The 56616-nt window shown below is 69.1% G+C and carries 60 protein-coding genes (2 of these 60 cut by a window edge); 44 read left to right on the plus strand and 16 right to left on the minus strand.

All coding sequences use genetic code 11. From position 1 onward, the window contains the following. Positions 1-698, minus strand: partial view of a LysM peptidoglycan-binding domain-containing protein gene (locus tag QNO11_RS05720; protein ID WP_257510046.1) — the 5' portion only. Its footprint begins 511 nt before the window's first position; the window shows 698 of its 1209 coding nt (coding positions 1-698); it begins with the start codon at positions 696-698; its stop codon lies off the left edge, out of view. Between the two features lie 141 nt (positions 699-839). Here QNO11_RS05720 and QNO11_RS05725 point away from each other — a divergent pair, with 141 nt between their 5' ends. Next, entirely contained in the window at positions 840-1193 is a 354-nt protein-coding gene (locus tag QNO11_RS05725) for an Rv2175c family DNA-binding protein (protein ID WP_257510045.1), read from the plus strand. On the opposite strand, the gene QNO11_RS05730 is transcribed toward QNO11_RS05725, so the two are convergent. Then, on the minus strand, positions 1194-2294 hold the full coding sequence (locus QNO11_RS05730) for a polyprenyl synthetase family protein (protein WP_257510044.1): 1101 nt from the start codon (positions 2292-2294) through the stop codon (positions 1194-1196). Between the two features lie 68 nt (positions 2295-2362). Here QNO11_RS05730 and QNO11_RS05735 point away from each other — a divergent pair, with 68 nt between their 5' ends. From QNO11_RS05735 to QNO11_RS05835, 21 genes are all read left to right on the plus strand, one after another. Then, positions 2363-2734, plus strand: a complete 372-nt coding sequence (locus QNO11_RS05735; RefSeq protein ID WP_257510043.1) for an SCO2097 family morphological protein — start codon at positions 2363-2365, stop codon at positions 2732-2734. Between the two features lie 169 nt (positions 2735-2903). Then, the gene (gene mraZ, locus QNO11_RS05740) at positions 2904-3335 is read left to right on the plus strand and encodes a division/cell wall cluster transcriptional repressor MraZ (protein WP_257510042.1); all 432 of its coding nucleotides are present in this window, start codon (positions 2904-2906) and stop codon (positions 3333-3335) included. A 97-nt stretch (positions 3336-3432) separates the two neighbouring features. After that, a complete protein-coding gene (rsmH, locus tag QNO11_RS05745; RefSeq protein WP_257510041.1) occupies positions 3433-4386 on the plus strand; it encodes a 16S rRNA (cytosine(1402)-N(4))-methyltransferase RsmH in 954 nt (317 codons plus the stop codon). Then, positions 4383-5009, plus strand: coding sequence for a cell division protein FtsL (gene ftsL, locus QNO11_RS05750; RefSeq protein ID WP_257510040.1), 627 nt, complete (start codon positions 4383-4385; stop codon positions 5007-5009). The genes rsmH and ftsL overlap by 4 nt, the downstream gene beginning before the upstream one ends. Before the next feature lie 5 nt (positions 5010-5014). Beyond that, positions 5015-6793 (plus strand): peptidoglycan D,D-transpeptidase FtsI family protein, encoded by a 1779-nt coding sequence (locus tag QNO11_RS05755; RefSeq protein WP_257510039.1) that lies wholly within the window; start codon positions 5015-5017, stop codon positions 6791-6793. A 52-nt stretch (positions 6794-6845) separates the two neighbouring features. Next, positions 6846-8258, plus strand: coding sequence for a UDP-N-acetylmuramoyl-tripeptide--D-alanyl-D-alanine ligase (locus tag QNO11_RS05760; RefSeq protein ID WP_257510038.1), 1413 nt, complete (start codon positions 6846-6848; stop codon positions 8256-8258). After that, the gene (gene mraY, locus QNO11_RS05765; RefSeq protein ID WP_257510037.1) at positions 8255-9364 is read left to right on the plus strand and encodes a phospho-N-acetylmuramoyl-pentapeptide-transferase; all 1110 of its coding nucleotides are present in this window, start codon (positions 8255-8257) and stop codon (positions 9362-9364) included. The genes QNO11_RS05760 and mraY overlap by 4 nt, the downstream gene beginning before the upstream one ends. After that, the gene (murD, locus tag QNO11_RS05770) at positions 9361-10908 is read left to right on the plus strand and encodes a UDP-N-acetylmuramoyl-L-alanine--D-glutamate ligase (protein WP_257510036.1); all 1548 of its coding nucleotides are present in this window, start codon (positions 9361-9363) and stop codon (positions 10906-10908) included. The genes mraY and murD overlap by 4 nt, the downstream gene beginning before the upstream one ends. After that, positions 10859-12079, plus strand: a complete 1221-nt coding sequence (gene ftsW / locus QNO11_RS05775) for a putative lipid II flippase FtsW (protein ID WP_257510035.1) — start codon at positions 10859-10861, stop codon at positions 12077-12079. The genes murD and ftsW overlap by 50 nt, the downstream gene beginning before the upstream one ends. Before the next feature lie 21 nt (positions 12080-12100). Next, a complete protein-coding gene (murG, locus tag QNO11_RS05780; protein WP_257510034.1) occupies positions 12101-13174 on the plus strand; it encodes an undecaprenyldiphospho-muramoylpentapeptide beta-N-acetylglucosaminyltransferase in 1074 nt (357 codons plus the stop codon). 54 nt (positions 13175-13228) lie between these two features. Further along, positions 13229-14641 carry a UDP-N-acetylmuramate--L-alanine ligase gene (gene murC / locus QNO11_RS05785; protein WP_257510033.1) on the plus strand — a complete coding sequence of 471 codons (1413 nt, stop codon included), beginning with the start codon at positions 13229-13231 and terminating at the stop codon, positions 14639-14641. A gap of 5 nt (positions 14642-14646) precedes the next feature. Further along, on the plus strand, positions 14647-15702 hold the full coding sequence (locus tag QNO11_RS05790; RefSeq protein WP_257510032.1) for an FtsQ-type POTRA domain-containing protein: 1056 nt from the start codon (positions 14647-14649) through the stop codon (positions 15700-15702). A 172-nt stretch (positions 15703-15874) separates the two neighbouring features. After that, positions 15875-17038 (plus strand): cell division protein FtsZ, encoded by a 1164-nt coding sequence (gene ftsZ, locus QNO11_RS05795; RefSeq protein WP_257510031.1) that lies wholly within the window; start codon positions 15875-15877, stop codon positions 17036-17038. Between the two features lie 2 nt (positions 17039-17040). Next, positions 17041-17727, plus strand: coding sequence for a YggS family pyridoxal phosphate-dependent enzyme (locus QNO11_RS05800; RefSeq protein ID WP_257510030.1), 687 nt, complete (start codon positions 17041-17043; stop codon positions 17725-17727). A 34-nt stretch (positions 17728-17761) separates the two neighbouring features. Beyond that, positions 17762-18217 (plus strand): cell division protein SepF, encoded by a 456-nt coding sequence (locus QNO11_RS05805; RefSeq protein WP_257510029.1) that lies wholly within the window; start codon positions 17762-17764, stop codon positions 18215-18217. Between the two features lie 6 nt (positions 18218-18223). Beyond that, entirely contained in the window at positions 18224-18523 is a 300-nt protein-coding gene (locus QNO11_RS05810) for a YggT family protein (RefSeq protein WP_257510028.1), read from the plus strand. A 108-nt stretch (positions 18524-18631) separates the two neighbouring features. Further along, a complete protein-coding gene (locus tag QNO11_RS05815; protein ID WP_257510027.1) occupies positions 18632-19231 on the plus strand; it encodes a DivIVA domain-containing protein in 600 nt (199 codons plus the stop codon). 9 nt (positions 19232-19240) lie between these two features. Then, complete coding sequence (gene lspA, locus QNO11_RS05820; RefSeq protein ID WP_257510026.1) at positions 19241-19837, plus strand: signal peptidase II; 597 nt, start codon at positions 19241-19243, stop codon at positions 19835-19837. Between the two features lie 2 nt (positions 19838-19839). Next, on the plus strand, positions 19840-20760 hold the full coding sequence (locus tag QNO11_RS05825) for an RluA family pseudouridine synthase (protein WP_257510025.1): 921 nt from the start codon (positions 19840-19842) through the stop codon (positions 20758-20760). Between the two features lie 108 nt (positions 20761-20868). Continuing rightward, the gene (locus tag QNO11_RS05830; RefSeq protein WP_257510024.1) at positions 20869-21438 is read left to right on the plus strand and encodes a GNAT family N-acetyltransferase; all 570 of its coding nucleotides are present in this window, start codon (positions 20869-20871) and stop codon (positions 21436-21438) included. 51 nt (positions 21439-21489) lie between these two features. After that, positions 21490-22158, plus strand: coding sequence for a hypothetical protein (locus QNO11_RS05835; RefSeq protein WP_257510023.1), 669 nt, complete (start codon positions 21490-21492; stop codon positions 22156-22158). Here QNO11_RS05835 and QNO11_RS05840 read toward each other — a convergent pair. Further along, positions 22155-22628: an NUDIX hydrolase gene (locus QNO11_RS05840; protein ID WP_257510022.1), complete on the minus strand. Its 474-nt coding sequence runs from the start codon at positions 22626-22628 to the stop codon at positions 22155-22157. The genes QNO11_RS05835 and QNO11_RS05840 overlap by 4 nt on opposite strands. 117 nt (positions 22629-22745) lie before the next feature. On the opposite strand from QNO11_RS05840, the gene dnaE reads away from it, so the two are divergent. Genes dnaE through QNO11_RS05865 form a run of 5 tightly spaced genes read left to right on the plus strand, consistent with a single transcriptional unit; the run spans position 22746 to position 30274 of the window. Beyond that, positions 22746-26216 (plus strand): DNA polymerase III subunit alpha, encoded by a 3471-nt coding sequence (dnaE, locus tag QNO11_RS05845; protein ID WP_374113825.1) that lies wholly within the window; start codon positions 22746-22748, stop codon positions 26214-26216. A gap of 51 nt (positions 26217-26267) precedes the next feature. Next, the gene (locus QNO11_RS05850) at positions 26268-27374 is read left to right on the plus strand and encodes a hypothetical protein (protein ID WP_257510020.1); all 1107 of its coding nucleotides are present in this window, start codon (positions 26268-26270) and stop codon (positions 27372-27374) included. A 58-nt stretch (positions 27375-27432) separates the two neighbouring features. Further along, the gene (gene hisD, locus QNO11_RS05855; protein WP_257510019.1) at positions 27433-28734 is read left to right on the plus strand and encodes a histidinol dehydrogenase; all 1302 of its coding nucleotides are present in this window, start codon (positions 27433-27435) and stop codon (positions 28732-28734) included. A 13-nt stretch (positions 28735-28747) separates the two neighbouring features. Continuing rightward, entirely contained in the window at positions 28748-29215 is a 468-nt protein-coding gene (gene nrdR / locus QNO11_RS05860; RefSeq protein WP_257510018.1) for a transcriptional regulator NrdR, read from the plus strand. A gap of 33 nt (positions 29216-29248) precedes the next feature. Continuing rightward, complete coding sequence (locus QNO11_RS05865) at positions 29249-30274, plus strand: quinone-dependent dihydroorotate dehydrogenase (RefSeq protein WP_257510017.1); 1026 nt, start codon at positions 29249-29251, stop codon at positions 30272-30274. Positions 30275-30298: 24 nt separating this feature from the next. Here the strand turns inward: QNO11_RS05865 and QNO11_RS05870 are convergent, their stop codons facing one another. Continuing rightward, complete coding sequence (locus QNO11_RS05870; protein ID WP_257510016.1) at positions 30299-30874, minus strand: DUF3043 domain-containing protein; 576 nt, start codon at positions 30872-30874, stop codon at positions 30299-30301. 51 nt (positions 30875-30925) lie between these two features. On the opposite strand from QNO11_RS05870, the gene QNO11_RS05875 reads away from it, so the two are divergent. From QNO11_RS05875 to QNO11_RS05900, 6 genes are all read left to right on the plus strand, one after another. Next, positions 30926-32320 carry a dipeptidase gene (locus QNO11_RS05875; RefSeq protein WP_257510015.1) on the plus strand — a complete coding sequence of 465 codons (1395 nt, stop codon included), beginning with the start codon at positions 30926-30928 and terminating at the stop codon, positions 32318-32320. Positions 32321-32399: 79 nt separating this feature from the next. Continuing rightward, the gene (gene erpA / locus QNO11_RS05880) at positions 32400-32765 is read left to right on the plus strand and encodes an iron-sulfur cluster insertion protein ErpA (RefSeq protein ID WP_257510014.1); all 366 of its coding nucleotides are present in this window, start codon (positions 32400-32402) and stop codon (positions 32763-32765) included. Between the two features lie 159 nt (positions 32766-32924). After that, the gene (gene ctaC, locus QNO11_RS05885) at positions 32925-33821 is read left to right on the plus strand and encodes an aa3-type cytochrome oxidase subunit II (RefSeq protein ID WP_257510013.1); all 897 of its coding nucleotides are present in this window, start codon (positions 32925-32927) and stop codon (positions 33819-33821) included. A gap of 2 nt (positions 33822-33823) precedes the next feature. Next, positions 33824-35581 (plus strand): aa3-type cytochrome oxidase subunit I, encoded by a 1758-nt coding sequence (ctaD, locus tag QNO11_RS05890; protein WP_257510012.1) that lies wholly within the window; start codon positions 33824-33826, stop codon positions 35579-35581. Further along, positions 35582-36016 (plus strand): cytochrome c oxidase subunit 4, encoded by a 435-nt coding sequence (locus tag QNO11_RS05895; RefSeq protein WP_257510011.1) that lies wholly within the window; start codon positions 35582-35584, stop codon positions 36014-36016. 7 nt (positions 36017-36023) lie between these two features. Then, a complete protein-coding gene (locus QNO11_RS05900) occupies positions 36024-36815 on the plus strand; it encodes a PP2C family protein-serine/threonine phosphatase (protein WP_257510010.1) in 792 nt (263 codons plus the stop codon). A 12-nt stretch (positions 36816-36827) separates the two neighbouring features. On the opposite strand, the gene QNO11_RS05905 is transcribed toward QNO11_RS05900, so the two are convergent. Next, positions 36828-37232, minus strand: a complete 405-nt coding sequence (locus QNO11_RS05905; RefSeq protein WP_257510009.1) for a rhodanese-like domain-containing protein — start codon at positions 37230-37232, stop codon at positions 36828-36830. 132 nt (positions 37233-37364) lie between these two features. Between QNO11_RS05905 and QNO11_RS05910 the strand changes: the two genes are divergently transcribed. Together QNO11_RS05910 and QNO11_RS05915 are read left to right on the plus strand one after the other, a co-directional pair. Next, complete coding sequence (locus tag QNO11_RS05910; protein WP_257510008.1) at positions 37365-38039, plus strand: HEAT repeat domain-containing protein; 675 nt, start codon at positions 37365-37367, stop codon at positions 38037-38039. Between the two features lie 2 nt (positions 38040-38041). After that, positions 38042-38458 carry a MerR family DNA-binding transcriptional regulator gene (locus tag QNO11_RS05915; RefSeq protein WP_257510007.1) on the plus strand — a complete coding sequence of 139 codons (417 nt, stop codon included), beginning with the start codon at positions 38042-38044 and terminating at the stop codon, positions 38456-38458. A 76-nt stretch (positions 38459-38534) separates the two neighbouring features. Here QNO11_RS05915 and qcrB read toward each other — a convergent pair whose 3' ends face one another. Genes qcrB through ctaE form a run of 4 tightly spaced genes read right to left on the minus strand, consistent with a single transcriptional unit; the run spans position 38535 to position 42907 of the window. Then, positions 38535-40358, minus strand: a complete 1824-nt coding sequence (qcrB, locus tag QNO11_RS05920) for a cytochrome bc1 complex cytochrome b subunit (protein ID WP_257510006.1) — start codon at positions 40356-40358, stop codon at positions 38535-38537. Then, positions 40355-41434, minus strand: coding sequence for a cytochrome bc1 complex Rieske iron-sulfur subunit (qcrA, locus tag QNO11_RS05925; protein WP_257510005.1), 1080 nt, complete (start codon positions 41432-41434; stop codon positions 40355-40357). Before qcrA ends, qcrB begins: the two co-directional genes overlap by 4 nt. A 41-nt stretch (positions 41435-41475) precedes the next feature. After that, on the minus strand, positions 41476-42276 hold the full coding sequence (qcrC, locus tag QNO11_RS05930; RefSeq protein ID WP_257510004.1) for a cytochrome bc1 complex diheme cytochrome c subunit: 801 nt from the start codon (positions 42274-42276) through the stop codon (positions 41476-41478). Positions 42277-42295: 19 nt separating this feature from the next. After that, a complete protein-coding gene (gene ctaE / locus QNO11_RS05935; protein WP_257510120.1) occupies positions 42296-42907 on the minus strand; it encodes an aa3-type cytochrome oxidase subunit III in 612 nt (203 codons plus the stop codon). A gap of 162 nt (positions 42908-43069) precedes the next feature. On the opposite strand from ctaE, the gene trpD reads away from it, so the two are divergent. The 3 genes from trpD to QNO11_RS05950 all read left to right on the plus strand — a co-directional run bounded on the left by trpD (position 43070) and on the right by QNO11_RS05950 (position 45800). Beyond that, positions 43070-44143, plus strand: a complete 1074-nt coding sequence (gene trpD, locus QNO11_RS05940) for an anthranilate phosphoribosyltransferase (protein WP_257510003.1) — start codon at positions 43070-43072, stop codon at positions 44141-44143. A gap of 114 nt (positions 44144-44257) precedes the next feature. Beyond that, positions 44258-44752 (plus strand): aromatic ring-opening dioxygenase LigA, encoded by a 495-nt coding sequence (locus QNO11_RS05945; RefSeq protein WP_257510002.1) that lies wholly within the window; start codon positions 44258-44260, stop codon positions 44750-44752. Positions 44753-44801: 49 nt separating this feature from the next. Then, complete coding sequence (locus QNO11_RS05950) at positions 44802-45800, plus strand: PHP domain-containing protein (protein ID WP_257510001.1); 999 nt, start codon at positions 44802-44804, stop codon at positions 45798-45800. A gap of 21 nt (positions 45801-45821) precedes the next feature. Here the strand turns inward: QNO11_RS05950 and QNO11_RS05955 are convergent, their stop codons facing one another. Next, positions 45822-46514 carry an SGNH/GDSL hydrolase family protein gene (locus QNO11_RS05955; RefSeq protein ID WP_257510000.1) on the minus strand — a complete coding sequence of 231 codons (693 nt, stop codon included), beginning with the start codon at positions 46512-46514 and terminating at the stop codon, positions 45822-45824. Between the two features lie 62 nt (positions 46515-46576). Next, a complete protein-coding gene (locus QNO11_RS05960) occupies positions 46577-47488 on the minus strand; it encodes a 5'-3' exonuclease (RefSeq protein WP_257510119.1) in 912 nt (303 codons plus the stop codon). A gap of 70 nt (positions 47489-47558) precedes the next feature. Here QNO11_RS05960 and QNO11_RS05965 point away from each other — a divergent pair, with 70 nt between their 5' ends. Beyond that, positions 47559-47795, plus strand: coding sequence for a hypothetical protein (locus QNO11_RS05965; RefSeq protein WP_257509999.1), 237 nt, complete (start codon positions 47559-47561; stop codon positions 47793-47795). 23 nt (positions 47796-47818) lie between these two features. On the opposite strand, the gene QNO11_RS05970 is transcribed toward QNO11_RS05965, so the two are convergent. The 3 genes from QNO11_RS05970 to QNO11_RS05980 all read right to left on the minus strand — a co-directional run bounded on the left by QNO11_RS05970 (position 47819) and on the right by QNO11_RS05980 (position 49945). Beyond that, complete coding sequence (locus QNO11_RS05970; protein ID WP_285169823.1) at positions 47819-48592, minus strand: hypothetical protein; 774 nt, start codon at positions 48590-48592, stop codon at positions 47819-47821. Continuing rightward, on the minus strand, positions 48589-49131 hold the full coding sequence (locus QNO11_RS05975) for a hypothetical protein (protein WP_257509997.1): 543 nt from the start codon (positions 49129-49131) through the stop codon (positions 48589-48591). The genes QNO11_RS05970 and QNO11_RS05975 overlap by 4 nt, the downstream gene beginning before the upstream one ends. A gap of 130 nt (positions 49132-49261) precedes the next feature. Continuing rightward, positions 49262-49945 carry a Pr6Pr family membrane protein gene (locus tag QNO11_RS05980; protein ID WP_257509996.1) on the minus strand — a complete coding sequence of 228 codons (684 nt, stop codon included), beginning with the start codon at positions 49943-49945 and terminating at the stop codon, positions 49262-49264. A gap of 320 nt (positions 49946-50265) precedes the next feature. Between QNO11_RS05980 and QNO11_RS05985 the strand changes: the two genes are divergently transcribed. Next, a complete protein-coding gene (locus QNO11_RS05985; protein WP_257509995.1) occupies positions 50266-50640 on the plus strand; it encodes a YchJ family protein in 375 nt (124 codons plus the stop codon). Position 50641: 1 nt separating this feature from the next. On the opposite strand, the gene QNO11_RS05990 is transcribed toward QNO11_RS05985, so the two are convergent. Both QNO11_RS05990 and QNO11_RS05995 read right to left on the minus strand, forming a co-directional pair. After that, positions 50642-51667: an FUSC family protein gene (locus QNO11_RS05990; RefSeq protein WP_257509994.1), complete on the minus strand. Its 1026-nt coding sequence runs from the start codon at positions 51665-51667 to the stop codon at positions 50642-50644. 65 nt (positions 51668-51732) lie between these two features. Further along, positions 51733-52647: a VOC family protein gene (locus QNO11_RS05995; RefSeq protein ID WP_257509993.1), complete on the minus strand. Its 915-nt coding sequence runs from the start codon at positions 52645-52647 to the stop codon at positions 51733-51735. A 147-nt stretch (positions 52648-52794) separates the two neighbouring features. Between QNO11_RS05995 and QNO11_RS06000 the strand changes: the two genes are divergently transcribed. The 4 genes from QNO11_RS06000 to rpsA form a co-directional block, all read left to right on the plus strand. Further along, positions 52795-54219 carry an amino acid permease gene (locus tag QNO11_RS06000; protein ID WP_257509992.1) on the plus strand — a complete coding sequence of 475 codons (1425 nt, stop codon included), beginning with the start codon at positions 52795-52797 and terminating at the stop codon, positions 54217-54219. A gap of 54 nt (positions 54220-54273) precedes the next feature. Continuing rightward, positions 54274-54921 (plus strand): SDR family oxidoreductase, encoded by a 648-nt coding sequence (locus QNO11_RS06005; protein ID WP_257509991.1) that lies wholly within the window; start codon positions 54274-54276, stop codon positions 54919-54921. Further along, entirely contained in the window at positions 54918-55286 is a 369-nt protein-coding gene (locus QNO11_RS06010; protein WP_257509990.1) for a TraR/DksA family transcriptional regulator, read from the plus strand. The genes QNO11_RS06005 and QNO11_RS06010 overlap by 4 nt, the downstream gene beginning before the upstream one ends. Before the next feature lie 202 nt (positions 55287-55488). Next, on the plus strand, positions 55489-56616 hold the 5' portion of the coding sequence (gene rpsA / locus QNO11_RS06015) for a 30S ribosomal protein S1 (protein ID WP_257509989.1). It continues 321 nt past the right edge of the window; 1128 of the gene's 1449 nt are visible here — the first part of the coding sequence; it begins with the start codon at positions 55489-55491; its stop codon lies beyond the right edge, outside the window.

Below are 56616 nucleotides of genomic sequence, written 5' to 3' on the forward strand. Positions count from 1 at the left end.
GTCCCGGCGACGCCGGTCATCGTGTCGCCGGCGGCGATCTGGTAGGAACCGGCCGTGACGACCGGAGTCGGGGCGGGAGCTGCCGGGGCGACGGATGCCGCGAGCTCCATGCCCGCGCCGGGAAGGGCGATGCTCTGGCCCGGGTAGATGATCGACGACCGGTCCATCCCGTTGGCGGCCAGCAGCGCGTCGGTGGCCACGCCGTGACGCGACGCGATGGCGCTCATGGTGTCGCCCGCGGCGATCGTGTACGCCGCGGCGGGCGCCGGAGGCGCTGCAGCCGGGGGAGCGGCAGCGGGAGCGGCCGCGAGTTGGATCGTCTGGCCGGGCTGGATGACCGACGACCAGGAGAGGCCGTTCAGCGCGAGCACTTCGGCCACGCGCAGGCCGTGAGCGGCGGCGATCGCGCTGATCGTGTCACCGGGCTCCACGACGTGCGTCGTCGGCGGGGTGACGGATGCCGGCGCCACGTGCGTGGCGGCGCTCCTGCCCTGCTGTGCGGTCGGCTGCATGCCTGCCGCGCCGCGCTGCGGCTCGGCGGCGTGCGCTGCCGGCGCGGATGCCAGCAGCAGCGCCACCGAACCGGCCACGGCGGCCGGCCAGTTCTTTGCGAACGATGTTGCGGACCTCGGCCTGGAGGCGGGCGCGAGGGTGTGTGCGGCGGCTCGTGCCGTCGCGAATGCGTGGGGTGATCGCATGTCGGGTGCCTCCTTTCGACCCCGTCACGCTGTCACGGAAGTGGGACAGGCGTCAACGGAAGAGGCGTAAGTGGCGTGTGTGAATGATGAGATTCTCATAAACCGGTCGGGCCAGCCGCGCACGGATGCAATCATGGGAGGGTGACCGGCGACACCACCCCTTCGCGTACCGAGACCGCCTGGCTGACACTGCCCGAACTCGTCGAGGTTCTCGGCGAGCCGCTGGGCCGGGTGCGGCGCTTGATCGACGAGTACCACCTCGTCGCCTCCCGACGCACCGGCAAGCTGGCCGTTCCGGAGGTGTTCATCGTCGACGGGCACCCGCTGTCGTCGCTGCGCGGCACGGTCATCGTCCTGCACGACGCCGGCCTGAGCGACGACGAGGCTATCGACTGGCTGCTGGACTACGAGGACTCGATCGGCCTGGCGCCCATCGAAGCGCTGCGGCAGGGTCGCAAGAGCGAAGTTCGTCGCGTCGCGCTGACCGTCGACTGATCAGGACGAGCGGTTAGTCGCCGCGCGGGTCAGATCGCGCAGCTCGCCCACCGCGGCGTCGCCGAGGCGTGCCCCGCGCAGCGCGCGGTCGGCGTCGGCGGCATAGCCGGCGATGAGCTTCTCCACCCGTGCCAGCGCGCCGGATTCGACGATCGTGCGCTGCAGGGCGGCGACCTGGTCGTCGTCCAGGAGCGGATCGCCGACGAGTTCGTCGATGGTGTGCCGTGCACCGGCGGGCAGGGACTCCCGGGCGTACGCGATGAGCACGGTCCGCTTCCCCTCGCGCAGATCGTCGCCCGACGGCTTGCCGGTGACCGCGGCGTCGCCGAAGACGCCCAACACGTCGTCGCGCAGCTGGAAGGCCAGCCCCACCGGGTGCCCGAAGGCCGCGAGGGCGTCGCGCTGCTCCTGGTCGGCGCCGGCGAGAGCGGCCCCCATCAGCAGCGGCTGCTGCACGCTGTAGCGGGCGGATTTGAGGGATGCCACCCGCAGCGCTCTGGCGGCGTGCTCACTGTCGGGCGATTGCCGGAAGGCCGCCTCTTCGGCGATGTCCAAGAACTGGCCGACCGTGACATCGCGCCGCATGACGGCGTAGTCGCGGCGGGCGGTCGCCGCGCGCGCGGGGTCGGCGACGCCGGCCAGGCCCCCTTCGAGCAGATCGTCGCTCCAGGCCACCAGCAGGTCGCCCAGCAGGATCGCCGCTGAGCGGCCGAACGTCGCGGCATCGCCGATCCAGCCGGCATCCTGATGCCCTGCCTCCAGCGCCCGATGGGCAGACGGCCGGCCGCGGCGGGTGTCGGAGTTGTCGATGAGGTCGTCGTGCACCAGGGCGGCGGCCTGGAAGATCTCCAGCGCGGCGGCGGCGGCGATGACCTCCGGCGGGACGGGGCCAGGGCGCCTGCCGCCGGCTTCGGCGACGGCTCGCCAGCCGGTCACGCAGAAGCGGGCGCGCAACCGCTTTCCGCCGCCGACGGCGCGCGCGCCGGCTTCGACGAAGGAGATCGCTTCGGGGCCCTCCGCTCGGGCGACGTCGCGCTGCTCTGCGAAGAATGCGATGAGTCGCTGTGAAACAGCCTCGATGGGATCCGGGATGGGCGACACGGGCCTAGCCTAGTTCTGACCGGGACGGTTAGAATCGTCCCCTATTGGGACCTCGACAAGGGGGATGCATGCCACTGTCCGAACAGGAGCAGCGCCTGCTCGATGAGATGGAACGCCATCTCATGCGAAACGACGCAGACGTGGTGAGCGCGCCCCGCGATGGGCGGACGCTCAGCTACCGCAACATCGTCTACGGCACGGTTCTCGTGCTCCTCGGCCTTGGCGGTCTCATCGCTGGGGTATCGACGGGCTTCGTCGCCATCGGCGTCATCGCGTTCATCGTGATGCTGGGCGGAGTGGTGCTCGCGGTCACACCGACCCGCGGAGCCGGTCGCGCACCTGCCAGCGGCAACCGCCCGCGCCCGACCGCTCCACCTTCCTCCACTTCCTTCATGGATCGCATGAACGATCGCTGGGATCGCCGCCAAGACGGCCGCTGACCGGCACGAAAGCAAGAGCACCGACCTCAGGGTCGGTGCTCTTTTTTCGTGCGCCCGGGGTGCGGTGGGGGGTGCAAGAGGGTATTTCGCCACGGAGTGTAGTGAAGTGGAGGGAAGTGGAGTAAAGTGGCGCTACCTTGGCGGGGCCGGATGAAGGGGGTGGACTGCGATGTTGTTGGGCACGCACACTCCCAAACTCGACGACAAGGGTCGGGTCATCCTTCCCGCGAAGTTCCGCGACGATCTCGGCGGCGGCGTCGTGATCACCCGCGGGCAGGAGCGCTGCCTGTATGTGTTCAGCACTGCCGAGTTCGAGCGGGTGTACGAGCGCATCCGCGAAGCGCCCCTGACAAACAAGCAGTCCCGCGACTTCCAGCGCATGTTCCTCTCGGGGGCCAGCGCCGAGAAGCCGGACGGCCAGAACCGCATCACGATCCCGCCACCACTGCGCACCTACGCCAACCTCGGGCGCGAGCTCATCATCACCGGCGTCGGCGCTCACGCGGAGATCTGGGACGCGGACGCGTGGAACGCGTACGCAGAAGGAAACGAAGACAGCTACTCGGACATGGAGCAGGAGGTGATTCCGGGCCTTTTCTGAGCCTCGATCGTGACTCCCAGCCGCTTGCCCTGACGCACTTCCCCGGCGTCAGGTCGGAGCGGATGGGGATCAGGATCGAGGATCGGGCCCCCGCACTATGAACCTCCGCGACATTCACACCCCCGTCATGCTCGAGCGTTGCCTCGAGCTGCTCGGCCCTGCCCTCCAGCACGAGGGAGCCGTTTTCGTCGATGCGACCCTCGGCATGGGCGGTCACTCCGAGGCGCTGCTGGAGCGATTCCCGCAGGCACGCCTGATCGGCCTCGACCGTGACCGCGATGCGCTGCGCATCGCGGGGGAGCGGCTGGCCCGCTTCGGCGACCGCGTGAGCCTCGTCCACACCGTCTACGACGGCATCGCCGAGGCCGTGGCCTCCACCGGCGCCACCGCCGCCGACGCGATCCTGTTCGACCTCGGAGTGTCCTCGCTGCAGCTGGATGAAGCCGACCGCGGCTTCGCCTATGCGCGGGACGCGCCGCTGGACATGCGGATGGACCAGAGCAGCGGAACCACCGCAGCGGACATCCTCGCGACCTACGGCGAAGGCGACCTGCGCCGCATCTTCGAACGCTACGGCGAGGAGAAGCTGGCCGGCCGTTACGCCCGCGCGATCATCGCCGCGCGCGGCACCGCGCCGATCCAGCGCTCCGGACACCTCGTGGACATCCTCCAGGAGGCGACCCCCGCCGCGTTGAAGGCCGCCGGACACCCCGCCAAACGGGTGTTCCAGGCCCTGCGCGTCGAAGTCAACGCCGAGCTGGCCGCGCTGGAGCGGGCCGTACCGGCCGCGCTGCGCCTGCTGCCGGTCGGCGGGCGCATCGTCGTGCTGTCCTACCAATCCCTCGAGGACCGCCTGGTCAAGCGCGAACTGGCCGCGGCATCCGCCTCCACCGCTCCCGCCGGACTCCCGGTGGAGCTCGCCGAACATGCGCCGCGGTTCCGGCTGCTGGTGAGGGGCGCCGAACTCGCCTCCGCCGAGGAGCGCGCCCGCAACCCCCGAGCGACGCCCGTGCGCTTGCGCGCCGCCGAACGTCTGCGTGAGGACATATGAACGCCCTGCCCCTGAGCTCCGTGGCCACCGCCACCGCGCTCCCGTCCTACACGCCGCGGCCGACCCGTCGGCTCGAGGTCGTCGCCGCCCCGCAACCGCGGCGCCGTCCCCGCCGGCTCTACGGCATCATCGCCGTCGCCGGCGCCGTCGCCATCGGCGCCGTCCAGATGGGCCTGTCGATCCTCACGACCCAGGGGTCGTACGAAGTGGCGCAGCTGACCCGCGAGCAGCGCGACCTGACCTACCAGAAGCAGATCCTCACCGACGACGTCGCCGGGTTGAACTCGCCCCAGTTCCTGGCGGCGAACGCCTCCGCCCTGGGCATGGTCATCGCCGAGTCGCCGAGTTACCTGCGGCTCAGCGACGGCGCCGTGCTCGGCACGGGCGCCGCCTCCCTCGGTGGATCGACCATCGACGCCCTCGGCCGTGCGTCCGTCCCCAACGCCCTCATCGCCGAGGCCCCGCTGGTCACCGCACCGTCCACGACCATCGGGGGCGCCCCCGTCGAGGCGGAGGAATCCGCCGCCACCGCGCCGGACGCCACCGCACCGGTAGCCGCCGCGCCGGAATCCCCCACGCCTCCGCCCGTCACAGACGGCCTGCCCGTACCGCGCACCCACTGAGAGCCATGACGACACGAGCCACCCGCAGTCCCCGCCGACGTACCGTCGTCGCGCTCGCTGTCGTACTCGCCGTGCTGTCCGGATTCATCGTGCGGCTGGTGGACATCCAGGTTGTCAACGCCGACGAGCACATCGCCGACTCGCAGGCGCTCGCATTGGGTGCCACCGAAGACCTCTACGGCGCGCGGGGTGAGATCGTCGATGCGGACGGCGAGGCCCTGGCCACCAGCATCCTGATGTACGACGGCAAGCTCGACCCCGTCAATGTCGGGGCGGTCGAGCGCGAGGTCGACGGCGTCGAGGTGGAGGTGCCCTGGGATCAGGTGGCCGCCGAGATCGGCGCCATCACCGGGCAGAGCGCAGATGAGATCATCAAGATCGTCGATGACGCCCTCGCCCAGGATGCCGGCAGCCGGTTCGCCTACCTGAAGAAGGGGCTGACGACCGAGCAGTACCGCGCCCTGGCGGATCTGCGCGCCCCGTACCTGAGCTTCGACATGCACCCGCAGCGCACCTACCCCGACGGAGCGGTGGCCGGGAACCTGGTCGGCTTCGTCGGGTCCGACGGTGAGCCGCTGGCGGGGATCGAGCAGATCGAGAACGACTGCCTTGCTTCGGCCGACGGCGAGCTGGCCTACCAGCGAGGCAAGGACGGCGTCGTCATCCCCGGCACCGCCGTGGAGACCCCCGCCGTGAACGGCGGCACCCTGCAGCTGACGATCGACCGCGACCTGCAGTGGTACATGCAGCAGCTCATCGCCGAAGAGGTGCAGAACAAGCAGGCCAAGAGCGGCACGATCTTCGTGCTCGAGGTCGCGACCGGCAAGATCCGCGCCGCCGCCGAGTACCCGACCGTCGACCCCAACAACGTCGCCGCGTCCGCAGCTGAGGACCGGGGCTCCCGGCTGTTCCTCAACTCGTACGAGCCGGGCTCGACGCTCAAGGCCATCACCGCCGCGAGCGTCATCGACGCCGGGGTGGCGACCCCGTTGACCACGGTCACCGCGGGCGACTACGAGACCTTCCCCAACGGCGCGCGGGTGGGTGACTTCGAGTCGCACCCCGTGCTCAACTACACCCTGACCGGGGCGCTCGTGGACTCCTCGAACGTCGCGCTGTCGAAATTCGGCGAGATGCTGTCGGCACAGGCCCGGTACGACTACCTGCAGCGCTTCGGCGTGGGTCACGGCACGGCGATCGGCTGGCCGTCCGAGCCGAAGGGCGACCTCGCCCCGGCATCCGACTGGGACAACCAGCAGTTCTACGCCACGACGTTCGGGCAGGGGTACACGATGACCTCCCCGCAGGTCGCCAGCGCCTACCAGGCGCTCGCGAACGGCGGCCTGAAGATGCCGCTGTCGCTGGTGGAGTCCTGCACGCTCGCCGACGGCACGGTCGTCAAGCCCGACCTCCCCGAGCCCGAGCAGGTCGTGTCGAAGGAAGCGGCGGATGCCGTGACCCTCATGCTCGAAAACGTCGCCGTCCAGGCGCAGATGGCCGAGTTCATCGCCGTCGACGGCTACCGCATCGCTGCGAAGACCGGTACGGCCCAGGTCGCCGGCGAGAACGGGTACAAGGCGGGCGTGTACTTCACGTCGCTCATCGGCATCGTCCCGGCGGACGACCCGCAGTACATCGTTCTCACCACGCTCGACGAGCCGACTACCATTAAGTCGTCTGCCGCCAACCGCCAGGCCTTCCAGAAGGCAATGACGCAGGTGCTCAAGAACTACCGCGTCCTGCCGTCTGAATCGCAGACGCCACTTCTTCCCAAGACGCAGTGATCGCCGCCCCCGACGCGGGCGCGCGCGTGCTCGTGATCGAGAACGGACACCCATGATTGCCTTGACGTTTGCCGAGGTGGCGCGAGCCACCTCCGGTGAGCTGCGCCCGGCTGCAGGCGCCGGCCCGGACACCGTCGTGTCCGGCGCCGTCGACACCGACTCGCGGCTGATCGAGCCGGGCGGCATCTTCGTCGCCAAACCCGGCGAGATCACTGACGGCCACGAATTCGTCGACGCCGCCGTGCAGCGCGGCGCGACGCTGGCGATCGTGGAACGCCCGGTCGCCGCCGCCGTGTCGCAGGTCGTGGTCGCCGACGTCGTCACCGCGCTGGCCGACCTCGCGCGCGAGGTCGTCGCGCGCGTCCGCGCGCACGGGAACCTGTTCGTGGTGGGCATCACCGGCTCCAACGGCAAGACCACCACCAAGAACATGCTCGCCCGCATCCTGGAGGGCGAGGGGGAGACGATCGCCCCCCGCGCCTCGTTCAACAACGAGGTCGGCGCCCCGCTGACCATGCTGCGGGTCACCCACGACACGCGCTACCTCGTCAGCGAGTTCGGTGCGAGCGGACCCGGCGAGATCGCGCGGCTGGCAGGACTGGTCGATCCCGACGTCGGCGTCGTGCTGATGGTGGGCATGGCCCACGCGGGCGGCTTCGGCGGCGTGGAGGCGACCCTGCGGGCCAAGTCCGAGCTGATCCACGCCGTCCGCCCCGGCGGCATCGCGGTGCTCAACGCCGACGACCCGCGGGTGGTCACGATGGCGCAGATCGCCGCGCAACGCCACGAGGCCGTGCGCTGGTTCGGTCGGGGCCCGACCGCGGACGTGCGGGCGGAAGAGGTCGAAGTGGACGCCGACGGCACGACGTGCACGGTCATCGTCGACGGGGAGCGACTGCCGCTGCGCCTGCAGGTGCTGGGGGAGCACCACGTCATGAACGCCCTCGCCGCGATCACCGCCGCCACCGCGCTCGGCGTCGCCCCCGACATCGCGATCGCCCGGCTGGAGACCCTCGAGCTGGCGGAGCGCTGGCGGATGCAGCCGCTGGGTTCGGCCCGGGTGCGCATCATCAACGACGCGTACAACGCCAGCCCCGATTCGATGGCGGCAGCGTTGCGCACCCTCGCGCAGATCGCCGCTCCCGGCGAACGCACCGTCGCGGTGCTGGGTGCGATGAGCGAGCTGGGGGAGTTCTCCGGCGACGAGCACGACCGCATCGGCCTGCTGGCGGTGCGCCTGAACATCCGCCGCATCGTCGTGGTCGGCCCCGAAGCGCGCCGGCTGTTCATCTCGGTGATCTCGGAAGGCTCGTGGGACGGTGAGGCGGTGTTCTTCGCCACCGCCGACGAGGCGTACGACTACTTGATGTCGGAGCTGCGCGACGGCGACCGCGTGCTGGTCAAATCCTCCAACGCCGCGGGCCTGCGGCATCTGGGCGATCGTCTGGGAGAATCGTTCTCGTGAGATCCCTCCTGGTAGCCGCGACGATCTCACTCGCGTTCACACTGTTCCTCACGCCGCTGTTCATCAGACTGTTCGAACGGCTCGGCTGGGGTCAGGTGATCCGCACCCCCGAGGACGGCAACAACCCGCAGCACGCCGCCAAGCGCGGCACGCCCACGATGGGCGGCATCATCTTCATCCTCGGTGCACTCATCGGGTACTTCGCCGGCACCTACACCGGCGGCAGCCCGCCCACCCCGTCCGGCCTGCTGGTGCTGTGGATGATGGTGGGCCTGGGCGCCGTGGGCCTGGTCGACGACATGATGAAGGTGCGCAGCCAGCGCAGCCTCGGCCTGTCCGGCTGGCGCAAGGTGCTGGGGCAGGTGCTCGTGGCAGTGCCGTTCGGCATCCTCGCCCTGAACTTCCCCAACATCCACGGGTTCACCCCCGCCTCGGCGCACATCTCGCTGTTCCGCGACATCCCGGTGCTGTCGTTCATGGCGCTCGGCGCGATCATCGGCTGGGTCCTGTACCTCGCGTGGGTGTCGTTCCTGTCCGTCGCGTGGTCCAACGCCACCAACCTCACCGACGGACTGGACGGCCTGTCCACCGGTGCCGGCATTTTCACCGTCTCGGCCTACGCGCTCGTGGCGTTCTGGCAGTTCCAGCAGCGGTGCACCAGCGCCGCCCTCGTCCCGGCCTACGCGGACGCCTGCTACAACACCCGCGACCCGCTGGACCTCACGATCGTCGCCGCGTCGTTCGTCGGCGCGCTGGTCGGGTTCCTGTGGTGGAACGCCCCGAAGGCGAAGATCTTCATGGGTGACGTCGGCTCCATGGCCATCGGCGGCGTCATCGTCGCGATGTCGGTGCTGACCCGCACCGAGCTGCTGGCCGTGCTCATCGCCGGCGTCTTCGTCATCGCGCCGGGTTCGGTCGTACTGCAGCGCTACTACTTCAAGGCGACCGGTGGCAAACGCATCTTCCTGATGAGCCCGTTCCACCATCACCTCGAACTGCGCGGCTGGCCGGAGATCACCATCGTGGTGCGCATGTGGATCATCGCCGGCATGCTCGCGGTGACCGGCGTCGGACTGTTCTACGTCGAGTGGCTCGCAGCACAATGAGCGATCGCCTGGACGCACTCACCAGCTGGCACGCCGACTGGCGGGGACTGCGCGTAGCGGTGCTGGGGCTGTCGGTGACGGGATTCTCGGTCGCCGACACGCTCGCGGAACTCGGCGCACGGGTGCTCGTGGTGACCGAGACCGCCGCCGAGGAGTACGCCCGGCTGCTGCCGGTGATCGGAGCGGACCTGTGGACCGGTGCGCTTGACGACGTGCCTGCGGACTTGGCCTCGTTCGCCCCCGACGTGATCGTCGCCTCGCCGGGCTTCGCCCCGCACCACCCGGTCATCCGGTGGGCGCAGGATGCCGGCATCGCGCTGTGGGGTGACATCGAACTGGCCTGGCGGGTGCGCGACAAGGTCCTGCGCCCCGACGGCCGCCCCGCCGACTGGGTGCTGGTCACCGGGACCAACGGCAAGACCACGACGACCCGTCTCGCCGCGACCATGATGACCGAGGGCGGGCTGCGCGCCGCGCCCTGCGGCAACATCGGCGTTCCGGTGCTCGACGCGGTGCGCGACCCGGCCGGCTTCGACGTGCTCGTGGTCGAACTGTCCAGCCATCAGCTGTGGTACCTCGGGTTGCAGCAGGGTCCGCAGCCGGTGTCGCCGGCCGCGGCGGTGTGCCTCAACCTCGCCGACGACCACCTGCAGTGGCACGGCTCGTTCGCGGCGTACCGCGACGCCAAGGCCGTCGTCTACAACCACACCCGCATCGCCTGCGTCTACAACAAGGCCGACATCGCCACCCGCGAGATGGTCGAAGAGGCCGAGGTGGTGGACGGTTGCCGCGCGATCGGATTCGATCTCGGCGTGCCCGGCCCCAGTGACCTCGGCGTCGTCGACGGCATCCTCGTGGACCGTGCGTTCCTCGACGAACGGCACACCACCGCGCTGGAACTGACGACGGTCGCCGAACTGGCAGAGCATGGCCTTGCCGCCCCGCACGTCGTGGCGAACATCCTGGCCGCCAGTGCCCTGGCCCGCGCGCTCGATGTGCCGCCGGCGGCGATCGCCGCGGCGCTGCAGGAGTTCCGGCTCGATCCGCACCGCATCGAAGTTGTCGCCGTCGCCGGTGGCATCACCTGGGTCGACGACTCCAAGGCGACCAACCCCCACGCCGCCGCCTCGTCGCTGGCAGCCTTCCCGGGGGCGGTCTGGGTCGTGGGCGGACTGCTGAAGGGCGTGGACATCTCCGACCTCGTCGCCGGTCGCGGCGCGCGCGCGAAAGCGGCGATCGTGATCGGCGCCGACCGCACCGCCGTGACGGAGGCGTTCGAGCGACACGCCCCGACGGTCCCGGTTTTCGAGGTGGACGACACGGACACTGAAGAGGTCATGACGCGGGTCGTGGAACTGGCGGCCGGAATCGCCCGGGACGGGGACGTGGTGCTACTGGCCCCCGCCGCAGCATCCTTCGACCAGTTCGCGTCCTACTCAGACCGCGGCCACCGCTTCGCCGCGGCGGTACGTGAACGAATCGGGAGGGGACGTGGTGGCGAACACGACGAGCAGCCGCACGACACCCCCGACGGACCCCGCTGAGGGCGACGGCCGCGGAGGACTTGCCGCCCGCGTCTCGCTGGGCAAGGTGTTCGCGCCGGTGCCGAGCGAGTTCCTGCTGATCTCGTCGGCGGCGCTGCTGCTGACCGGGTTCGGCCTGGTGATGGTGCTCTCCGCGACCTCCGCGACCTCCACCGCCGCCGGTCTCGGGCCCTACGACACCCTCATCAAGCAGGCGGTGTTCGCCCTCATCGGCATCCCGTTGATGTTCGTCCTCAGCCGCTTCCCGGTGGGGTTCTGGAAGAAGATCGCCTGGCCCGCCCTGATCGGGGCGACCGCACTGCAGCTGCTGGTGTTCGTGCCCGGCATCGGCATCGAGAACGACGGAAACCGCAACTGGATCGCGATCGCCGGCTTCCAGGCGCAGCCGTCGGAGTTCCTCAAGCTCACCCTGGCGCTGTGGCTCGGGCTGGTGCTGTTCCGCAAGCGCATGCTGCTGACGAAATGGCAGCACGTGTTCATCCCGGTCGTCCCCGTGGGCGTGCTGGTGATCGGGACGGTCCTGGCCGGCCGGGACCTCGGCACCGCGATGATCCTGGTGCTCGTCCTGCTGGCGGCGCTGTTCTTCTCCGGTGTGAAGCTGCGGCTGTTCGTCATCCCGCTCATCGGTGCGGTCGTCGCCGTTGCCGCGCTGGCGGTGACCAGCCCCAACCGCATGGCCCGCATCCTGAGCTTCCTCGACCCCAACTGCATCGCCGATTACCTGGACAGCTGCTATCAGCCGCTGCATGGGGTGTGGGGTCTGGCCGCCGGCGGGTTCTTCGGGCTGGGGCTGGGCAACTCGCGCGAGAAGTACGCGTGGCTGCCGGCCGCCGCGCACGACTACATCTTCGCGATCGTCGGTGAAGAGCTCGGACTGATCGGATGCGTCGTGGCACTGGGTCTGTTCGCCCTGTTCGCCGTCGGTGCCTTCCACGTCGTCCGCAAGACCGACGACCCGTTCGTGCGCATCGCGGCCGGCGCGATCACGGTGTGGATCGTCGGGCAGGCGCTGATCAACATCGGCGTCGTGCTGCGGGTGTTCCCGGTGCTGGGCGTGCCGCTGCCGTTCATGTCGCAGGGTGGAACGGCGCTGCTGTCGGTGCTCATGGCGTGCGGCGTGCTGCTGTCGTTCGCTCGGAGCCTCCCCGTCAAGCCACCCGCGTCGGCCTGACCCGCGGGTTAGGGTCGTCTGGTGACGACGTACCTCCTCGCCGGCGGCGGCACCGCCGGCCATGTCAACCCGCTGCTGGCGGTCGCCGACGGGCTGCGCGCCCGCGACCCCGAGGCCACCGTGCTGGTCCTCGGCACGCGGGAGGGGCTCGAGGCCCGGCTGGTGCCCGAGCGCGGGTATGAGCTGCTGTTCGTCGACAAGGTGCCCTTCCCCCGTCGGCCGAACGCCGCCGCTGCGGCCTTCCCGGCACAGTTCCAGCGTGCGGTGGCGCAGGTGCGTGCGCACATCCGTGCCCACCGGGTCGACGTTGTCGCCGGGTTCGGCGGCTACGCGTCGGCACCGGCCTACGTCGCAGCGGCGCGCGAGCGAGTGCCGTTCGTCGTGCACGAGGCCAACGCCCGACCGGGCCTGGCGAACGTGCTCGGTGCGCGCCGGGCCGCCAAAGTGGGCGTGGCCTTCGCCGGCACGCCGCTGAAGCGCTCGCACGTGGTGGGCATGCCGCTGCGGCGCGAGATCGTCGACCTCGACCGCGACGCGCTGCGCGCCGAGGCCGCGGCGTACTTCGGTCTGGATCCGGCCCGGCCCACGCTGCTCGTCTTCGGCGGATCGCTGGGTGCGCAGCGCCTGAACGAGGCGTTCGCCGGCGCCTGGCAGGACGTGGTGGATGCCGGCTGGCAGCTGCTGCAGGCGGCGGGGGAGAAGAACGAGCTGCGCGACCCGGGCGTCTCCGGCTACGCGCTGCGGCCGTACATCGACCGCATGGACCTCGCCTTCGCGCTGGCCGACGCGATCGTCTCGCGCGCCGGTGCGGCCACCGTCAGCGAGATCAGCGCCCTGGGAATCCCCGCGGTGTACGTGCCGTACGCGGTGGGCAACGGTGAGCAGGCGCTCAACGCCTCATCGGCGGTCCACGCCGGGGCGGCGCGCCTGATCCCCGACGCCGAGTTCACCGCGGAGCGGGTGCGCGGCGAGGTCGTACCGCTGCTGCGCGATGAGCAGGCGCTGGCCGGCATGCGCAAGGCGGCGGCATCGGTCGGCAGCCGCACCGGCACCGAGGATGTCATCGCTCTGATCGACGCCGCCCTGGCCGGCTGACGCCGCGCGCCGCACAGCCGACCCACCGGGCACGCGACCTAGACTTGTCGGGCCATGATCCGACCCGACCTGAGTCTGCCCATACCCGACGACATCTCCGCCGCGCACTTCATCGGCATCGGTGGATCCGGCATGTCCGGACTCGCGGGCATGTTCCTCGACCGCGGCATCCGCGTGTCCGGTTCCGACCGCTCCGACAGCCCGTCGCTGCGGGCGCTGGCAGCCCGCGGCGCCACCGTGCACGTCGGGCACGACGCGGCGAACCTCGCCGACGACGTCGACACCGTCATCCACACCGGCGCGATCTGGCCTGAGAACCCCGAGTTCCTGCTTGCCAAGCAGCGCGGCCTGCACGTGATCCACCGGTCGCAGGCGCTGCACTGGCTGATCGGCTCGCGCCGGCTCGTCTCGGTGGCCGGCGCCCACGGCAAGACCACGTCGACGGGCATGATCGTCACGGCCCTGCAGCGCCTGGACGCCGATCCGACGTTCGTCAACGGCGGTGTCATCGCCGAGCTGGGCGTGTCCAGCGGCACCGGCTCCGACGAGCTGTTCGTGATCGAGGCGGACGAGTCCGACGGCACGTTCCTGCTCTACGACACCTCGATCGCCCTCATCACGAACGTCGACCCCGACCACCTCGACCACTGGGGCACCGCCGACGCCTTCTACGACGGGTTCGTGCGCTTCGCCGACGGCGCCCGGGAAGCCGTGGTGATCTCCAGCGACGACCCCGGTGCCCGACGCGTGGCCGCAGCGGTCAGCCACCCGAACGTGGTCACGTTCGGTGAGCACCCGGATGCCGACGTGCGGGTCACCGGCGTCCGCACCGACGGCCCGGTCGCCTTCACCCTCACCCACGACGGCGTCTCGGTGTCGGGCCGGCTGACGGTTCCCGGCACGCACAACGCGATCAACGCCGCCGGCGCGGTCGCGGTGCTGCTGACCCTGGGCTACGGGCTCGAGCCGGCGCTGCGCGCCGTCGAAGCGTTCGGCGGCACGGCGCGTCGCTTTGAGCTGCACGGCGTGCAGCGCGGCGTGAGCGTCTACGACGACTACGCACACCATCCGACCGAGGTCGCCGCCGCACTGTCGGCGGCGCGCACCGTGGTGGGCAGCGGGCGCATCATCGCGCTGCACCAGCCGCACACCTACTCGCGCACGCAGGAGATGTTCCGCGAGTTCGCCGAGGTGCTCGAACAGCTCGCCGACCACACCGTCGTGCTCGACGTCTACGGCGCACGCGAGGATCCCGTGCCCGGCGTCACCGGCGAACTGGTCAGCACCGCGTTCAGCGACCCGCAGCGCGTGCACTTCGTCGCCGACTGGCAGCAGGCCGCCGACTACACCGCCGCCGTCGCCCGCGAAGGGGACTACATCGTCACCCTCGGCTGCGGCAACGTGAACCTCATCATCCCGCAGCTGCTGGACGCCCTCGCCGCGGCACCGGATCGGCCGGGGGAGTAGTCACCGTGCGCCGGCCCAGCCCGCTGCCGCCGCCGACGGAGCCGCGCCCCGATGAGGAGCCGGATGCCGCAGTCCAGGCGCAGCCGGTGGAGCCGCCGCGGTCGGTCGACCCGCCGCGACGGCGTGAGAGCCAGCACGAACCGGCGCCGGACGAGGCCGAGACCGTGCCCCTCGCGCCGGTCATCCCTTTTCACTTCCGTGACGACCACGCGGCATCCGACTCACCGGCCTCGGCCGCCCCGACCCGTCCCGGCCTGCCGCCCGCGGCCCCTGACCACACCGCAGAGCCGGTCGCAGAGGTCGGTCTGGGCGATGTGCTGCGCGCCGCCCGCGCCCGCCGCCGGACGCTGCGCGCGGAGGTGCGCCGGTTCACCTCCCGCCAGCGCCGCCGCCGGATGGTCTGGCTCGGCAGTATCGGCGCGGTGGCGTTGCTCGTGCTCGGAACGCTCGGTGCCGCGTACAGTCCGCTGTTCGCGGTGCAGTCGATCACCGTGGAGGGCACCAGTCGGCTGGATGCCACCGCCGTGGCAGAGGCCCTGTCGGATCAGCTGGGCACCCCCATGCCGCTGGTCGACTCGAGCGAGGTGAAGGCTGCGCTGGTGGGATTCCCGCTCGTGGAGTCGTACTCGCTGGAAGCGCGCCCGCCGCACGAGCTGATCGTGCGGATCGTCGAGCGCACTCCGATCGGCGTGCTGTCCTCGCCCGCCGGATTCACACTGGTGGATGCCGCAGGCGTCGGGCTGTCGACCACGAGCACGCCGCCCGCAGGCGAGCCGCTGATCGAGGTGACCGGCGGCGTGCAGTCCGACGCGTTCGAGGCGGTCGGCCATGTGGTGCGGTCGCTGCCGGCGGGGATCCGCGCGCAGCTGACAGAGGTCGCGGCCACGACCCCCAACGACGTCACCCTGACCCTCGGTGGCACCGGCACCGAGATCGTCTGGGGTGGTGCGGACGATTCCGCGATGAAGGCGCTCGCGCTGGAGAGCATCATGAGGACCCGCCCGCCCGAGACCGTCAGCGCTTACGACGTGTCCTCCCCGAACGCGATCGTGGTCCGCTGACCCGATGCATCGCGGGTTGGCGATCGCATCTCGCGACACGCCCGTAACGCTGCACGTCGCGGCGGCCCCTCCGCATACCTTCGGACACAGCGGGAATTGCATACCCAGCAATTCTTTAAACCTCTACATGAGGTTGAAGGTTTAGGGTTCGGGACGATACGGAGGCCGGCGCATGAGCCAGAACCAGAACTACCTCGCGGTGATCAAGGTCGTGGGTGTGGGAGGCGGCGGCGTGAACGCCGTCAACCGCATGATCGATCTTGGCCTGCGCGGTGTGGAGTTCATCGCGGTGAACACGGATGCACAGGCGCTGCTGATGAGCGACGCCGATGTCAAGCTGGATGTCGGTCGCGAGCTGACACGCGGGCTCGGCGCAGGCGCCGACCCCGAGGTCGGCCGTCGTGCCGCTGAGGATCACGCCGAGGAGATCGAAGAGGCTCTCACCGGCGCCGACATGGTCTTCGTCACGGCGGGTGAAGGCGGTGGCACGGGCACCGGTGGTGCCCCCGTCGTCGCACGCATCGCGAAGTCGATCGGTGCACTCACGATCGGTGTCGTCACCAAGCCGTTCTCCTTCGAGGGCCGCCGTCGGCAGAGCCAGGCCGAGACCGGCGTGTCGAAGCTGAAGGAAGAGGTCGACACCCTCATCGTGGTGCCCAACGACCGTCTGCTGGAGATCAGCGACCGTGGCATCTCGATGATCGAGGCGTTCGCCACGGCTGACCAGGTGCTCCTGGCCGGTGTGCAGGGCATCACCGACCTCATCACCACGCCGGGTCTGATCAACCTCGACTTCGCCGACGTCAAGTCGGTCATGCAGGGCGCGGGCTCCGCGCTCATGGGCATCGGTTCGGCACGCGGTGCCGACCGTGCCATCAAGGCGGCCGAACTGGCAGTCGAGTCGCCCCTGCTGGAGGCGTCCATCGAGGGTGCGCACGGTGTGCTGCTGTCGATCCAGGGCGGGTCCAACCTCGGTATCTTCGAGATCAACGACGCCGCACAGCTGGTCAAGGAAGCGGCCCACCCCGAAGCGAACATCATCTTCGGTACGGTCATCGACGACACCCTCGGCGACGAGGTGCGCGTCACGGTGATCGCGGCAGGCTTCGACGGGGGCGAGCCCGCGCTGCGGCTGGACCCGGTGAGCACGCTGCGCTCCACGTCCGCGCCGGTGCTCCCGGCCATCCCCGCCGCCGACGCCGCCCGCGAGGTTCCGGCACCCGCCGAGCCCGCCCGCGAGCGCGAATCGGTCTCGGTCACCGCTGCCGCCTCGACCGACTCGTACGAGTCGGCCTTCGGCGACGACGACCTGGACATCCCCGACTTCCTGAAGTAACGGTGGATCTGCAATCGCGGCTCGCCGATATCGACGCGCGCATCACTGATGCCGCGGTGTCGGCGGGCCGCGATCCGGCGGGGATCACGCGCATCGTCGTGACGAAGTTCCATCCCGCCCAGCTGGTGCGGGACCTCTACGCCCTGGGCGTGCGGGACGTGGGCGAGAACCGCCAGCAGGAGTTCACCGCCAAGGCAGCGGAAACGGCTGACCTCGCGCAACTGCGGTGGCACTTCATCGGCCAGGCGCAGACCAACAAGGCGCGGGCGATCCGCGCCGCGGCATCCGCCGTCCACTCGGTCGACCGGCCCCGGCTGGCCGACGCGCTGGACGCGGCAGCCGAACCGGGCGCGGCGCCGCTGGACGTGCTGCTGCAGGTCAATCTCACCGCTGACCCCGGTCGCGGCGGGGTGGCACCGGCGGACGTGGCGGCCCTGGCCGAGCACGTCATCGCGAGGTGTCCCACGCTCCGCGTCCGCGGCGTGATGGGGGTCGCCCCGCTGGACGAACCGGCCGCCGCCGCCTTTGCGCGCTTGGCCGACACCGCGGACCTGGTGCGCGGTGTGGTGGCGGATGCCACCTGGATCTCTGCCGGAATGACCGGCGATTTTCCCGAAGCGATTCATGCCGGTGCGACACACCTGCGGATCGGTTCGGCAATCACGGGCCCGAGGCCCGTGCACGGATAGCCTCGGAACACACGAGCGAACCACGGAGGATGCGATGTCGAACCCGCTCAAGAAGACCATGGTGTATTTGGGCCTGGCCGACGAGGAAGAAGCCTACGAGGAGCCTGTCGCGCAGCCCCCGCGCCGCGAGAAGCAAATCGAGAAGGTGACCGCTCCTGTGACCCCTATTCACCGTCCCGCCGTCGTGCGGCAGCCGGCGCCCAGCGCGATCAGCGAGATCCTCACGGTGCACCCCAAGCAGTACCGTGACGCGCAGATCATCGCGGAGAACTTCCGTGACGGCATCCCCGTGATCATCAACCTCTCGCAGATGAGCGACGCCGACGCGCGCCGCCTCATCGACTTCGCGAGCGGTCTGTCGCTGGGTCTGTTCGGACGTATCGAGCGGGTCACGAGCAAGGTCTTCCTGCTCTCGCCCGAGAACGTCGCGGTGTCGGGTGACGGTGCTGTGGCCCAGGCCGACCCCGAGGCACCCGCCTTCGCGCAGTAATCCGCCGTGGACGTGCTTCGCCTCGTCGCCGCGATCGTCAACACGCTTCTACTCGTCTATGTTCTGCTGCTGCTCGTGCGGCTGATCCTCGAGTACATTCCGATGTTCAACCGGTCGTGGCGCCCCCGTGGTGCCGGCCTGATTGCGGCGGAGATCGTCTACACGGTCACCGACCCGCCCATCAAGCTGATCCGCCGCTTCATTCCTCCGCTGCGCGTAGGCGCAGTGGCCATCGACTTCGCATTCCCGCTCACGATGCTCATCTGCTTCGTGTTGCTGTCGATCACCCGTACCATCGCAGGCTGACACCGCCTCGCGACCCGTGGCGGGTCGGACTATGCTGAGAGGATCGGCCCGCACGTGCGGGCCGCTCCCGATCGGCCCGCGACGTGAGCTCCGAAAGAGGACCAGACAATGGCTTTGACCCCCGATGACGTCGTCACCAAGCAGTTCCAGCACGTGCGTTTCAAGGAAGGCTTCGACCCCGATGAGGTCGACGACTTCCTCGACGAGATCGTCGTCGAATGGCGCAAGACGATCGCTGAGAACGAAGAGCTGAAGACGAAGCTCGCCGCTTACGAGTCGGGCGAGACCCCCGCCGCCGCCGAGGCCCCCGCCGAGGTCGAGCAGGTCGAGGCAGTAGAGGTCGTCACCGAGGCGCCCGCCGCCGAGCCTGCTGCCGCTCCGGTTGCAGCCAGCGCCGGCATCATCGAGCTCGCGCAGCGTCTGCACGACGAGCACGTCGCCGAGGGCCAGGCCCAGCGCGACAAGCTCATCGCAGAGGCTCAGTCGCAGGCGGCATCCATCGTCGCCGAGGCCGAAGCCCGCGGTCGCGAGGAGATCTCGCGCCTGGAGAAGGAGCGCGGCTCGCTGGAGACTCGCATCGCCGAGCTCCGCCAGTTCGAGCGCGACTACCGCACCCAGCTGCGCGGCTACATCGAGGGCCAGCTGCGGGATCTCGACTCGACCGGCACCTCGTCCGGTTCGACGCCGGTCTCGGCCGTCGGCCACTAGGCCGGGTCATTGACGGGCCGGACCCCCCTTCGTACGGCGGCGGCCGGCACCATCACCGCGATTCTCGCGGTGGCGGTGCTGGCCGCTGACCAGTTCACCAAGTACCTCGCCCTCGAGAACCTCCCCTACCAGGAGACGGTTCCGGTCTTCGGCGAGGCGCTGCAGCTGTACCTGACCCGCAATCCCGGGGCGGCGTTCTCGCTCGGCGAGGGCGTCACGTGGATCTTCACGATCGTGCTGGCCGCCGCGGCGGTCACGATCGTCGTCCTCACCGTGCGCGTCGTGCGGTCCCGCTGGTGGGCAGTCGTGCTGGGGCTGCTGCTCGGCGGCATCCTCGGCAACCTCACCGACCGGCTGTTCCGGGAACCCGGATTCCTGGTCGGCCACGTGGTCGACTTCATCCACACACCGTGGATGTGGCTCGGGCTGCCGTCGGCGATCTACAACGTCGCCGATATCTTCATCGTGACGATGATGCTGTCCGTCGCCGTGCTCGTGCTCATCGGCATGCGCTTCGACGGCACCCGCGAGAAGCACACGGCCGAGGCGGACCCGGCATCCGGTGCCGTCGACGCCTCCGCCCCCGACGAGGCCGCGAAGGCCTGATCGTGGACAATCGCAGCCTTCCCGTCCCCGACGGGCTCGATGGAGTGCGGGTGGATGCCGCCCTCGCGAAGCTCCTCGGCTTCTCTCGCACGTTCGCGGCGGAAGTCGCCGAAGCCGGCGGCGTCGTGCTCGACGGGCGCACGCTCGGCAAATCAGACAAACTCCGTGCCGGGGGCTGGGTCGAGGTCTCCTGGGCCGAGAAGGAGCCGCCGCGCATCGTGCCGGTGGCAGTCCCGGACCTGGGCATCGTCTACGACGACGACGACATCGTCGTGGTCGACAAGCCCGTCGGCGTCGCCGCCCACCCCTCGGTGGGGTGGGAGGGGCCGACGGTGCTGGGCGCGCTGGCAGCGGCGGGGTTCCGCGTCGCCACGACCGGCGCGGCCGAGCGGCAGGGCGTCGTGCACCGCCTCGACGTCGGCACCAGCGGCCTCATGGTCGTCGCCAAGACCGAAAGCGCGTACACCGCGCTGAAGCGTGCTTTCAAGCAGCGCGAGGTGGAGAAGATCTACCACGCCGTCGTGCAGGGCCACCCCGACCCGCTGTCAGGCACCATCGATGCGCCGATCGGTCGGCATCCTTCACATTCGTGGAAGTTCGCCGTCATCTCCGACGGCAAGGACTCCGTCACCCACTACGAGACGATCGAAGCTTTCCCCGGTGCGTCGCTGCTGGAGATCCACCTGGAGACCGGACGGACGCACCAGATCCGCGTGCACATGGCCGCCCACCGGCATCCCTGCGTCGGAGATCCGCTGTACGGCGCGGACCCCACGCTGTCCGCACGCCTGGGACTCACGCGGCAGTGGCTGCACGCGCGTGAGCTGTCGTTCACGCACCCCGCCACGACCGATTGGGTCACCTTCACCTCGCCGTATCCGGCGGACCTGCAGCACGCGCTCGACGTGCTGCGCGGCGACTGACCCCGGCATCTCCCCGCTACAGGAGAACTCACCGCAACAGGCTGCTTCCCGCTGGATCGTCCTGCGTAGGGGATTCCTCCTGTCTGCGGGAGGGGGCAGGATGCCGTCATGGTCATCGAGGTGCGCCCGGCCACGGTCTTCGCCGACGTCGCGACGATCGTCGGTCCGAAGAATCCGGCGTCGAACGTCTGCTTCTGCCTGAGCTACCGGGTCCCTTCGCGCGAGAACGTCGCGTTGCGCGGACCGCAGCGCGCCGCGCGGGTACGCGAACTGTGCGCCGAGAACCCGCCGCCGGGGGTGCTCGCCTACGACGGCGATGAGCCGGTGGGGTGGGCGGCGGTCTACCCGCGCGCCGGGACGTCCTTCGCCCGCAACGGCAGGATCCCGCACCTCGACGACGTCGACGTGTGGTCGCTGTGGTGCTTCCGGGTACGCCCGGGGCACCGCAAACAGGGCGTCATGCACGCCCTCATCGATGGCGCCGTGGCCTACGCGCGCGACCGAGGTGCCCCCGCGATCGAGGGGTATCCGCTGGACAACCACGGCGAGAAGATCGACCTGACCATGGCGTACGTCGGCACCCGCGCGCTGTTCGAGCGGGCCGGCTTCCGCAAGGCCGCCGACACCGACGCAATCGCGGGCGGCTTCCCGCGCGTACTGATGCGGCTCGATCTCTAGCGGCACACCGGCTGCGCGTCCCGGCCCGTCGCATCCCGTAGCGTCAGATCCATGACCGCCGATCGCGACGTCGTCCTGCACCGCTGGCTGCACACCGACCGCGGCGCCATGCGCACCGCCGCCATCACGGTGTCGTTCACGGTGGCCCTGGTGGCCTTCGCCGCCACCCTGCCGCTGTGGGTCCGCGACGAGCCGATCGTCATGGGCGGCGCGGTGTACTACAACGGCACCGGGTCGAGTTTCCGCTGGGAGTTCGCGGCGGCGGATGCGTGGTGGATCGCCGGCCTCGTCCTCGCCGTGCCGGTGCTGTTCACTGTGATCGGCGCGCTCCGCGCGCGGCGGCGCCTGGTGCGCGCGGAGCGCGACATCCCGTGGACCGCGGACCTCTCGACCATCGGCGGGGCGCTGACCGAGGCGCAGCGCCGCGCGCAGGTGCGCAGTCGCCAGGCGGACCTCGCGGCGCGGCAGCAGCGGTTCATCGAGCAGAACCGGTCGCGCATTTCGCTGTGGAGCCTGTTCGGGGGCCCGCTGGCCTACTTCGTGGGCGGCTGGTTCCTCATCGGGCTCACCCTCGACGTCACCGGTGCGACGGCCACACCGCTGGGCGCATGGCTCTCGCCGCGCTCCTGGTTCCTGCTGCTGCTGCTCATGATCCCGTGGTCCGCAGTCCTGACGCTCTCGGACCGCCGCCGCGCGCGGGCGGAGCGCAGCGCCGCCTAGCGACCGCCGCGGAAGGTCGCCGGGTCGTCCTCGGCCATCGCGAGAGCGATCTTGCGCACGTGCTGCGGCGTGACGTCGGTCAACTCGCCGAGGCCGTAGAAACCGACCTCGGTCAGTTCGCCGTCCGCGGGGTGCGGCTCGCCCGACACCCATTCACAGCGGAACACCAGGTCGAGGTAATCGGCCTGATCGCCATTGGCGTACGTGATCCGCGGCACCTGCTCCACGAGCGCCAGGCGGGTGGCCTTGACCACGACGCCCGCCTCCTCGAGACACTCCCGCACGGCGGCGTCGGCCGGCTCTTCGCCGGGGTCGACGATGCCTGACACCGACTGCCACGAGCCGTTGTCGGCCCGCTTTCCCAGAAGCACCTTCTCGTCCTTGAAGACGATCGCGGTGACCCCGATGAGGGGGAGGGGATCGTGTCCGATGCGCTCGCGCAACGACAGGACGAACTCGGGGGTGGGCATGGCCTCCAGCCTAGGCGGCGCGCCCGCGACCAGGCCGACGATGTCGGGAGCCCTCGTAGACTGGAGCCCGTGGCATCCGACTCCTTCGCTCATCTTCACGTCCACAGCGAGTACTCGATGCTCGACGGTGCCGCCCGGATCGGCGCGATGGTGCAGGAGGCGGCTCGCCTGGAGATGCCGGCGATCGCCGTCACCGACCACGGCAACACCTTCGCCGCGTACGAGTTCTACAAGACCGCGAAGGATGCCGGCATCAAGCCGATCATCGGCATCGAGGCCTACGTCACGCCCGGCACGCACCGCAGCGACAAGTCGCGGGTGCGCTGGGGCACGCCCGACCAGAACAGCGACGACGTCTCCGGTTCCGGCGCCTACACCCACATGACCCTGCTGTCGGAGACGACCGAGGGCATGCACAACCTGTTCCGGCTGTCGAGCAAGGCCTCCATCGAGGGCTACTACTTCAAGCCGCGCATGGACCGGGAACTGCTGCAGACGTATTCCAAGGGACTCATCGCCACCACCGGCTGCCCCTCCGGCGAAGTGCAGACCCGGCTGCGGCTCGGTCAGTACGACGCCGCCCGCGCCGCCGCCGCCGAATTCCAGGACATCTTCGGCAAGGAGAACTACTTCGCCGAGATCATGGACCACGGGCTGTCCATCGAACGCCGGGTCATGACCGACCTGCACCGGCTCGCGAAGGACCTCAGCATTCCGCTGCTGGCCACCAACGACCTGCACTACACCCACCAGCACGACGCCACCAGCCACGCGGCGCTGCTGTGCGTGCAGTCCGGGTCGACGCTGGACGACCCCAACCGGTTCAAGTTCGACGGCGACGGGTACTACGTCAAGTCGCCGGCCGAGATGCGGCAGATCTTCCGCGACCACGAGATCGCGTGCGACAACACCCTCCTCATCGCGGAGCGGTGCGAGGTCGAGTTCAACACGTCGGCCAACTACATGCCGCGTTACCCGGTCCCCGACGGCGAGACCGAGCAGAGCTGGTTCGTCAAAGAGGTCGAGAACGGCCTGCAGGTCCGCTACCCGGCCGGCATTCCCGACGCCGTGCGCAAGCAGGCGGAGTACGAGACCGGCGTCATCCTGCAGATGGGCTTCCCCGGCTACTTCCTCGTCGTCGCCGACTTCATCAACTGGGCCAAGCGCCACGGCATCCGCGTCGGCCCCGGCCGTGGCTCCGGTGCCGGCTCCATGGCCGCATACGCGATGGGTATCACCGACCTCGACCCGCTGCAGCACGGCCTCATCTTCGAGCGGTTCCTCAACCCCGACCGCGTCTCCATGCCCGACTTCGACGTCGACTTCGACGATCGTCGCCGCGGCGAGGTGATCCAGTACGTCACCGAGAAGTACGGCGACGCGCGCGTCGCGCAGATCGTCACCTACGGCACGATCAAGGCGAAGCAGGCGCTGAAGGATGCCGGCCGGGTGCTGGGTTTCCCCTTCAGCATGGGCGAGAAGCTCACCAAGGCCATGCCGCCCGCCGTCATGGGCAAGGACATGCCGCTGGGCGGGATGTTCGACCCCAAGCACCCCCGCTACAAAGAGGCATCCGAGTTCCGCACGGTCATCGAGAGCGACCCCGAGGCCAAGACGGTGTTCGACACCGCGGTGGGGCTCGAGAACCTCAAGCGCCAGTGGGGCGTGCACGCGGCCGGCGTCATCATGTCCAGCGAACCGCTGATCGACATCATCCCGATCATGAAGCGCGAGCAGGACGGCCAGATCGTCACGCAGTTCGACTACCCGGCGTGCGAAGCGCTGGGGCTGATCAAGATGGACTTCCTGGGGCTGCGCAACCTCACGATCATCGACGACGCCCTCGACAACATCCTGGCCAACCGTGGTGAGAAGGTCGTGCTCGAAGACCTCACCCTCGATGACCAGCCCGCCTACGACCTGCTCGCACGCGGCGACACGCTGGGCGTGTTCCAGCTCGACGGCGGGCCGATGCGGTCGCTCCTGCGCCTGCTCAAGCCTGACAACTTCGAAGACATCTCCGCCGTCATCGCGCTGTACCGGCCGGGCCCGATGGGGGCGAACTCCCACACCAACTACGCCCTGCGCAAGAACGGGATGCAGGAGATCACTCCCATCCATCCCGAACTGGAAGAGCCGCTCGCCGAGATCCTCAGCACCAGCTACGGCCTGATCATCTATCAGGAGCAGGTCATGGCGATCGCGCAGCGGGTCGCCGGGTTCAGCCTCGGACAGGCCGACATCCTGCGCCGCGCGATGGGCAAGAAGAAGAAGTCCGAGCTGGACAAGCAGTACGCGGGCTTCCAGGCGGGCATGCACGCCAACGGATTCTCGGATGCCGCGGTGCAGAAGCTGTGGGAGATCCTGCTGCCCTTCTCGGACTACGCGTTCAACAAGGCCCACTCCGCCGCCTACGGCATGGTGTCGTACTGGACGGCGTATCTGAAGGCGCACTACCCGGCCGAGTACATGGCCGCGCTGCTGACCAGCGTCGGCGACGCCAAGGACAAGCTCGCCGTCTACCTCAACGAATGCCGCCGCATGGGCATCCGGGTGCTGCCGCCGGACGTGGGGGAGTCGATCCGCTACTTCGCCGCCGTCGGCGACGACATCCGGTTCGGCCTGGGGGCGGTGCGCAACGTCGGCACGAACGTGGTCGACGGGATCGTGGCGGCTCGCGCCGACGACAGCTTCGTCAGCTTCCACGACTTCCTCACCAAAGTGCCGATGCACGTGGCGAACAAGCGCACCGTCGAATCGCTCATCAAAGCCGGGGCGTTCGACTCGCTCGGCTCCACGCGCCGGGCGCTCATGGAGATCCATGAGGATGCCACCGAAGCCGCCGTCGAGACCAAGCGCAAGGCCGCGACCGGCGCCATCGGCTTCGACTTCGACAGCCTGTACGACGAGACCGAAGACATCATGCCGGCGAAGGTGCCCGACCGGCCGGAGTGGACCAAGAAGGACAAGCTGGCCTTCGAGCGCGAGATGCTGGGGCTCTACGTCTCCGACCACCCGCTGGCGGGACTGGAGATCCCGCTGGCCAAGCACGCCTCGATGTCGATCCACGACCTGCTCTCCAGCGAGGACGTGCAGGACGGCGACCAGGTCACCATCGCCGGGCTGGTCACGAGCGTGCAGCACCGCGTGGCCAAGCAGAGCGGCAACCCGTACGGCATGATCACCGTCGAGGACTTCAACGGTGAAGTGACCGTCATGTTCATGGGGAAGACCTACACAGAGTTCCAGTCGATGCTCGTGGCCGACTCGATCCTCGTCGTCCGTGGCCGGGTGTCCCGCCGCGACGACGGGCTCAACCTGCACGGGCAGACCGCGTTCTCACCCGATCTCGGAACGACCGACGCGGCGGGTCCGCTGACCCTCACGATGCCCGAACACCGGGCGACCGAGAGCCTCATCGGCGAACTCGCGCGGGTTCTCACCCGGCATCGCGGTGACACTGAAGTGACGCTGAAGGTGCACAAGGGCGGGACGTCGAAGGTGTTCGACGTGCCGATGCACGTGCAGGTCACCGCCGACCTCTACGGCGAACTGAAGGGGCTGCTCGGTCCCCACTGCCTTGGCTGAGCCGGGTACCATCGGATGACGCGCCTCGGCGCGACGGCGAAGGGGAACAACGTGACCGACGAGCGGCTCGACGAAAACACAGTGAACACGGCGGGTGTCCGGCCCGAAGCAGCGGATGCCACGGCTTCGGCCGAGCCGGCCGGCGACGCGGCACCCCCGCAGTACGGCGTCGGACCGTTCTCGGTGCGTGAAGTAGCGCTCATCGCGGTGTGGGTCGTTGCATTCGTCGTGTCGTTCTTCTCGCTCTACACCGACATCGGCATCGGACAGACGCTGGGTTTGGGCGCTTCGGTGTGGAGCGCGGGACTGGACTGGATCCTCACCATCGGCGTGCCGACGGTGGCGGTGTTCCTCGTGGTGCTGCGCCGTTTCTCGCCCGACGGCATCCGCCGGGTCGGCTCGCTCGCGATCGACCAGTTCGCCTCGGTGGCCTTCTCGGTCTCGGCTGTGGTGTGGCTGACGGCGCTGTGGACCAACGTCGTCCGCGGCATCCAGCACGGTGTCTGGGTGAGCAGCTGGGTCGTGTGGGTGGAGTTCTTCCTCATGCTCGCCGGCGTCGTGCTCACGGTGTTCGCACCCCTCATCCCGACGCTGGCTGAAGACTTCCAGCACCGCCGCGAGGTCGTGGCGCACCGCAACGCCCGCCCGCTGCGTCCCGTGACTGCCCGCCCCGCCCCCGAGCGTCCCGCTCCCGCGCCCGCAGCGGCCCCCACCCCGGAGGGATCGTACGGCGCTGCCCCCTACGGAGCGACCCCCTACGCCCAGGCTCCCGTTGCCGAGCCGGCCTACGGTGAGACGCCCTACGCCGAGAGCGCCTACGGCGAGAACCCCGACGTGGAGCGTTCCTACGATGACCGCCCGTTCGCCGAGACCGTCGAGGTCGAGCCGATCGAGCCGACCGAAGCCGAGACCACCGACGTCGAGCCGATCGAGCAGACGGATGCCGAGACCACCGCCGCCCCGGTGGCGAGCCAGGCGTTCTGGGCGCTCGTGCCGGTGGAGCGCGACGTCGTCGACGAGTACGGTGTGCCGCTGTTCCGCGTGGGCCCGGAGGCGTGGACCCTCGTCATCGAGGACCGCAACGAGATCTTCGTCGTGCGTCACGAAGACGGTCGGGTCGGTTACCTGCACGACGTGACCGGCATCACCCGCGGCTGACCCGGATCGGCCGCCCGCCGCGCGCGGGCGGCCGATCGGCGGGCGGTAATCTGGACTGATGCTCCGCACCATCGATCTCCGCGGCCGCGCCCTCACGGCGGCCGAGCTTCTGGCATCCGTCCCGCGCGCCCAAGCCGCACGCGCCGAGGCGCTGGCCACGGCCGCGCAACTCGTGCAGGACGTCGCCGCCCACGGCGAGGACGCGCTGCGCGACCAGGCCACCCGCTTCGACGGTGCGACCGGTCACGCCATCCGCGTTCCCGACGCTCACCTTGACGAGGCCCTCGCTGGGCTCGACCCGACGGTGCGGGCCGCCCTCGAAGAGGTGATCCGGCGGGTGCGCAAGGCCTCCGCCGCGCAGGTCCCGCCCCCGGCCGTGGTGGAACTGGCCCCGGGTGCCCGCATCGAGCAGCGCTGGCGTCCGGTGCGCCGCGCCGGCGTCTACGTGCCCGGCGGCAAGGCCGCCTACCCGTCCAGCGTCGTGATGAACGTCGTCCCGGCGCAGGTCGCCGGCGTCACCGAGGTGGCCCTGGCGTCCCCGCCGCAGCGCGACCACGACGGCCGAGTGCACCCGGTGATCCTTGCCGCGGCGCGGCTGGTCGGGGTGACCGAGGTGTACGCGATGGGCGGCGCCGGCGCGATCGGTGCCTTCGCCTACGGCGTGCCGTCGCTGGAACTGACCCCCGTCGACATCGTCACCGGACCCGGCAACAACTTCGTCGCCGCCGCCAAGCGCGCCGTCGCCGGCACCGTGGGCACCGACTCGGAGGCCGGCGCGACCGAGATCCTCATTGTCGCGGACGATACCGCAGACCCGGTGCTCGTCGCCGCGGACCTCATCAGCCAGGCCGAGCACGACGAACAGGCATCCGCCGTACTGGTCACCACCTCGACGGCACTGGCCGACGCCGTGGGCGCCGCGGTCGCCGACCGCGCCGCGCGCACCCTGCACTCCGACCGCATCGCACAGGCCCTTTCGGGGCCGCAGTCGGCCATCGTGCTCGTCGACGACATCGCCGCGGCCACCGCGTTCAGCAACGCGTACGCGCCCGAGCACCTCGAGCTGCACCTGGCAGGTCCCCGCGTGGACGATTTCGTCAACGCCGGCGCGGTGTTCGTGGGCGCGTCATCGCCGGTGAGCCTCGGGGACTACCTTGCCGGCAGCAACCACGTGCTCCCCACCGGCGGGCAGGCGCGGTATGCCTCGGGTCTGTCGGCGTCGACGTTCCTGCGGCCGCAGCAGATCATCGCCTACGACCACGATGCGCTGGCCGCCGTGGCCGACGACATCGTCGCGCTCGCGAACGCCGAAGTGCTCCCCGCGCACGGCGAAGCGGTCACCGCCCGCTTCGGGCGCTAGTCTTGCGGGTGCCATGCACTGTCCCTTCTGCCGTCATCCCGATTCCCGCGTCGTCGACTCGCGCACCAGCGACGACGGCCTGAGCATCCGCCGTCGCCGGCAGTGCCCGAAGTGCGGCGGCCGGTTCTCGACGATCGAGACCGCGAGCCTCAACGTCATCAAGCGATCCGGCGTCATCGAGCCGTTCAGCCGCGAGAAGGTCATGTCGGGGGTACGCAAAGCCTGTCAGGGGCGCCCGGTGACCGAGGGCGACCTCGCCGTCCTCGCGCAGTCGGTCGAGGAGTCGATCCGGCAGACCGGGTCCTCACAGATCGACACGAACGACATCGGGCTGGCGATTCTCGGCCCGCTGCGCCACCTCGACGAGGTGGCCTACCTGCGCTTCGCGAGTGTGTACCAGGCGTTCGACTCGCTGGACGACTTCGACGCCGCGATCGCACAGCTGCGCGCCGATCACGCCGCAGCAGCCCGATCCGACTGAGCTCCCCGCGGGCGCGGGCCTAGGCTGGATGCGATGTATCCGTTCCTGTTTCGCACCGTCCTCACCCGCATGGACCCCGAGACGGCCCACCATGCGGCCATGCTCGTGATCCGCGCCCTCGGCGCCCGTCCGTTCGCCGCGCTCGTGCGCCGCTTCACCCGGCCTGCGCCGCAACTGCGTACCCAGGCGCTGGGGCTGACGTTCGACTCGCCGTTCGGCGTCGCCGCCGGATTCGACAAGGACGTGATCGGGGCCACCGGTCTGTGGGCGCTCGGCTTCGGCCACGTGGAGGTGGGAACGCTCACCGCGATCTCGCAGGAGGGCAACCCCCGACCGCGGCTGTTCCGGCTCGTGCCCGACCGCGCCGTGGTCAACCGCATGGGCTTCAACAACCGCGGTGCCGAGGCGGCCGCCGCGCGCCTGCGAGAGCTGCGCCGCCGGCCCCAGCGGCCGGTGCTGGGCGTGAACATCGGCAAGAGCCGTGTCGTCGACGTCGCCGATGCCACCGCCGATTACGTCACCAGCACCCGGCTGCTGGCGCCGCTGGCCGACTACCTCGTGGTCAACGTGTCCTCACCGAACACGCCGGGGCTGCGCGGACTGCAGGCCGTGGAGACGCTGCGCCCGCTGCTGGACGCCGTGCACCAGGCCGCCGGTGCGACGCCGCTGCTGGTGAAGATCGCCCCGGACCTGCCCGACGACGAGATCGAGGCCATCGCACGCCTCGCCGTCGACGCCGGCCTGGCGGGCATCGTCGCCACCAACACGACCATCTCGCGCGAGGGCCTCGTGACGGATGCCGCCGTCGTCGCGGCCGCCGGTGACGGTGGACTGTCCGGCGCTCCGCTGAAGGCCCGGTCGCTGCAGGTGCTACGCGTCCTGCGCAACGTCGTCCCCGCGCAGTTCTGCGTCATCTCGGTCGGGGGAGTGGAGACCGCCGCGGACGTCCGCGAACGCCTCGATGCCGGCGCCGATCTGGTGCAGGGCTACACCGGGTTCCTGTACCGCGGCCCGCTGTGGGCGCGGCAGATCAACCGCGGGCTGGCCGCAGCGCGCTGACCCCCGCGCTGAGGCGGCGGGCCCTTACGCGATCTTGGTGCCGCGCTTGACCTGGGCCTTGGGCAGGCGCATGAAGCGCATCTGGATGGTGCGCATCGCCGCGTACCAGCCGAGGCCCTTCTCGCGACGGTCGCCGAAGCGCACCTTCGCCGCCTGCTTCACGCGGATCGAGGTGAGGATCATGTCGCCGATGACGAACAGGATGAAGATCCACAGGCCGACGAACGACCAGTAGGTGATCGCGGGGATCGGAACGAAAGTCAGGATGATGACGAACAGCATCATCGGCATGACGATCTCGCCCAGGTGCCACCCGGCGTCGACGAAGTCGCGCGCGAACTTGCGCTGCGGGCCCTTGTCGCGGGCCGGCAGGTAACGCTCATCACCGTTGGCCATGCCGATGCGGGCCTTCTCGCGTGCGGTGGCCAGTTCGGCCTTCGCGCGGGCACGGGCTTCCTTGGTGTCGGCCACCAAGGGACGCTTGCGGGCGGCTTCGCGCTCCGAGCGGGACGGGGTCGGACGGCCCTTGCGCTGCCCCACCTGCTCGGTGGACGTCTCGGTGGACGCGTCCTTCGGCGCGGGAGCGGGGGTGTGTGCCACGGCTGGATCCTCTGAATAGCAGAAAAAGGGGTTGAGCCTAAGATTACCCGCATGACCTCCGAGCTGTCCCGCCCCCAGGCGGTGCGCGCTGCTGCCGCAGCCGCCGTCCCCGCCGCACTCGCCGACCTGGGAACGCTGGTGCGCATCCCCTCTATCGCGTTTCCCGGTTTCGACCCGGCCCAGGTGCTGCGCAGCGCCGAGGCGGTCAAACAGCTCGCCGAAGGTCTCGGCATCTTCGACCGGGTCGAGATCCGGGATGCCGCGATCCCCGGCACCGACGAGCGCGGCATGCCCGCGGTGCTCGCCACACGTGCTGCGCGCAACGGCCGACCCACGATCCTGCTGTACGCCCACCACGACGTGCAGCCGGTCGGGGATGAAGCGCTGTGGGATTCCCCGCCGTTCGAGCCGACGGTGCGCGGCGGCCGCGTGTACGGCCGTGGTGCCGCCGATGACAAGGCCGGTGTAATGGCGCACATCGGCGCGCTGCGCGCACTGACCGAGGCGCTCGGAGCGGACTTCGACCTGGGGGTGGCGCTGTTCATCGAGGGGGAGGAAGAGGCCGGCTCCCGCTCGTTCGCGCAGTTCTTGCACGACAACGCCGACGCGTTGCGCGCCGATGTGATCGTCGTCGCCGACTCCGGCAACTGGGATGCCACCACTCCCGCCGTGACGGTGTCGCTGCGAGGCAACGCCCGGTTCACCCTCACCGTGCGCACCCTCGAGCACGCGTCGCACTCCGGCATGTTCGGCGGTGCGGTGCCCGACGCGATGATGGCCACCATCAAACTGCTGTCGACCCTCTGGGGCGACGACGGCGCCGTTGCGGTGGCCGGGCTCACGCAGCGCGATGCGCAGACCCCGGAGTACCGCGAGGAGACCCTCCGCGACGAGGCAGGCCTGCCCGCCGAGGTCTCGCCGGTCGGCTCGGGCACCATCCTCAGCCGCATCTGGAACAAGCCCTCGCTGACGGTCACCGGCATCGACGCGCCCACCGTCGCGAACGCGTCGAACACGCTCAGCCCCGAGGTGTCGGTGGTCATCAGCGCCCGTGTCGCCCCCGGACAGTCGGCGCGCGAGGCCTACGAGGCGATCGAGGCCCACCTGCGCTCACACGCGCCGTTCGGCGCGCAACTGACCTTCACCGACGTCGACTGCGGCGACGGGTTCCTCGTCGACACGGCAGGCTGGGCCGTCGCCGAGGCGCGCGCCGCGCTGGCGGACGGCTACGGCGTGACGCCGGTGGACATCGGGGTCGGTGGCTCGATCCCGTTCATCTCCGACCTCGTCGCCGAGTTCCCGGCAGCTCAGATCCTGGTGACCGGTGTGGAGGACCCGCACGCCCGCGCCCACAGCCCGAACGAGTCGCTGCATCTGGAGACATTCCGCAACGCGCTCGTCTCCGAGGCGCTCCTGCTGGAGCGGCTCGACGCCAGGACGGTGTGATTTCGAGCCGCACCCAGGCGGCGCGGGTAGAATCGTGGCATCCAGCCGCCCGCCGGCGGCCCGAACACCGGGAGAGTCTATGACCGACACCGCACTGCCCGTCACCGAGGCCGTTCGCGACCACGGGGTGGCGCTCACCGACGCGGCCGCCGCCAAGGTCAAGAACCTGCTCGAACAGGAGGGCCGCGACGATCTGCGACTGCGCGTCGCGGTGCAGCCCGGCGGATGCTCGGGCCTGATCTACCAGTTGTACTTCGACGAGCGTTTCCTCGACGGCGACAAGACCGTCGACTTCGACGGCGTCGAGGTGATCATCGACGACATGAGCGTTCCGTACCTCGACGGCGCGATGATCGACTTCAAGGACACGATCTCCGAACAGGGCTTCACGATCGACAATCCCAATGCTGCAGGCAGCTGCGCGTGCGGGGACAGCTTCCACTGATCTGAAGGTTTCGCGGCGTCTCGTCCGGCGGTTCCCTGGCTGATCAGCCAGGGAAAACCGCCGGACGATGCGTTTTCAAACCTGAATAGATGGCCTGAATGCGGTGTGACGTTGCCCTAGACTGGCCGATGTCATATCCGCGTCCCGGAAAGGTCCACCGTGCGATCGAAACGCCGCCTCCGCTGGGCAATCATCCCTCTGGGGATCGCCACGGCAGTCTCCCTTGCCGCATGCACCCCGACGGAATTGAACGGCTTCCTTCCCGGCTTCGTGGAGGACGGTACCCCGACCACCAACCGGACCGAAATGGTCTCGGGGTTGTGGGTCAACTCATGGATCGTGCTGCTGGCCGTCGGTGTCATCACGTGGGGCCTGATGGGCTGGGCTGCCATCGCCTACCGTCGTCGCCGCGGCCAGACCGGCCTGCCGGTGCAGATGCGCTACAACATGCCGATCGAGATCTTCTACACGGTCGTGCCGCTGATCCTCGTGGTGGGGTTCTTCGCCTTCACCGCACGTGACCAGTCCATCCTCGAGACGCAGTACGACGACCCCGACGTTTCCATCACCGCCATCGGCAAGCAGTGGTCGTGGGACTTCCAGTACAACGACCAAGACGGTGACGCGGACGACGCCGTCTGGACGATGGGTGTCCAGGCCGAGGCCGCAGCCAACGGCGACGTGAACCAGGAAGAACTCCCCACGCTGGTGCTCCCTGTCGACCAGACGGTGAAGATCCACCTGCAGTCGCGCGACGTCATCCACTCCTTCTGGATCATCGACTTCCTCTACAAGAAGGACATGTACATCGGGCAGGACAACTACTGGTCCTTCACGCCCACCCGCGAAGGCACGTACGCCGGCAAGTGCGCCGAGCTGTGCGGCGAATACCACTCGATGATGCTCTTCAACGTTGAGGTCGTCAGCGAAGCCGAATACGAGGAATACCTCGTCTCCCTGCGTGAAGCCGGGCAGACGGGTGACATCAACGACGCATACGACCGACTGCAGAATTTGCCGGGTACGGGGACCAGCGAGTCCCAGGGAGACCACTGAATATGGCGACGCTACTGGAGGGCACCGAACACGCCCGCCCCACCACCCTTCCGCCGCGACAGGCCGCGCTCCTGAGCTCGTCCCGCGTCGAGCAGAAGGGCAACCTGATCGTCAAGTGGATCACCTCCACTGACCACAAGACGATCGGGTACATGTACCTGATCTCCTCGGTGCTGTTCTTCCTGCTCGGTGGCGTCATGGCGCTGATCATCCGCGCCGAGCTGTTCCAGCCCGGCATGCAGGTCGTGCCGACCATGGAGCAGTACAACCAGCTGTTCACGATGCACGGCACGATCATGCTGCTGATGTTCGCGACGCCGCTGTTCGCCGGGTTCGCCAACGCGATCCTGCCGCTGCAGATCGGTGCGCCCGACGTCGCGTTCCCGCGTCTGAACGCCTTCGCCTTCTGGCTGTTCCTGTTCGGGTCGCTGATCGCGATCTCCGGCTTCCTCACCCCGCAGGGCGCTGCCGCCTTCGGCTGGTTCGCCTATCAGCCGTTGGCCAATGCCACGTTCTCGCCCGGTGCGGGCGGAAACCTGTGGATGCTCGGCCTCGGCATGAGCGGCTTCGGGACGATCCTCGGCGCCGTGAACTTCATCACCACGATCATCACGATGCGTGCCCCCGGAATGACGATGTGGCGCATGCCGATCTTCACCTGGAACACGCTCATCACGAGCATCCTGATCCTGATGGCCTTCCCGGTGCTGGCCGCGGCGATCCTCTCGGCCGCGTCCGACCGCGTGCTGGGCTCGCACATCTTCGATCCGCAGAACGGCGGTGTGCTGCTGTGGCAGCACCTGTTCTGGTTCTTCGGTCACCCCGAGGTCTACATCATCGCGCTGCCGTTCTTCGGCATCGTCTCGGAGATCTTCCCGGTGTTCAGCCGCAAGCCGATCTTCGGGTACAAGACCCTCGTGTACGCCACGATCGCGATCGCCGCACTCTCGGTGGCCGTGTGGGCGCACCACATGTACGTCACGGGAGCCGTGCTCCTGCCGTTCTTCGCATTGATGACGATGCTCATCGCGGTGCCCACCGGGGTGAAGATCTTCAACTGGATCGGCACCATGTGGCGCGGGTCGATCACGTTCGAAACCCCCATGGTCTTCGCGCTGGGCTTCCTGGTGTCGTTCGTCTTCGGTGGCCTGACCGGTGTCATCCTCGCCTCGCCGCCGCTGGACTTCCACCTGTCCGACTCGTACTTCGTGGTCGCGCACTTCCACTACGTGGTGTTCGGCACGGTCGTGTTCGCGATGTTCGCCGGGTTCTACTTCTGGTGGCCGAAGTGGACGGGTCGGATGCTCAACGAGCGTCTCGGCTACGTGCACTTCTGGATGCTGTTCATCGGCTTCCACATGACCTTCCTCGTCCAGCACTGGCTCGGTGTCGACGGCATGGTGCGCCGCTACGCCAACTACTCCGAGGCGGACGGATGGACCTGGGGCAACCAGCTCTCCACCGTGGGCGCGATCATCCTGGGCGCATCGATGCTGCCGTTCTTCCTGAACGTGTGGATCACCTCGCGCAAGGCCAAGACGGTCACCGTGAACGACCCGTGGGGCTATGGCGGTTCGCTCGAGTGGGCCACCAGCTGCCCGCCGCCGCGCCACAACTTCACGTCGATCCCGCGTATCCGCAGTGAGCGCCCGGCGTTCGACCTGAATCACCCCGAAGCCGCCGTCCCGGTGGGCGTGGGTCCTGCAAAGGACGCCCCAGACGCCCCCGTTGTCGACGTCGCCGAAGGAGAGGTGAAGTAAGTGAAGACCAACGTCAACCTGTGGTGGATCCTCGGCGTCTTCTTCCTGATCGTCGGCATCGTCTACACGTGGTGGAACATCATCGCGTACCCCGAGCTGGCCTGGTACCAGGCCATCGAATGGGTCGGCTCGGTCGCGCTGTTCTTCACCGTCTTCATGTCCGGTCTCATCGGCTTCTACGTGGACCGTGTGCACCGGGCGCAGGGCGGCGAGTTGCCCGAGGACATCCTCACGGCGGACATCGATGACGGTGACCCCGAGATGGGGGAGTTCAGCCCGTGGTCCTGGTGGCCCCTGGTGCTCGCGTTCTCGGCTGCACTGGCGATGATCGGCTTCGCGGTCGGTGCGTTCATGATCCCGATCGGAATCGGTGTGTTCGTCATCGCTCTGGTCGGGTGGGTGTTCGAGTACTACCGCGGGTACTTCGCGCGCTGATCCTGCCATGACGGCTCGACTGAGAGCCGCCGCCGTTTCCCACGTCGGCGAGTTCCGCACCATCAATCAGGATGCCGCGTTCGCCGCGCCCTGGGCAGCCGCCGTCGCCGACGGCGTCGGAGGCGGCCCGGCCGGCGACCTGGCGTCGTCCGCGCTCCTGCACCGGCTCGTGTCCGGCCGCCCGGTGATGCGCGACGCGGAGCAGTTGGCCGCCCGCATCCGCTGGGCCAATTGGGACATCGGCGCACACGCCCGCCGCGACCCCACCCTGGCGGGCATGGCGACGACTTTCACCGGTCTGTGGTTCGGGCACGACGGGGCGCTGCTGCTGGCACACACCGGCGATTCGCGCGCGTACCTGCTGCGTGACGGGGCGCTGAGCCTGCAGACCCGCGACGACTCGTTGGTGCAGGCGCTCGTTGACCAGGGGTTGCTGAGCCCCGAGGAGGCCGCAGTCCACCCCCGTCGCAACATCATCACCGCGTCGCTGAGTGGCGATGAGGAGGATGTCGTCTCCGTCGCCGAGCTGCAGCCGATGCCGGGGGACCGGTGGCTGCTGTGCAGCGATGGCGTGAGCGACTACGTCCCGCGCGACGAGCTCGAGCGTCTGCTCGCCCTCGCCCCGTCGCCCGAGCGCGCGGCGGACTGGGTGGTGCGCGTGGCGCTTGACGCCGGCACCCGGGACAACGCTACGGCGGTCGTGTGCGATGTCGTAGCAGGGCCCGCGCAGTTCGACGAGGCTCCGGTGTTCGCCGGCGCCGCGGCGCAGCGCTTCTTCGAGGGCCTCGACACCGCCTGAACCCGCGCCGGCTCAGTGCACGCGCATCACCAGCGGGTCGAAGGTGCGGGGGAGCGGTCCATACTCGTTCTCGATCGGCTGGCCCTCCCGCGCCCAGTACTCGTAACCGCCGATCATCTCCCGCACCTCGTACCCGGCGGCGGCGAACGCCAGCGCGCCCTTGGCGCCGGCGTTGCATCCGGGACTCCAGCAGTAGACCACGACCGGCACCGCCGGATCCAGCTCCTGGCGAGCGCGCCGGGCGATCTGTCGGTGCGGCAGGTGCACGGCACCGGGAATGCGGCCCTGCTCCCACGCCTCGGCACTACGCACGTCGACGAGGACGAACGCGTCGCCTGCCTGCTGGGCTGCGTACACGTCGGACGGATCGGTCTCGTGACGCAGTTTTGCGGCGAAGAAGGTCTGGGCGTCAGTCATATCCTCACGCTAGGGACGGATGCCGCAGCCGCACGAGCCGGCGGCGGACAAGCGCCGTCGTAATCCTGCCGAAGCGTTCCGCTTGACCTTGACACTGTGACAGGGTGTCGAATGGCTGCGGAGGTGGTCGTCATGACTGGACAGCACGCGACGTCGGCGGTGGCGCAGTTGCATGCTGCGCTGACAGCGGCGGATGCATCCGCTCGGCTGCAAGCCGCACTGACGGCGGGCACGCATCCCCACAGCCAGTACGTTGACGTGCTCGTGCAGCGGTGCGCGCTCGAACCCGACTTCTCTGTGCGCGACATGCTCACCTGGGCCCTCACGCGCCATGAGCGCACGGTCGCCCTCGACCGGCTCCTGCCCGAGCTGGCGTCGGCGATCCCGCAGGCGAGGAGCCAGGCGTTGCACACGCTGTCGAAGATCGGGGACCCGGGCGCGTGGCCCGCCATCACGGCGGCGCTGTTGCGCGACGACGACGACGATGTCGCGCGGGCGGCGTGGCGCACGGCTGCCGGCCTGGCGCCGGAGGCGGCGCGGCCGGCACTCGCGCGCGAGCTTGCGTCGCAGCTCGGGCGCGGCGGTCGCGACCTGCAGCGCAGCCTGAGCCGTGCGCTGGCTGCACTGGGGGCCGCGGCGGACGAAGTCGTCGGCGAGGCATCCGTTGCTGCAGATTCTGCGGTGCGGGCCCATGGGCTGGCGACGGCGCACCTGAGGGACCATCCCGACGACGGCTTCGACGCGGCGGTCGCACACGCGCAGCGGGTGGTCGCAGTCCGGTCCGCACCGAAAGGGCAGGAGGGATAGCCGTGCTCATCGGCGAGGTCTCGGAGCGCTCCGGTGTCAGCGCTCGCATGCTGCGACACTACGACCGGCTGGGCGTACGGTCACGTGCTCAGTTCGCGCGAGCTCGCGGTGGGGACACCGGTGCGATCGACGCTCTCGTGGCCCACGTCGTCGTGGGTGAGCACGACATCGAGGCCGGCGACCTGCTCGCGATGCTCGCGGGCGAGGAGAGCACTGCGCGCACGATCGCGGGCGTGTTGCGCGATGCTGCCACGACGGCCACGGCGCCCGGTCGACGACGCATCGCCGCGACGCTCGCGCCCCTCCCAGGGTCGGAGGCGGCAGGGATCCTGTCGACGCTGGCGGCGGATCCCGACCGCGGCGTGGCGCTCACGGCCGCTGCGGTGCTCACCGCGCGAGACAGCCCCACGCGGCGGTAGCCCCCGCGGGAACCCCCGCCGCGCAACGAGGAACGGCCCCGGCGATGATCGCCGGGGCCGTTCCTCGTTGCCGGACTCAGGAGTCCGTGGAGTTCTTCTTCTCGTCGCCCTCGTCGGGGATGATCACGTTCGAGGGGCGGTTGGCCGTCTCACTGTTGTGACCGTCGTCGATCGGGTGCAGGGGAGCGTTGGGGACACCGGCGCGCTCGTGGGCGCCCTGGATCTCTGCGGCCTCTTCCTGCGCCATCTCGTCCAGCGAGTGGTGCTGGTGCGCCACGGCCGCGTCGAGCTCGCTCTGCGTCAGCGGAGTGAGGCGGTCCTCGAAGAACCAGCGCGACAGGCTCGCGCGCAGGTTCTCGTGCCACGGGATGCGTCCCTTGGCGTTGGGCCGCACGACCAGCGGTGCGTCGGTCTCGGTGCTGACCAGCTTGACGCGCTCGTACTCGTCGACGGGCTGGTGAACCTCGATGTACTCGCCGCCGGGCAGGCGCACGATGCGACCTGACTCGTAGCCGTGCAGCACGATCTCGCGATCCTTCTTCTGCAGCGCGAGACAGATGCGCTTGGTGACGAAGTACGCGATGACCGGGCCGACGATCAGCAGCGCCTGCAGGGCGTGGATGACGCCTTCCATGGTGAGGAAGAAGTGTGTGGCGATGATGTCCGAGGATGCCGCAGCCCACAGCACCGCGTAGAACGTGACGCCGGCCGCGCCGATGGCGGTGCGGGTGGCGGCGTTGCGGGGGCGCTGGGCGATGTGGTGCTCGCGCTTGTCGCCGGTGATCCACGCCTCGATGAAGGGGTAGATCGCGACGAGCACGATGAACAGTCCCAGCACGCCCAGGGGCAGCAGGATGTTCCACGACCAGGTGTGGTTGAGGAAGACCGACTCCAGGTGCGGTGGCACCAGGCGCAGCGCACCATCGGCGAAGCCGATGTACCAGTCAGGCTGCGTACCTGCCGACACCGGCGACGGGTCGTACGGGCCGTAGTTCCAGATCGGGTTGATCGTGAACAGTGCCGCGATGAAGACGATCACGCCGAACGTGATGAAGAAGAACCCGCCCATCTTCGACATGTACACCGGCATCATCGGGTAACCGACGACGTTGCTGTTCGTGCGGCCGGGGCCGGCGAACTGCGTGTGCTTGTTGATGACCATCAGCATGAGGTGCACGACCAGCAACGCCACGAGGATCGCGGGGAGGAGCAGGATGTGCAGTGTGTAGAGCCGTCCCACGATGTCGGTGCCCGGGAACTCGCCGCCGAAGAGGAGGAACGAGATCCAGGTTCCGACCAGCGGGATGCCCTTGACCATGCCGTCGATGATGCGCAGGCCGTTGCCCGAGAGCAGGTCGTCGGGAAGCGAGTACCCGGTGAAGCCCTCGCCCAGCGCCAGGATGAACAGCACGAAGCCGATGACCCAGTTCAGCTCGCGGGGCTTGCGGAACGCGCCGGTGAAGAACACGCGCAGCATGTGCACGCCGATGCCCGCGATGAACACGAGCGCGGCCCAGTGGTGGATCTGGCGCACCAGCAGGCCACCGCGGACGTCGAAGGAGATCCGCAGCGTGGATTCCAGCGCCGCAGACATCTCGATGCCGCGCATCGGGGCGAACGCACCGTAATAGTGCGTCTCGGTCATCGACGCCTGGAAGAAGAAGGTCAGGAACGTGCCGGACAGCAGCACGACGACGAAGCTCCACAGCGCAATCTCACCCAGCATGAACGACCAGTGGTCGGGGAAGATCTTGCGGCCCAGCTCTTTGACGAACCCGGAGAGGCTGGTGCGCTCATCGATGTAGTTCGCGGCGCCGGCGACGAACTTGCCGCCGAGCGGCTTCTCGTTCGACGACTTCGGCTCCTCGGCCGTTGCCTCGGTGACAGTTGCGGTGCTCAATGGCGCTCCCAGAAGCTCGGGCCGACCGGCTCGGTGAAGTCGCTGCGGGCGACGAGGTAACCCTCGTCGTCGACGGTGATGGGCAGCTGAGGCAGCGGGCGGGCTGCCGGACCGAAGATGACCGCCGCGCCGTCCGACACGTCGAACTGCGACTGGTGGCAGGGGCACAGCAGGTGGTGGGTCTGCTGCTCGTACAGGGCGACGGGGCAGCCGACGTGCGTGCAGACCTTGGAGTAGGCCACGATGCCGTCGTATGACCAGTCGGCCCGATCGGCCGATTCCTTGAGCTGCTCGGGGAGCAGCCGCACGGCCAGCACGATGGCCTTGGCCTTCTCTTCGAGGTAACCGTCGTGGTGGCTGAGCTCGGCAAGCGACGCGGGGATGACGTGCACAGCGGAGCCGAGGGTCATGTCGGCGGCACGGAGCGGCAGACCGCTGGGGTCGTGCGCGAGACGCTCGCCTTCCTTCCACATGGTGTGGCTGAGCAGGTACACCGGATCGCCGGCGTGCGGGTGCTCGGGAGTGTTCTCCGGGGCCAGACCGCGGAACAGCGTGATGCCGGGGATCACCGACGCCGCGAGAGCGGCGAAGAGCGAGTTGCGGATCATGGTGCGACGGCCGAACCCGGACTCCTCGTTGGCTTCGCGGAAGCCCTGCACCGCGGCTGCACGGGTGGCATCGCGGCCACGGGTGGCGTGACGAGGCTCGGTGAACTCCTTGTCGGACATGATCGCCTTGGACCAGTGGATCGCACCCAGTCCGATCGCCAGCAGTGCCAGCCCGATGCCGAGACCGATGAAGAGGTTGTTGTGGCGGATGTCGATAATCCGACCGCTCTCGATCGGGAAGATCATGTAGGCGGCGACCGCCCAGATGCTACCCGCGAGGGAGAGGTAGAACAGCGTGTAGACCGTACGCTCGGCGCGCTTCATCGCCGCCGGATCCTTGTCCGTCATGCGCGCGCGATGCGGGGGCAGACCCGGGTTGTGCACGGGGTCGGATACCGCGACTGCGAGCCCCGGGGAAGGCTTCCAAGAAGCCCTCTCGTGCTCGAGCGCGTCGTCCTCGTGTGTCATGGTGCTCCTCGTACGTTCCGTAATGCTGTGTCAGTGATCGATCAGTTCGACTTCGCCGTGATCCACACGGTGAGGGCGATGAGACTGCCGATACCGAAGATCCAGATGAAGAGGCCCTCGGAGACAGGGCCGAGCGAACCGAGCGAGAATCCGCCGGCCGACTCGTTCTCCTGCATGTAGATGAGCGCAGAGATGATGTCGCGCTTCTCTTCGGTGGTGAGGGTCAAGTCGTTGAAGACGGGCATGTTCTGCGGGCCGGTGACCATGGCGGCGTACATGTGCAGAGCGCTGGTGCCGGTCAGCGCGGGCGCGTACTTGCCCTCGGTGAGGGCACCGCCGGCGGCTGCCACGTTGTGGCACATCGCGCAGTTGATGCGGAACAGCTCGGCGCCGTTGGACACGTCGCCTTCGCCGTCGAGGACGTGCGCGTCCGGGTAGGTGGGACCGGGGGAGACCGACTGCGTGTAGGCGGCGATCGCGTCGATCTGCTCCTGGGTGAACTGCACCGGCTTCTGCGGAGCCTGCGGCCCCTGCATCTGCAGCGGCATGCGGCCGGTGGCCACCTGGAACTCGACCGAGAGTTCGCCGACGCCGTACAGCGACGGCCCGTTGTCGGTGCCCTGCAGGTCCAGGCCGTGGCAGGTGGCGCAGTTGGCCTGGAACAGCTTCTTGCCGTCTTCGACGGTGAGGGCGGAGGCGACGGTCTGCGGCTCGGAAGCGGCGACGGCCGCGGACGCGCCGGCGTAGACGCCGCCGGTGACCAGCAGGCCGATGCCGATGAGGGCCGCCGCAGCCCAGGGGCTGCGGCGTCCGTTCGAGCGGCGAGGAGTGTGTCGTGCCATGTCGGGTTTCAGCTCGCTCTCAGCTCACGAAGGGCAGCAGGTAGATGACGGCGAACAGCACGATCCAGACCACGTCGACGAAGTGCCAGTAGTAGGACACGACGATCGCGGTGGTCATTTCCTTGCGTCCGAAGTTCTTGACGGCGTACGCACGCCCGATGACCATCAGGAAGGCGATGAGCCCGCCGGTCACGTGCAGGGCGTGGAAGCCGGTGGTGATGTAGAAGGCCGAGGCGTAGGAATCCTCGCTGATCGGCAGCCCCTCGGCGACGAGCGTTGCGTACTCCCAGACCTGCCCGGAGACGAACACGGCGCCCATGACGAAGGTGAGGAAGAGCCACTCGACCATGCCCCACTGGCGGAAGTTCCAGATGCTGCCGGTGCGGTACGGGCGGAATTTCTCCGCCGCGAAGACACCCGCCTGGCACGTGACGGATGACAGGATCAGGATCAGGGTGTTGATCGCCGCGAACGGGACGTTCAGGACCTCGGACCGCTCGGCGAACAACTCGGGCGAGGTGCTGCGGAGGGTGAAGAAGATCGCGAAGAGGCCGGCGAAGAACATGACCTCGCTGCCGAGCCAGACGATGGTGCCGACAGCGACCGGGTCGGGTCGCTTGACCGACCGCATGGCCTGGGGATAGGTCGTTGGAGTGCTCGTCACACATTCATTATGGCTGAAAGTGGGCTGTGATTTTCGCATCAGGCGGCCGGTGATCACTGGCATCCGACTTAGGGGACCCTAACAATCTGGTGGGAATCTGCTGATCGGCCCGGGATAGGATCGACGCTCATGGCGGAGCTCTACTCATGGCCCGAAATCCTCACCACTCTCCTGGATGCGCGTGATCTCAGCGTGTCGGAGTCGACGTGGGCGATGCGGCAGGTGATGACCGGTGCGGCGACCCCGTCGCAGCTGGCCGGATTCCTCGTGGCGCTGCGCGCCAAGGGCGAGACGATCGATGAGATCGTCGGGTTCCGCGATGCGATCCTGGAAGCAGCGGTGCCGTTGCCGGTTCCCGCCCACGTGCTCGACATCGTGGGCACCGGGGGTGACCGGTTCGGCACCGTCAACGTGTCGACGATGTCGGCCATCGTCGCCGCGGCATCCGGGGTGCCGGTGGTCAAACACGGCAATAAAGCAGCCAGCTCCAAGTCGGGATCATCCGACGTGCTCAAGGCACTCGGCGTGGACCTCGCGCTGTCACCGCAGGCCGTGGCCGAGACGCTCGCGCGCACCGGCATCACGTTCGCGTTCGCGTCGGCGTTCCACCCCGGGTTCCGTCACGCCGGGGCGACGCGCGCCGAATTGGGCGTGCCGACGGTGTTCAACTTCCTGGGACCGCTGTGCAATCCGGCTCGCGCCGAGGCCAACGCCGTCGGCGTCGCGCACCTGGATCGCGTGCCACTGATCACCGGCGTGTTCCGCACCCGCGGCGCGACCGCACTGGTGTTCCGCGGTGACGACGGGCTGGACGAATTGACCACCACGGGGCACAGCCGGTTGTGGGAGATCAGCCTCGGCGATGTGCACGAACACGACCTGGATCCGCGTGACCTCGGCATTGCGCTGGCCGATATCGACGATCTGCTCGGCGGTGAACCCGCTCACAACGCCGCTGTCGTGCGGCGCGTCCTCGACGGTGAAGCCGGTGCGGTGCGCGACATCGTGCTGCTGAACACGGCCGCCGGCATCGTGGCGTACCGGTTGTCGCAGGATCCCGGTCAGGCGCAGCGGCCGATCCTGGAGCGACTTGCCGAAGCGAAGGATGCCGCGGCGGTGGCGATCGACACCGGAGCGGCTGCGGCGACGCTGACCGCATGGGTGACGACCACCCAGCAACTCGGCGGCGAAACAGTCATCTGACTTATTCACGTAGGCGAATTTTCACATTATTGATTATTCACGGCGGGCGCCATGGCCGGCGGGCAAGCGCCCCGCTAGCTTTAAACCAAAGTCCAACCCAAGGAGCGACGCCACATGTCGGAAGCACCGGCCAACACGGCCGACACCATTGAATCCCCCTCACGCAAGGTGGGCCTCATCAAGGCCGCCGGCATCATCGGCATCCTGGGCGGTGTAGTCCTGATCATCGTCGGCATCGTCGTGTGGATCATGGTGTCCTCCCAGCTTCGCGCCGAGAACATCACGGTCCCCGATGACGCCATGGCGTTCCAGGGCCAGACCGTTTCCGGTCCGTTCACGGCCTTCGTCCAGGCCGACATCATCCAGCAGCACGCGTTGCACTCCTCGGAGGGCAAGACCTACGCCGAGCTGGAGCAGGACGACCCGGTGCGCGCCACGATGATGAACGCGTCGTTCCTTCGGGCCTCGCTGTTCACCTCGGTCGTGTCCTTCGGCGTCGCGGTCTTCGCGATGGGCGTCGGAGTCCTTTCGATCGTCTTCGGCTGGGCGATTCATCGCCTCGCCTCTATCCCGGTCGTCGTGAAGCGGTCCACCGTCACCACCTCCTGATCAAACGGGCCCGCACCCTTCCGGTGCGGGCCCGTTTTTTCTTCATGCCATGAATCCCTTCGACGCCCTCAGCGAGATAGCGACTCTGCTGGAGCGCGAGCGCGCCTCGCGCTACCGCTCCAAGGCTTTCCGCGCCGCGGCCACGGCCATCGAAGGACTCAGCGAGACGCAGCTGCGGGACACCGCGGCGCTACGCCGTCGCAAGGGGATCGGCGACTCCACGTTCGCCGTGATCCAAGAGGCCCTCGCCGGTGAGGTGCCCGCCTACCTCGCCCAGTTGCGCGAAAGCGCCGGGGTCGCCCCGGTCGGATCCTCACTGCGAGCGCAGTTGCGCGGTGATCTGCATAGCCACTCGGACTGGTCCGACGGTTACACCCCGATTGAGCTCATGGTCGATGCGGCGCGGGCGCTCGGCCACGAATACCTCGCCCTCACGGACCACTCCCCGCGGCTGCGCGTTGCTCGCGGACTGTCGCCGGAACGGCTGCGCGAACAGCTCACGCTGGTCCCGGGCTTCACCGGAGACGGCTTCACCCTCCTCAGCGGCATCGAAGTTGACATCCTCGACGACGGTGGACTGGACCAGCAGGAGGATCTCCTGGCGGAACTCGACATCGTCGTGGCATCCGTCCACTCCAAACTCCGTATGGAGCCCCGGCCGATGACGCGGCGGCTGGTCACCGCGGTCTCGAACCGGCACGTGGATGTGCTCGGCCACGTGACCGGCCGGCTCGTGGAGGGCTCCCGCGGCACGCGTCCGCCGTCGCAGTTCGACCCCGCCGCCGTGTTCGCGGCCTGCGCCGCACACGGTGTCGCGGTGGAGATCAACTCCCGGCCGGAACGGCAGGATCCGCCCGATGAGCTCATCGCGATCGCGCTGGACGCCGGATGCCTGTTCGCGATCGACTCCGACGCGCATGCGCCGGGGCAGCTGTCACTGCTGGACCACGGCGCTGCCCGTGCCGAGCGGGCCGGCGTGCCTGCCGAGCGGATCGTGACGACCTGGCCGCTGGAGCAGCTGCGGGAGTGGACCGCGCGCCGCGCGTGAGCGTCCCGGTGGCATCCGTCCCTACTGCGCCGCTGCGTCGATCGCTGCGATCAGGCGTGCGGCGTACTCCGCGTGTCCCGCATTGCTGGGGTGATCGGTGTCGGGGTCGATGAAGGTCTGCACGTTGTCGGCGCCCACCCACTCGCCCTGCATCGGGGAGATGTAGAACGCGCCGGCGGTGCGGGCGACCTCGGCGAGGTGCTGGTCGATCGTGGACAGTGACTGTGCGGCGGGGAGGGCTGCCGTAGCGGGACCGACCATGAGGATGGGGACGCCGGGGTAGCGGTGTTCGATCGCGGCGATCGTGGCGCCGGCGTTGTCCTGGAGGTTCATCCAGCCAGCGAGCTTGTCGTTCACGCCGCCCTGCACGATCACCAGTGCCGGGGGGTGAGGTGGGAGGTCGTCGACCCGCTCGATATAGGGCTCGCCCGCCTTGAGCACGGCGTCGTACCCGGTGCCCGGCTGCGCGTTGAGCGTGGTGTCCCAGCCGTAGTGGGCGTCGACGAGGTCGACCCATCCGGCACCCGGGTCGGCGCTGACGCCCGCGGCCCAGGAGTCGCCGATGATGTAGACCGGCTCGGACGGTGCGGGCACCGGCAGTCCCGCGCTGGGTGTCGGCGAGGGCATGGGGGCGGCAGAGGACGGCGAGGAGCAGCCGGTCGCCGTGACGGCGAGAAGGATCCCCAGCGCAACCGCGGCGAGGCTGCGAATCACCGAACAAGCCTACGTGGCCGGTGGCTCGGAGCCGGCTGGGTGGATGCCGCGGCGCTGCCCGGTCAGGCGCGCGCAGCGAGGGCGTCGACCGCCCGCGCCATGGAGGTGCCAAGCCCCCAGCGTTCGGCGAATTCCGCGGCGGCGGTGCGTTCGTCGTCGTTCAGTGCGCGCAGGCGCGAGGTCGGCGGGTCGATGTCGAGGTCGGTGACCACCGCCACCACGGTCGGTGCCACGGCGAGGTAATCGCTGGCCGCGAGGATCTTGGCGCGCGCGGAGGCGGAGATCCCGTCACCGGATTCGGCGGCGGCCAGGATGCCGGCGAGGTCGCCGTGGGCGGCGAGGAGCGTGGCTGCGGTCTTCTCGCCGATGCCCGCGACGCCAGGCAGGCCGTCGGAGGCATCGCCGCGCATCGTGGCGAAGTCGGCGTACTGCGAGGGAAGCACGCCGTACTTCTTGACGACGGTCGCTTCGGTGACGACGTCGAGGTTGCTCATGCCGCGTGCGGTGTAGATCACGCGCACGTCGCGCGCGTCATCCACGAGTTGGAACAGGTCGCGGTCTCCGGTGACGATGTCCACCGGCATCCGTGCTTGGGTCGCCAGCGTGCCGATGACGTCGTCCGCCTCGTGATCGGCGCGCCCGACGATCGTGAGGTCGAGCAGGCCGAGCGCTTCGCGGATGATCGGGATCTGAGCCTCGAGCGGGTCGGGCACGACCTCGACGTCCGAGCCGCCTGGCACGACCTCGGCGACGCGGTGCGTCTTGTAGGTGGGGATGAGGTCGACCCGCCACTGCGGCCGCCAGTCGTCGTCCCAGCAGGCCACCAGGTCGGTCGGCTCGTACGTCGTGACGAGCTTGGCGATCATGTCCAGCAGCCCGCGCACGGCGTTGACCGGAGCGCCGTCGGGGGAGCGCACCGTATCGGGGACGCCGTAGAAGGCGCGGAAGTACAGGGACGCGGTGTCGAGGAGCATGAGGCGGTCTGGACGTGAGGACACCTCGACAGGGTACTGTCCGCCCCATCGGTGCCGATACAGTGACGGAATGTTCGAGATGACGACCACCAGCTTCCGGGTCGCGCTCGGCACGACGATCGTCTTCGTGCTGGCCGCAGCCTCCGGTGCAACGATCCTGGTCACTCACGTCGTCAAGGGGGACAGCGGCTTCGGGATCCTCACGGGGGCAGCGACCCTCCTCGCCTTCGGAGTCCTCGCGGTCAGGTCATGGCGGAACGCGCTGCGGCTGCGGCGCGAAGGGCTGAGCCAGGGCGCGCAGGGCTGAAGCTGCCGGTTCCTGCTCCGCCGTCAGCAGCCCGGGCCGGTCGGATCCTCCAGGCACGTGCGGTCGACCAGTGCCGTGTGCACCTCGACTACCCGCATGCCGTAGCCCTCGGTGGTCGCCTCCACGAAGCCGGGCACGTCGCGCCGCGCTCCGGTGTCGAACTCGACCCAGGCGGAGTAGCGCACCGTCACCGAGGCGCGGTAGGTGCCGCGGGCCGCGTATGCGTGGCTCGTAGGCGTGGCCGTGAACTGCGCCTGACCGAGCGACGGCCAGGATGCGCCGCCGGTGGGTGACGTGCGGCTGCTGCCGTCGCCGTAGCGGAAGACGTAAGAGGCCGGGGTGAAGTGCACCACGACGGCGTAACCGAACAGTTCGCCCGCGATGTGCTGCTCAGTGGCTGCGGCGACGAAGTTCGCCGGCATCCCGACCACTGCCACACCGTCCGGCTCGCCCGTGAACGAGGGACGGGCGGGCGTGAACGACGCGATGTCGGCCAGCGTGACCTCGGGGATGGTCCAGACCCGGTAGTTGCCGCGGCATCCGACGACCGGGTTGCACTGCTCGTCCGGCGCCGGGCCTGCGTCGGACTGCGGTTCACGGTCGGAGCCGCGGTCGTTTCCGCCGCCACCGCCGTTGTTTCCGCCCGGTGCCGTGTAGTCCGCGCCGATCTCGACGGAAGAACCGGTGTTTTCGACCGTGCAGTGCGTCCAGGCTGACTGCGCACCGCAGTCAGTGGTCGTGCCCGGCACCGCGAGGAAAGGGAACAGTAGGACAAGGATCAGAGTGACCGCGTTCACCCAGCGCATAGTTCGCTCTCAATCGCTCCGCTCTTGGCGATCTGGAGTCGAGTCGGGGTCTCCGCTTGAACGAATGTGACCTCGATCGGTTGGCGATCCAGCCGATCCTCGGATACCACTGAGGCGCCGTCACGGTCGACCACCGTGACATTGCTCACATCCAGGCACAGCTGGGCGGTCGTTACGGAGGGTTCGGGGTCGTGGATGAGAGGAACGAAGGTGTCAAATGCGGTGGCACCTGCGACCGTCCAACCGTCTGCATGCATCTGAGAGAACGATTCGCGGGCAGCCGCGTTTGCATCATCCGCTGTCCATGCGTAGACAGCCTCGAACGTCTCTGGGTTGCTGAGATCAACACCGTTTACGGCGTCGACGTAGGCGCGATACGTCTCCTCGGCGGCGGCGAATGCCTCTTCCTCGGTCGCGAACCCCGCGGGAGTGGGGCTCGGCTCCGGCTCGGGCACGCAACCGGTGGTGCTGACAGCGAGCAGGAGCAGAAGGGCCGCAGTGACGGCCCCGACCGCTCGCCGTGACATCATGCGCACACGCTACCGCTCGGTCCTCGCGCGGCATCCGGTTATCCACAACCGCACGCGGCCCGGCGCACCATTCAGGAAGAACACCGCCGGCACGGGCTTGGACCCGGGCAAACAGGCCGTTCTTGCTGAGTTACGCGCCCGGTGCGGTCCGCGCCCGACGCCGCCGGTCGCTCAGCGCCGCGACGGCGCGGTCGAGTCCGATGACGATCGCGCCCACGACGGCGATGACCGCGACGACCTGCAGCAGGCCGAGCAGGGCGCCGCCGATGCCGAGATAGTCGATGTTGAGGAAGGGATACGGGAACCGGTCGGCGATGGTGGGGAACGCGATGGCACGAGCCAGCGTGATGACGCCGTACAGGAACGGGTACAGCAGCCACACCAGGCCGTCGCGCCAGCGCACCGCGCGCCGCGGGCCGAACGCCAGCCAATCAACGAGCACCATCCCGGGCACGACGTAATGCAGGATGAACAGCGACCGGTTGGCCAGCGCCTCGGCGGGATCGGTGACGAAGAGGCCGGGAAGCGGGCTCGCGCCGTAGTTGAGCAGTACGTGCGAGACCAGTGCGGTGGTCAGGATCCACGCGGTCGTCGCGCCGCGCAGTCGCGGGGCGGGGGCGTCGGTCGTGCCCCGGCGGAGCATCCAGTACAGCGCTCCGGCGAAGTACGCGAAGACGATCACGTTGCTCTGCGTGGTGAAGAAGACCAAGCGGTGGTTGCCGCTGGACAGCCCCAGCAGGCACACCACGATGATCGCGACGCGCCACCAGAACTGGGGCGTGCCGGCGACGCGGGCACCAGGCGCTGCGGTCATCAGGGCTCCTCTCGCGCGGCCCCTGAACGCTAGATCGGCAATCGGGCAGTGTCAAAGCCACGTCCGGGTCGAAGGCCGCGCTGCCCGCCGCGCGCCCGGCATCCGTCGCCCGTGCTGCGGGGATCTGCCGGAATGCGGATCGGATGCCGGTACGGCACCGCATTCGGGCAGATCTCCTCGTTCCGGCAACGCGGTGCACAGCCTGGCGAAGAATGAATACTCGCTCGGGAGCGCGAATACTCACTCGAGACCGCGAATACTCACTCGGCACCGCGAATACTCACTCGCGGGCGAACGCGGGGTGCGAGACTGGCGGAACCATGCCCGACGACGCCTGCCCCTGCGGATTGCCCGCCGCGCTCGCCGACTGCTGCGGTCGCTACCTCGCCGGCGACCCCGCTCCCACCGCCGAGGCGCTCATGCGCTCGCGGTACACCGCGTTCGCGACCGGCGACGCGCGGTATCTCGAGCAGACGTGGCACCCGGGCACCCGTCCCGAGCACCTCGACCTCGACCCGGGAATGCGCTGGCAGGGCCTGGAGATCGTCGCCGCCGACGAAGGCGACAAGCGCGCGTACGTCGAGTTCCGCGCCCGCTTCGCCGAGGGGAGCACGCGCGGCGTGCTGCACGAGCGCAGTCGCTTCGTGCGGCAGAGCGGGCGGTGGTGGTACCTCGACGGTGTGATCGACCCGTGAGTCAGAGCGGCTCGGTGATGCCTTCGTGCACGCGTCGCAGGTCGACGAGGATCGAGCCGATCAGCACCCAGTTCAGCGACGACGGCGAATGGATCTCCAGCGGGCGGGTCAGCGCGGGCTCTTCGTCGGCCGCGACCTCGCCGTCGCCAGCGCTCGTGAGCAGCCGCAGGTCGTGGGCGGCCCGCCGCAGCTGCTCGGCGATCGCGGGAGCCGACGGCTCATCGACGAGCTCGTCCGTCCGGTAGTCGCGCACCGCCCGGGTCATTCCGATCACCTGGGTGACGATTCCGTCGAACCGCTCGAGCAGCCGCTCCAGCTCATCGATCTGCGGCCGGAACTTCGGCGCGCGCGGGTTCAGCTCGAGCGAGTCGGTGGAAGCGGCAAGGGCGGATGCCGCGGCGTCGCGCATCGGGCGCAGCAGGCGTGCGGTGAGCAGCAGTTCCTCCAGCTCTCCGGCGGTGCGGTGCTCCACGAACGCACCGGCGAGCCGGTCGAGGGTGGCGGCGGTCTCCCGCCCCAGCGCGTCGACCCGCTCCCGCGCCGGAGCGACGTGCACCGGCGGGGCCAGCAGCACGCTGACGGCCAGTCCCAGCGCCGCTCCGATGATCGTCTCGATGATGCGGGCGCCGGCGTATCCGGGGGTGCTGACGCCGAGGGCGAGTACCAGCAGGGCACTGATGACGACCTGGTTGCTCACGCCGGTGGTCATGCGCAGGGCCCACGCGACCACCAGCGACACGACGATCGCGGTCAGCACCACCCACGTCGCCGCGCCGAACAGCAATCCCAGCGCCGACGCGATCGCGACACCGGCGATGACGCCGACGCTGCGCTCGATCGCCTTCAGCACCGATTGGTTCAGGCTCGGCTGCACGACCAGCAGCGCCGCGATGGCGGCGAACACCGGCGGCGGCCCCGGCAGCAGCCACCCGGCGACGAGCCAGGCGAGCATCGTGGCCAGCGCCGACTTCGCGACCTGCAGCAGGGGCAGGCGGCGGTCGGCGCGGACGGCGGCGGTGAGGGCCATATGTTCCACGCTACGGCGCAGGACGCGGCAGCGTCAGCGGGTCGGCCGGGGAAACACGCGGCCGGTCAGCGGGACAGCAACTCGTCGGGGGAGAGGTCCGGCAGTGCGACGGTCACCTGCGTGCCCCAGGGATCGGTGAGGCGTACCGACCGCCCGTCGCTGTCGTAACTGAGGCCGCGCTCGCGCAGCCGTGCGATGAGCGCGTCGAGATCCTCGCGATCGGGCACGGTGATAGACACGTCGCCGAGTCCGAGCGCGGCGGCGCGGGGCCCGGCACCCCGGCTGTTCCACGTGTTCATCGCGACGTGGTGGTGGTAGCCGCCGGCCGAGGCGAAGATCGCGCCGGGGTAACCGGTCAGGGTCGCTTCGAACCCGAGCGCATCGACGTAGAACGCCTGCGCGGTGGCGACGTCGCCGACCTGCAGGTGGACGTGCCCGACTGTGCCGGCGCGGGCAGGCGCCGTGTCGAGGGCATCCTGAGTGAGGTGGCGGCGCAGGTACTCGTTGGGGTCGAGCGCGAGCGAGTCCATCTGCACCTGGCCGCCGACATGCCGCCACAGGTCACGGTCGCGGTCGGTGTACAGCTCGACGCCGTTGCCCTCGGGGTCGGTGAAGTAGAACGCCTCGCTCACGAGGTGGTCCGCGGAGCCGGTGAAGCGGCTGCGCGGGTCCTGCGCCGCGCGGAAGACCGTCGCCGCCAGGCTCTCGGCATCGTCGGAGAGGAATGCGGTGTGGAACAGTCCCGCCTGACGCGGATCGGCGGCGGGAAGACCCGGGGTGTGCACGAGCCGGACGAGCGGGGTCTCGCCACGGCCGAGCACCCGGTGCACCTCGCGCCCACGGGCGCGCTCCTGAATCGGCGCCATCGCGAACGCGTTCGCGTAGTAGCCGCTCATTGACTCGAGGTCGGCCACGCGCAGCGTCACCGCGCCCATCGAGGTGGCGGCGTTGAGGTGGCGTTCCTCGGTGTGCGTGGTCATCAAAGCTCCTGCGGTCGACGCGATCCTCAGGTACAACGCCGGATCGCGCGGTCTATTCCTGTGAATGCATCGCATCGGTCGTCGCAGTCACGCGGCTTAGAATCGATCAGTGCTCTCCCACTCTCAGGACCCTGGATGCCGCCTCGCATGAGCGCGGTCCGCACACTCTTCCGGCGCAAGCCGATCAACGCGCAGACCCCGACTGAGGGCGGTCTGCCGCGGCGCCTGGGCACCTTCCAGCTGGCGATGCTCGGGGTCGGGGCCACCGTCGGCACCGGCGTCTTCTTCGTCATGCACGAGTCGGTCCCCCTTGCCGGCCCGGCGGTGCTGATCTCGTTCCTCATCGCGGCGATCGCCGCGGGGCTCTCGGCGGTCTGCTACGCCGAGATGGCCTCGGCCGTACCGATCTCGGGTTCGACGTACACGTACGCCTACGTGACGCTGGGCGAGATCGTCGCGATGGGCGTCGCCGCGTGCCTTATCCTCGAGTACGGCGTCTCCGCCGCCGCCGTCGCCTCCGGCTGGAGCGGGTACCTCGACCACCTGCTGGGCGCGCTGTTCGGCTTCAACCTGCCGCCCGCGCTGACGGCGGGGCCGATGGAGGGCGGCATCATCAATCTGCCGGCCGTGCTGCTGGTGGCCATGTGCGCCGTGCTGCTGGTGCGCGGCACCCGTGAGTCGGCGGCGGTCAACACCGTCATGGTCGTCATCAAGGTGGCCGTGCTGCTGATGTTCGCGGGGATCGCGATCACGGCGTTCAGCGTCGACCACTTCGCCGAGTTCGCCCCGCACGGTGCGGCAGGGGTGACCGCGGCCGCCGGCACGATCTTCTTCACCTTCATCGGGTTGGATGCCGTCTCGACGGCGGGCGACGAAGTGAAGGACCCGCAGCGCGCGTTGCCGCGTGCGATCCTCATCGCCCTGGCCGTCGTCGTGGCGGTGTACCTGTTCGTCGCCGTCGCCGCCGTCGGCGCGCAGCCGTGGGGCGACTTCTCCGACCCGGCGCAGCAGAGCGCCGGTCTGGCAGTGATCCTCTCCGACGTGCTGGGCGCCTCTTGGCCGGCGACCGTGCTTGCCGCCGGTGCGGTGGTGTCGATCTTCTCGGTCACCCTGGTGATCTTGTTTGGTCAGACCCGCATCCTCTACTCGATCGGCCGCGACGGTCTGATCCCGTCGGCGTTCGCACGCGTCGACCCCCGCACCCAGACGCCGGTGTTCTCCACCGTCGTGGTGTCGGCGGCAGTCGCGCTGCTGGCGGGCCTCGTGCCGCTGACGAGCCTGTGGGACCTCGTCTCGATGGGCACGCTCGTGGCATTCATCGTCGTGTCGGTGGGGGTCGTGGTGCTGCGCCGCTCGCGCCCCGACCTTCCGCGCGCCTTCAAGGTGCCCGGCTACCCGGTCACCCCCGTGCTGTCGATCCTGGCCTGCATCTACCTCATCAGCGGCCTCGGCTGGTCGACTTACGTGTGGTTCGGCGCCTGGATCGCCGTCGTGCTGGCGTTCTACCTGCTGTGGGGCCGGCGGCACAGCGCGCTGGCGAAGACCAATACGAGCGAAAACGCAACCACCTGATCGCCGACGGCGGGGAAAGGTAGCGTGGATGGTTCGTTACGGAAGGAACCACCCATGGCCCGCATCCTGATCATCGGCGGACACGGCAAAGTCGCGCTGCACCTGGAACCCCTCCTCGTCGAGCGGGGTGACACGGTCAGCGCCGTCATCCGCAACGCCGATCACGAGGGCGATGTCGCGGCCACCGGTGCCGCGCCGGTCGTCGCCGACATCGAGACGTTCGACCTCGATCAGCTGACAAACCTCGTCAGCGCCAACGACGCGATCGTGTGGGTGGCGGGTGCCGGGGGTGGCAGCCCTGAGCGCACGTATGCCGTCGACCGCGACGCCGCGATCCGCACGATCGACGCGGCCGTCGCCGCCGGGGTGCGTCGCTTCGTGATGGTGTCGTGGATCGGGTCCCGCGCCGACCACGGCGTCTCGCCCGACAACGGGTTCTTCGCGTATGCCGACGCGAAGTGGGCCGCCGACGAGCACCTGCGCGCGAGTGGACTGGACTGGACGATCGTCGCGCCGGGGGCGCTCACGCTCGACGCGCCCACCGGGCGGATCGAAGTGGACCCCGAGGGAGACGGTGCCGTTGCGCGCGCCGATGTCGCGGCGGTCATCGCGGCATCCCTCACCGACGATGCGACCGTCGGGCGCACCATCCGGTTCGGCGGCGGCGACGTGCCCATCGCCGACGCGCTGCACGCGCGGTGAGCGGGCGCGCCGCGGCGCTGGCCGCATTGGCGGACGAGCTCGCGCGGCGCCGACGCGACATCGACGACCGCATCGATCGCCTCGATCGCGACGACGCGCTGCTGCGTCGCGATCGGGCCGACGGCACGGCGGATGACGAGCACGACCCCGAGGGTTCCACCCTCAGTGGGGAGTGGTTGCAGCTGGATGCGCTGCGCCGGGCCGCACACGGCGAGCGGGCCGAGCTGGACGCGGCCCTGGTGCGCACGGCGGACGGCTCATATGGAGTGTGCGCGTCCTGCGGCGCGGCGATCCCGGTGGAGCGGATGCAGGCGCGGCCCACGGCCGAGCACTGCATCGCCTGCGCGGCGGCAGCGCAGGCCTGAGGGCCCGCCGAGTCACTACGAAACGGCCGGTTCTCTGGTATTCTGAAGTGTCATTCGTGTGGCCGATCTTTCGGCGCCCGCGAGTGGCATCGCACAACAATCCGCTTTCGCCTCGGCTGGAGGTTTCCGTTCGCCTTTGCGCGCACGGGTGCCTGTGACTGTTCGAGGCCCGATACCCACCCCAACAAGGACAACCCACTACATGACTACCGCAACGACCGCCCCGGCCACCAAGCAGGTCGCGATCAACGACATCGGATCTGCCGAAGACTTCCTGGCCGCGGTCGAGAAGACCCTGAAGTTCTTCAACGACGGCGACCTCATCGAAGGCACCGTGGTCAAGATCGACCGTGACGAGGTGCTCCTCGATGTCGGTTACAAGACCGAGGGCGTCATCCCTTCGCGCGAGCTCTCGATCAAGCACGACGTCGACCCCAACGAGGTCGTCAACGTGGGCGACCACGTCGAGGCGCTGGTTCTCCAGAAGGAGGACAAGGAAGGCCGCCTCATCCTGTCCAAGAAGCGCGCGCAGTACGAGCGTGCGTGGGGCGATGTGGAGAAGATCAAGGAAAGCGACGGCGTCGTCACCGGTCAGGTGATCGAGGTCGTCAAGGGCGGCCTGATCGTCGACATCGGGCTGCGCGGCTTCCTGCCGGCATCGCTGATCGAGCTGCGTCGCGTCCGTGATCTGACGCCGTACCTCGGTCAGGAGATCGAGGCCAAGATCCTCGAGCTCGACAAGAACCGCAACAACGTTGTGCTCTCGCGCCGCGCCCTGCTCGAGCAGACGCAGTCCGAGTCGCGCACCACGTTCCTCAACAACCTGCACAAGGGTCAGGTTCGCAAGGGTACGGTCTCGTCGATCGTCAACTTCGGTGCGTTCGTCGACCTGGGCGGCGTGGACGGCCTCGTGCACGTCTCCGAGCTCTCGTGGAAGCACATCGAGCACGCTTCGGAGGTCGTGGAGGTTGGCCAGGAGGTCACCGTCGAGATCCTCGAGGTCGACCTCGACCGCGAGCGCGTCTCGCTGTCGCTGAAGGCGACGCAGGAGGACCCGTGGCAGGTCTTCGCCCGGACCCACGCGATCGGTCAGGTCGCTCCGGGCAAGGTCACCAAGCTGGTTCCGTTCGGTGCGTTCGTTCGCGTCGCAGACGGCATCGAGGGCCTCGTGCACATCTCGGAGCTGTCCGGCAAGCACGTCGAGCTCGCCGAGCAGGTCGTCTCGGTCGGTGAAGAGGTCTTCGTGAAGATCATCGACATCGATCTCGAGCGTCGCCGCATCTCGCTGTCGCTGAAGCAGGCCAACGAGTCGGTCGACCCCAACGGCACC

Origin of the sequence: Microbacterium sp. zg-B96, assembly GCF_030246865.1 — a bacterium.
Classification (GTDB): Bacteria; Actinomycetota; Actinomycetes; order Actinomycetales; family Microbacteriaceae; genus Microbacterium.

Bases quoted from the DNA above. Each gene is read 5' to 3' on its own strand.
- QNO11_RS06005 (WP_257509991.1), top strand. From the start codon at position 54,274: ATGGCCCGCATCCTGATCATCGGCGGACACGGCAAAGTCGCGCTGCAC.
- QNO11_RS06000 (WP_257509992.1), top strand. From the start codon at position 52,795: ATGAGCGCGGTCCGCACACTCTTCCGGCGCAAGCCGATCAACGCGCAG.
- QNO11_RS05985 (WP_257509995.1), top strand. From the start codon at position 50,266: ATGCCCGACGACGCCTGCCCCTGCGGATTGCCCGCCGCGCTCGCCGAC.
- ctaE (WP_257510120.1), bottom strand. From the start codon at position 42,907: ATGCGGTCGGTCAAGCGACCCGACCCGGTCGCTGTCGGCACCATCGTC.
- hisD (WP_257510019.1), top strand. From the start codon at position 27,433: ATGCTCCGCACCATCGATCTCCGCGGCCGCGCCCTCACGGCGGCCGAG.
- QNO11_RS05805 (WP_257510029.1), top strand. From the start codon at position 17,762: ATGTCGAACCCGCTCAAGAAGACCATGGTGTATTTGGGCCTGGCCGAC.
- QNO11_RS05990 (WP_257509994.1), bottom strand. From the start codon at position 51,667: ATGGCCCTCACCGCCGCCGTCCGCGCCGACCGCCGCCTGCCCCTGCTG.
- QNO11_RS05900 (WP_257510010.1), top strand. From the start codon at position 36,024: ATGACGGCTCGACTGAGAGCCGCCGCCGTTTCCCACGTCGGCGAGTTC.
- QNO11_RS05945 (WP_257510002.1), top strand. From the start codon at position 44,258: ATGTCGGAAGCACCGGCCAACACGGCCGACACCATTGAATCCCCCTCA.
- QNO11_RS05980 (WP_257509996.1), bottom strand. From the start codon at position 49,945: ATGACCGCAGCGCCTGGTGCCCGCGTCGCCGGCACGCCCCAGTTCTGG.
- rsmH (WP_257510041.1), top strand. From the start codon at position 3,433: ATGAACCTCCGCGACATTCACACCCCCGTCATGCTCGAGCGTTGCCTC.
- QNO11_RS05875 (WP_257510015.1), top strand. From the start codon at position 30,926: ATGACCTCCGAGCTGTCCCGCCCCCAGGCGGTGCGCGCTGCTGCCGCA.
- murD (WP_257510036.1), top strand. From the start codon at position 9,361: ATGAGCGATCGCCTGGACGCACTCACCAGCTGGCACGCCGACTGGCGG.
- QNO11_RS05965 (WP_257509999.1), top strand. From the start codon at position 47,559: ATGTTCGAGATGACGACCACCAGCTTCCGGGTCGCGCTCGGCACGACG.
- ftsZ (WP_257510031.1), top strand. From the start codon at position 15,875: ATGAGCCAGAACCAGAACTACCTCGCGGTGATCAAGGTCGTGGGTGTG.
- erpA (WP_257510014.1), top strand. From the start codon at position 32,400: ATGACCGACACCGCACTGCCCGTCACCGAGGCCGTTCGCGACCACGGG.
- QNO11_RS05755 (WP_257510039.1), top strand. From the start codon at position 5,015: ATGACGACACGAGCCACCCGCAGTCCCCGCCGACGTACCGTCGTCGCG.
- QNO11_RS05835 (WP_257510023.1), top strand. From the start codon at position 21,490: ATGACCGCCGATCGCGACGTCGTCCTGCACCGCTGGCTGCACACCGAC.
- nrdR (WP_257510018.1), top strand. From the start codon at position 28,748: ATGCACTGTCCCTTCTGCCGTCATCCCGATTCCCGCGTCGTCGACTCG.
- QNO11_RS05865 (WP_257510017.1), top strand. From the start codon at position 29,249: ATGTATCCGTTCCTGTTTCGCACCGTCCTCACCCGCATGGACCCCGAG.
- QNO11_RS05905 (WP_257510009.1), bottom strand. From the start codon at position 37,232: ATGACTGACGCCCAGACCTTCTTCGCCGCAAAACTGCGTCACGAGACC.
- QNO11_RS05840 (WP_257510022.1), bottom strand. From the start codon at position 22,628: ATGCCCACCCCCGAGTTCGTCCTGTCGTTGCGCGAGCGCATCGGACAC.
- QNO11_RS05950 (WP_257510001.1), top strand. From the start codon at position 44,802: ATGAATCCCTTCGACGCCCTCAGCGAGATAGCGACTCTGCTGGAGCGC.
- trpD (WP_257510003.1), top strand. From the start codon at position 43,070: ATGGCGGAGCTCTACTCATGGCCCGAAATCCTCACCACTCTCCTGGAT.
- QNO11_RS05760 (WP_257510038.1), top strand. From the start codon at position 6,846: ATGATTGCCTTGACGTTTGCCGAGGTGGCGCGAGCCACCTCCGGTGAG.
- QNO11_RS05910 (WP_257510008.1), top strand. From the start codon at position 37,365: ATGACTGGACAGCACGCGACGTCGGCGGTGGCGCAGTTGCATGCTGCG.
- ftsL (WP_257510040.1), top strand. From the start codon at position 4,383: ATGAACGCCCTGCCCCTGAGCTCCGTGGCCACCGCCACCGCGCTCCCG.
- QNO11_RS05960 (WP_257510119.1), bottom strand. From the start codon at position 47,488: ATGCTCCTCGACACCGCGTCCCTGTACTTCCGCGCCTTCTACGGCGTC.
- qcrC (WP_257510004.1), bottom strand. From the start codon at position 42,276: ATGGCACGACACACTCCTCGCCGCTCGAACGGACGCCGCAGCCCCTGG.
- QNO11_RS05830 (WP_257510024.1), top strand. From the start codon at position 20,869: ATGGTCATCGAGGTGCGCCCGGCCACGGTCTTCGCCGACGTCGCGACG.
- qcrA (WP_257510005.1), bottom strand. From the start codon at position 41,434: ATGACACACGAGGACGACGCGCTCGAGCACGAGAGGGCTTCTTGGAAG.
- murC (WP_257510033.1), top strand. From the start codon at position 13,229: ATGATCCGACCCGACCTGAGTCTGCCCATACCCGACGACATCTCCGCC.
- QNO11_RS05735 (WP_257510043.1), top strand. From the start codon at position 2,363: ATGCCACTGTCCGAACAGGAGCAGCGCCTGCTCGATGAGATGGAACGC.
- QNO11_RS05995 (WP_257509993.1), bottom strand. From the start codon at position 52,647: ATGACCACGCACACCGAGGAACGCCACCTCAACGCCGCCACCTCGATG.
- QNO11_RS05815 (WP_257510027.1), top strand. From the start codon at position 18,632: ATGGCTTTGACCCCCGATGACGTCGTCACCAAGCAGTTCCAGCACGTG.
- QNO11_RS05975 (WP_257509997.1), bottom strand. From the start codon at position 49,131: ATGATGTCACGGCGAGCGGTCGGGGCCGTCACTGCGGCCCTTCTGCTC.
- mraZ (WP_257510042.1), top strand. From the start codon at position 2,904: ATGTTGTTGGGCACGCACACTCCCAAACTCGACGACAAGGGTCGGGTC.
- ctaD (WP_257510012.1), top strand. From the start codon at position 33,824: ATGGCGACGCTACTGGAGGGCACCGAACACGCCCGCCCCACCACCCTT.
- dnaE (WP_374113825.1), top strand. From the start codon at position 22,746: ATGCTCGACGGTGCCGCCCGGATCGGCGCGATGGTGCAGGAGGCGGCT.